Origin of the sequence: Candidatus Dorea massiliensis AP6, from assembly GCF_964245105.1 — a bacterium.
In the GTDB taxonomy this organism is placed as follows: domain Bacteria; phylum Bacillota; class Clostridia; order Lachnospirales; family Lachnospiraceae; genus Laedolimicola; species Laedolimicola intestinihominis.
Window position 1 is genome coordinate 1 of sequence record NZ_CAXTKW010000018.1, and the last position, 57671, is coordinate 57671.

The 57671-nt window shown below is 50.8% G+C and carries 51 protein-coding genes, 1 tRNA gene and 2 pseudogenes (1 of these 54 running past the window's edge); 47 read left to right on the forward strand and 7 right to left on the reverse strand.

Annotated elements, in window-relative coordinates; genetic code table 11:
* Positions 1–173: 173 nt before the first annotated feature.
* From ACESZP_RS15835 to ACESZP_RS15855, 5 genes and pseudogenes are all read left to right on the forward strand, one after another.
* Entirely contained in the window at positions 174–2222 is a 2049-nt protein-coding gene (locus ACESZP_RS15835; RefSeq protein ID WP_499709676.1) for a glycoside hydrolase family 13 protein, read from the forward strand.
* A 537-nt stretch (positions 2223–2759) separates the two neighbouring features.
* Positions 2760–3564, forward strand: a pseudogene (locus ACESZP_RS15840) (chorismate-binding protein); the annotation flags it as partial.
* A 38-nt stretch (positions 3565–3602) separates the two neighbouring features.
* Positions 3603–3806, forward strand: a pseudogene (locus ACESZP_RS15845) (glutamine amidotransferase-related protein); the annotation flags it as partial.
* Positions 3807–4001: 195 nt separating this feature from the next.
* Positions 4002–4748, forward strand: coding sequence for a tryptophan synthase subunit alpha (gene trpA / locus ACESZP_RS15850; protein ID WP_499709717.1), 747 nt, complete (start codon positions 4002–4004; stop codon positions 4746–4748).
* 75 nt (positions 4749–4823) lie between these two features.
* A complete protein-coding gene (locus ACESZP_RS15855) occupies positions 4824–5351 on the forward strand; it encodes a VanZ family protein (RefSeq protein WP_178039004.1) in 528 nt (175 codons plus the stop codon).
* A gap of 92 nt (positions 5352–5443) precedes the next feature.
* On the opposite strand, the gene ACESZP_RS15860 is transcribed toward ACESZP_RS15855, so the two are convergent.
* Positions 5444–5517 (reverse strand) — tRNA-Pro (locus ACESZP_RS15860).
* Between the two features lie 222 nt (positions 5518–5739).
* Between ACESZP_RS15860 and ACESZP_RS15865 the strand changes: the two genes are divergently transcribed.
* Positions 5740–7320 carry a glucose-6-phosphate isomerase gene (locus ACESZP_RS15865; protein WP_499709718.1) on the forward strand — a complete coding sequence of 527 codons (1581 nt, stop codon included), beginning with the start codon at positions 5740–5742 and terminating at the stop codon, positions 7318–7320.
* Positions 7321–7537: 217 nt separating this feature from the next.
* Here ACESZP_RS15865 and ACESZP_RS15870 read toward each other — a convergent pair whose 3' ends face one another.
* Complete coding sequence (locus ACESZP_RS15870; RefSeq protein WP_499709678.1) at positions 7538–9631, reverse strand: hypothetical protein; 2094 nt, start codon at positions 9629–9631, stop codon at positions 7538–7540.
* A 197-nt stretch (positions 9632–9828) separates the two neighbouring features.
* On the opposite strand from ACESZP_RS15870, the gene ACESZP_RS15875 reads away from it, so the two are divergent.
* The 13 genes from ACESZP_RS15875 to ACESZP_RS15935 all read left to right on the forward strand — a co-directional run bounded on the left by ACESZP_RS15875 (position 9829) and on the right by ACESZP_RS15935 (position 25127).
* Entirely contained in the window at positions 9829–10455 is a 627-nt protein-coding gene (locus tag ACESZP_RS15875) for a cytidylate kinase family protein (RefSeq protein ID WP_178039007.1), read from the forward strand.
* Positions 10456–10534: 79 nt separating this feature from the next.
* Positions 10535–11497, forward strand: a complete 963-nt coding sequence (locus ACESZP_RS15880) for an alpha/beta fold hydrolase (protein ID WP_178039008.1) — start codon at positions 10535–10537, stop codon at positions 11495–11497.
* A 2-nt stretch (positions 11498–11499) separates the two neighbouring features.
* A complete protein-coding gene (locus tag ACESZP_RS15885) occupies positions 11500–12396 on the forward strand; it encodes a DUF1002 domain-containing protein (protein ID WP_178039009.1) in 897 nt (298 codons plus the stop codon).
* 24 nt (positions 12397–12420) lie between these two features.
* Positions 12421–14034: a response regulator gene (locus ACESZP_RS15890; protein WP_499709679.1), complete on the forward strand. Its 1614-nt coding sequence runs from the start codon at positions 12421–12423 to the stop codon at positions 14032–14034.
* Positions 14031–15815 (forward strand): cache domain-containing sensor histidine kinase, encoded by a 1785-nt coding sequence (locus ACESZP_RS15895; protein ID WP_499709681.1) that lies wholly within the window; start codon positions 14031–14033, stop codon positions 15813–15815. The genes ACESZP_RS15890 and ACESZP_RS15895 overlap by 4 nt, the downstream gene beginning before the upstream one ends.
* Positions 15808–16785, forward strand: coding sequence for a substrate-binding domain-containing protein (locus ACESZP_RS15900; RefSeq protein WP_499709683.1), 978 nt, complete (start codon positions 15808–15810; stop codon positions 16783–16785). Before ACESZP_RS15895 ends, ACESZP_RS15900 begins: the two co-directional genes overlap by 8 nt.
* Positions 16786–17049: 264 nt before the next feature.
* Positions 17050–18051: an ABC transporter permease subunit gene (locus tag ACESZP_RS15905; protein ID WP_178039013.1), complete on the forward strand. Its 1002-nt coding sequence runs from the start codon at positions 17050–17052 to the stop codon at positions 18049–18051.
* Positions 18052–18071: 20 nt separating this feature from the next.
* The gene (locus tag ACESZP_RS15910) at positions 18072–19565 is read left to right on the forward strand and encodes an ATP-binding cassette domain-containing protein (RefSeq protein WP_178039014.1); all 1494 of its coding nucleotides are present in this window, start codon (positions 18072–18074) and stop codon (positions 19563–19565) included.
* Positions 19566–19579: 14 nt separating this feature from the next.
* Positions 19580–20584 (forward strand): ABC transporter permease, encoded by a 1005-nt coding sequence (locus ACESZP_RS15915; RefSeq protein ID WP_499709684.1) that lies wholly within the window; start codon positions 19580–19582, stop codon positions 20582–20584.
* Between the two features lie 96 nt (positions 20585–20680).
* Positions 20681–21826 carry a substrate-binding domain-containing protein gene (locus ACESZP_RS15920; RefSeq protein WP_349164913.1) on the forward strand — a complete coding sequence of 382 codons (1146 nt, stop codon included), beginning with the start codon at positions 20681–20683 and terminating at the stop codon, positions 21824–21826.
* Between the two features lie 97 nt (positions 21827–21923).
* Entirely contained in the window at positions 21924–22364 is a 441-nt protein-coding gene (locus ACESZP_RS15925; protein WP_178039017.1) for an RbsD/FucU family protein, read from the forward strand.
* Positions 22365–22482: 118 nt separating this feature from the next.
* Positions 22483–23955: a GDSL-type esterase/lipase family protein gene (locus ACESZP_RS15930; protein WP_499709686.1), complete on the forward strand. Its 1473-nt coding sequence runs from the start codon at positions 22483–22485 to the stop codon at positions 23953–23955.
* Positions 23952–25127 (forward strand): substrate-binding domain-containing protein, encoded by a 1176-nt coding sequence (locus tag ACESZP_RS15935; RefSeq protein WP_440321205.1) that lies wholly within the window; start codon positions 23952–23954, stop codon positions 25125–25127. Before ACESZP_RS15930 ends, ACESZP_RS15935 begins: the two co-directional genes overlap by 4 nt.
* Before the next feature lie 16 nt (positions 25128–25143).
* On the opposite strand, the gene ACESZP_RS15940 is transcribed toward ACESZP_RS15935, so the two are convergent.
* On the reverse strand, positions 25144–26013 hold the full coding sequence (locus ACESZP_RS15940; protein WP_178039020.1) for a helix-turn-helix domain-containing protein: 870 nt from the start codon (positions 26011–26013) through the stop codon (positions 25144–25146).
* Between the two features lie 212 nt (positions 26014–26225).
* Here ACESZP_RS15940 and ACESZP_RS15945 point away from each other — a divergent pair, with 212 nt between their 5' ends.
* The 6 genes from ACESZP_RS15945 (at position 26226) to ACESZP_RS15970 (ending at position 33450) form a co-directional block, all read left to right on the forward strand.
* Positions 26226–27584, forward strand: a complete 1359-nt coding sequence (locus ACESZP_RS15945) for a sugar phosphate nucleotidyltransferase (RefSeq protein ID WP_499709687.1) — start codon at positions 26226–26228, stop codon at positions 27582–27584.
* A gap of 58 nt (positions 27585–27642) precedes the next feature.
* A complete protein-coding gene (gene gmd / locus ACESZP_RS15950) occupies positions 27643–28710 on the forward strand; it encodes a GDP-mannose 4,6-dehydratase (RefSeq protein WP_499709688.1) in 1068 nt (355 codons plus the stop codon).
* A 181-nt stretch (positions 28711–28891) separates the two neighbouring features.
* Positions 28892–29878 carry a GDP-L-fucose synthase family protein gene (locus tag ACESZP_RS15955; RefSeq protein WP_499709690.1) on the forward strand — a complete coding sequence of 329 codons (987 nt, stop codon included), beginning with the start codon at positions 28892–28894 and terminating at the stop codon, positions 29876–29878.
* Between the two features lie 56 nt (positions 29879–29934).
* Positions 29935–30765 carry a class I mannose-6-phosphate isomerase gene (locus ACESZP_RS15960; protein ID WP_499709691.1) on the forward strand — a complete coding sequence of 277 codons (831 nt, stop codon included), beginning with the start codon at positions 29935–29937 and terminating at the stop codon, positions 30763–30765.
* Positions 30766–30774: 9 nt separating this feature from the next.
* The gene (locus ACESZP_RS15965) at positions 30775–32265 is read left to right on the forward strand and encodes a phospho-sugar mutase (protein ID WP_499709693.1); all 1491 of its coding nucleotides are present in this window, start codon (positions 30775–30777) and stop codon (positions 32263–32265) included.
* 312 nt (positions 32266–32577) lie between these two features.
* On the forward strand, positions 32578–33450 hold the full coding sequence (locus tag ACESZP_RS15970; RefSeq protein ID WP_499709694.1) for an Rpn family recombination-promoting nuclease/putative transposase: 873 nt from the start codon (positions 32578–32580) through the stop codon (positions 33448–33450).
* A gap of 47 nt (positions 33451–33497) precedes the next feature.
* On the opposite strand, the gene ACESZP_RS15975 is transcribed toward ACESZP_RS15970, so the two are convergent.
* Positions 33498–34520 (reverse strand): LacI family DNA-binding transcriptional regulator, encoded by a 1023-nt coding sequence (locus tag ACESZP_RS15975; RefSeq protein ID WP_499709696.1) that lies wholly within the window; start codon positions 34518–34520, stop codon positions 33498–33500.
* 262 nt (positions 34521–34782) lie between these two features.
* On the opposite strand from ACESZP_RS15975, the gene ACESZP_RS15980 reads away from it, so the two are divergent.
* From ACESZP_RS15980 to larC, 16 genes are all read left to right on the forward strand, one after another.
* The gene (locus ACESZP_RS15980) at positions 34783–35907 is read left to right on the forward strand and encodes an ABC transporter substrate-binding protein (protein ID WP_158361507.1); all 1125 of its coding nucleotides are present in this window, start codon (positions 34783–34785) and stop codon (positions 35905–35907) included.
* Between the two features lie 105 nt (positions 35908–36012).
* Positions 36013–36858, forward strand: a complete 846-nt coding sequence (locus ACESZP_RS15985; RefSeq protein WP_158361509.1) for an ABC transporter permease — start codon at positions 36013–36015, stop codon at positions 36856–36858.
* Entirely contained in the window at positions 36855–37628 is a 774-nt protein-coding gene (locus ACESZP_RS15990) for an ABC transporter permease (protein ID WP_349164927.1), read from the forward strand. The genes ACESZP_RS15985 and ACESZP_RS15990 overlap by 4 nt, the downstream gene beginning before the upstream one ends.
* Positions 37610–38362, forward strand: a complete 753-nt coding sequence (locus ACESZP_RS15995) for an ABC transporter ATP-binding protein (RefSeq protein ID WP_499709698.1) — start codon at positions 37610–37612, stop codon at positions 38360–38362. Before ACESZP_RS15990 ends, ACESZP_RS15995 begins: the two co-directional genes overlap by 19 nt.
* A 14-nt stretch (positions 38363–38376) precedes the next feature.
* Positions 38377–39123 carry an ABC transporter ATP-binding protein gene (locus ACESZP_RS16000; protein WP_158361514.1) on the forward strand — a complete coding sequence of 249 codons (747 nt, stop codon included), beginning with the start codon at positions 38377–38379 and terminating at the stop codon, positions 39121–39123.
* Positions 39124–39135: 12 nt separating this feature from the next.
* Positions 39136–39933 (forward strand): SDR family NAD(P)-dependent oxidoreductase, encoded by a 798-nt coding sequence (locus ACESZP_RS16005; RefSeq protein WP_349164928.1) that lies wholly within the window; start codon positions 39136–39138, stop codon positions 39931–39933.
* Between the two features lie 16 nt (positions 39934–39949).
* A complete protein-coding gene (locus ACESZP_RS16010) occupies positions 39950–40774 on the forward strand; it encodes a transketolase (protein ID WP_158361518.1) in 825 nt (274 codons plus the stop codon).
* A gap of 5 nt (positions 40775–40779) precedes the next feature.
* On the forward strand, positions 40780–41712 hold the full coding sequence (locus ACESZP_RS16015) for a transketolase family protein (RefSeq protein ID WP_499709699.1): 933 nt from the start codon (positions 40780–40782) through the stop codon (positions 41710–41712).
* Between the two features lie 4 nt (positions 41713–41716).
* Positions 41717–42742, forward strand: a complete 1026-nt coding sequence (locus tag ACESZP_RS16020) for a zinc-dependent alcohol dehydrogenase (RefSeq protein ID WP_499709700.1) — start codon at positions 41717–41719, stop codon at positions 42740–42742.
* A 1-nt stretch (position 42743) separates the two neighbouring features.
* Positions 42744–43412: a ribulose-phosphate 3-epimerase gene (locus ACESZP_RS16025; RefSeq protein WP_349164931.1), complete on the forward strand. Its 669-nt coding sequence runs from the start codon at positions 42744–42746 to the stop codon at positions 43410–43412.
* Positions 43409–44146 carry an L-ribulose-5-phosphate 4-epimerase AraD gene (gene araD, locus ACESZP_RS16030; RefSeq protein WP_499709701.1) on the forward strand — a complete coding sequence of 246 codons (738 nt, stop codon included), beginning with the start codon at positions 43409–43411 and terminating at the stop codon, positions 44144–44146. The genes ACESZP_RS16025 and araD overlap by 4 nt, the downstream gene beginning before the upstream one ends.
* Before the next feature lie 18 nt (positions 44147–44164).
* The gene (locus tag ACESZP_RS16035) at positions 44165–44998 is read left to right on the forward strand and encodes a triose-phosphate isomerase (protein ID WP_499709702.1); all 834 of its coding nucleotides are present in this window, start codon (positions 44165–44167) and stop codon (positions 44996–44998) included.
* Positions 44999–45008: 10 nt separating this feature from the next.
* Positions 45009–46463 (forward strand): lactate racemase domain-containing protein, encoded by a 1455-nt coding sequence (locus tag ACESZP_RS16040; RefSeq protein ID WP_499709703.1) that lies wholly within the window; start codon positions 45009–45011, stop codon positions 46461–46463.
* A 69-nt stretch (positions 46464–46532) separates the two neighbouring features.
* On the forward strand, positions 46533–47252 hold the full coding sequence (locus tag ACESZP_RS16045; protein WP_499709704.1) for a sulfite exporter TauE/SafE family protein: 720 nt from the start codon (positions 46533–46535) through the stop codon (positions 47250–47252).
* Positions 47253–47349: 97 nt separating this feature from the next.
* Positions 47350–48138, forward strand: a complete 789-nt coding sequence (gene larB / locus ACESZP_RS16050; protein WP_499709705.1) for a nickel pincer cofactor biosynthesis protein LarB — start codon at positions 47350–47352, stop codon at positions 48136–48138.
* Positions 48131–48895 (forward strand): nickel pincer cofactor biosynthesis protein LarC, encoded by a 765-nt coding sequence (larC, locus tag ACESZP_RS16055; RefSeq protein ID WP_499709707.1) that lies wholly within the window; start codon positions 48131–48133, stop codon positions 48893–48895. Before larB ends, larC begins: the two co-directional genes overlap by 8 nt.
* Before the next feature lie 30 nt (positions 48896–48925).
* On the opposite strand, the gene ACESZP_RS16060 is transcribed toward larC, so the two are convergent.
* Positions 48926–49495, reverse strand: coding sequence for a chromate transporter (locus ACESZP_RS16060; RefSeq protein ID WP_178039043.1), 570 nt, complete (start codon positions 49493–49495; stop codon positions 48926–48928).
* A gap of 46 nt (positions 49496–49541) precedes the next feature.
* Positions 49542–50126 (reverse strand): chromate transporter, encoded by a 585-nt coding sequence (locus ACESZP_RS16065; protein ID WP_499709709.1) that lies wholly within the window; start codon positions 50124–50126, stop codon positions 49542–49544.
* 104 nt (positions 50127–50230) lie between these two features.
* Here ACESZP_RS16065 and ACESZP_RS16070 point away from each other — a divergent pair, with 104 nt between their 5' ends.
* A complete protein-coding gene (locus ACESZP_RS16070; RefSeq protein WP_499709710.1) occupies positions 50231–51121 on the forward strand; it encodes a LysR family transcriptional regulator in 891 nt (296 codons plus the stop codon).
* A complete protein-coding gene (gene larC2 / locus ACESZP_RS16075; RefSeq protein WP_499709711.1) occupies positions 51114–51995 on the forward strand; it encodes a nickel pincer cofactor biosynthesis protein LarC2 in 882 nt (293 codons plus the stop codon). Before ACESZP_RS16070 ends, larC2 begins: the two co-directional genes overlap by 8 nt.
* A 126-nt stretch (positions 51996–52121) precedes the next feature.
* On the opposite strand, the gene ACESZP_RS16080 is transcribed toward larC2, so the two are convergent.
* Positions 52122–53504 carry an alanine/glycine:cation symporter family protein gene (locus ACESZP_RS16080; RefSeq protein WP_499709712.1) on the reverse strand — a complete coding sequence of 461 codons (1383 nt, stop codon included), beginning with the start codon at positions 53502–53504 and terminating at the stop codon, positions 52122–52124.
* A 332-nt stretch (positions 53505–53836) separates the two neighbouring features.
* Between ACESZP_RS16080 and loaP the strand changes: the two genes are divergently transcribed.
* The 4 genes from loaP to ACESZP_RS16100 form a co-directional block, all read left to right on the forward strand.
* Positions 53837–54364 (forward strand): antiterminator LoaP, encoded by a 528-nt coding sequence (gene loaP / locus ACESZP_RS16085; RefSeq protein ID WP_499709713.1) that lies wholly within the window; start codon positions 53837–53839, stop codon positions 54362–54364.
* 81 nt (positions 54365–54445) lie between these two features.
* Entirely contained in the window at positions 54446–55678 is a 1233-nt protein-coding gene (cps2T, locus tag ACESZP_RS16090; protein WP_499709714.1) for a beta 1-4 rhamnosyltransferase Cps2T, read from the forward strand.
* A gap of 144 nt (positions 55679–55822) precedes the next feature.
* Positions 55823–57031, forward strand: coding sequence for a glycosyltransferase (locus tag ACESZP_RS16095; protein WP_499709715.1), 1209 nt, complete (start codon positions 55823–55825; stop codon positions 57029–57031).
* Between the two features lie 35 nt (positions 57032–57066).
* Positions 57067–57671, forward strand: partial view of a glycosyltransferase gene (locus ACESZP_RS16100; RefSeq protein ID WP_499709716.1) — the 5' portion only. 235 nt of this gene lie beyond the right edge of the window; only the first 605 of its 840 coding nucleotides appear in the window; the start codon lies at positions 57067–57069; its stop codon lies beyond the right edge, outside the window.

Below are 57671 nucleotides of genomic sequence, written 5' to 3' on the forward strand. Positions count from 1 at the left end.
GGAGAAAACTTTGATTCTGAAACATATCTCAAGGATGCTCTGTCTATTAATTTCCTACAGTAAATTTACCCGAACACGTAATAAACAAATGTTGAAATGAAAGAGCTGGTATTATAAAATAATAACCAGGGAGCAGCCACAGAAGAGCGGCTGTGACAGAAAGAGAGAGAATTATGGGAAAGATTAACCGACAGGCGCTTTTCGTAGAGGAGTCGGAGGGCTTTCGGATTCCGCTGGAGCCGAAAGCAGGCGAACGGGTAAAGTTACGCTTTCGAACTGCAAAGGATAATGTAGAAGCTGTATATTTTATTAGCGGTGAAGAACGGAATCCGATGACAAAGGTCTGTTCCAGGGGCCGCTTTGATTATTATGAGATTGACATTGAAGTAGGAACTGACACCATCTATTATTATTTTGAAATCCGTTCCGATGAGGAGCGGCTTTTTTATAATAAGCTGAGCATCACCAATAATCTGCAGGACAGCTATGCTTTCCGCATCATTCCGGGCTTCGCTACGCCGGACTGGGCCAAGGGCGCGGTCATGTACCAGATCTACGTGGATCGCTTCTGCAACGGCGATCCCACCAATGATGTGCTGACAGGAGAATACAGCTATATCCACCAGCAGGTGGAACAGGTAAAGGACTGGAGCGAACCGCCTGAGGGCATGGACGTGCGCCGGTTCTACGGCGGCGATCTGCAGGGCATCCTGGATAAATTGGATTATCTGCAGGATTTGGGCATCGAGGTCATTTACATGAACCCGATATTCGTGTCCCCGTCCAATCATAAATACGATTGTCAGGATTATGATTATATCGATCCCCATTATACAGTGATCAAAGAGGACGGCGGTGAGCTGCTCCCGCCGGGTGAGCTGGATAATAAAAAAGCGACAAAGTATATTAAGCGTGTAGTGAGCAAGGAAAACCTGGAGGCCAGCAACGAATTCTTTATCCATTTTGTGGAGGAAGTGCATAAACGCGGCATGCGCGTACTGCTGGACGGCGTCTTTAACCACTGTGGATCCTTCAACAAATGGCTGGATCGGGAATGCATTTACGAGGATGACGGCGACTACGAAAAGGGCGCTTATGTCTCCGAGAAAAGTCCTTACCGGAATTTCTTCAAGTTCAATAATACCCATGAGTGGCCGTACAATCCCTATTACGACGGCTGGTGGGGTCACGACACCCTGCCGAAGCTGAGTTACGAGACCTCTCAGGAGCTTTATGACTATATTATGGGCATTGCCCGGAAATGGGTTTCTCCGCCTTACAATGTGGACGGTTGGCGTCTGGACGTGGCGGCTGATCTGGGCCTGTCCGTCGATTTCAATCACAAGTTCTGGCAGGATTTCCGGAAAAATGTGAAGGAGGCCAATCCGGAGGCTGTCATTTATGCGGAGCACTACGGCGACGCCACCAGCTGGCTGAAGGGCGGCGAGTGGGATTCCATTATGAATTACGACACCTTCATGGAGCCCATTACCTGGTATCTGACCGGCATGGAGAAGCACAGCGACGGCAGGGAGCCGGATTTGATGAACAATGCGAATGCCTTTATTGATACCCTGCGGGAAAAATCCTGCGCCTTTACGGGCCAGTCCTATCTGATTGCCATGAATCAGCTTTCGAACCACGACCATTCCCGTTTTCTGACCCGCACCAACCATAAGGTGGGCCGCGAGGATGAACTGGGCAGCGAGGCGGCCGAGGAAGGCGTCTCCAAGGCGGTCTTCCGGGAGGCGGTGGCCATGATGATGACCTGGCACGGCGCGCCGACCATTTACTATGGTGACGAGGCCGGCGTCTGCGGCTTCACCGATCCGGACAGCCGGAGAACCTATCCCTGGGGCCATGAGGATCAGGAGCTGATCCGTTACCACAAGGAGCTGATCCGCGTCCGCAAGGAAAACCCGGCCTGTCGTCGGGGCAGCGGTATCCCGGTGTACGCCAAGGACGGACATTTCGCCTTTGGCCGTTTTTTGGACGATAATCATGTGCTGACCATTATCAATAATACCGAGGAGGCCGAGCGCATGACAATTCCGGTCTGGCAGATCGAGATCCCGGACGGCGAACTGTTTGAGCGCCAGGTGTTGTCCATGGAAGAAGAATTTAACCTGGAAAAAGCCCACTATCTGGTGTGCGACGGCAAGATTGAGATTTATATGCCGCCCTATTCCGCGGCTGTTATGAGCCATACCGGAAATAATTAAGAAATAGGGTATAAAAAACAAAAATTTTCGAATACAAGAAAAAGAAAAAACGAGAATAGAAAAAAGGGGTTGACAAATCCCTACCATCGTGATAAGTTAATAAAAATTTAATGAACTAAACCGTTGAAGCGGAGATAACGATGTTCATGCGCGCCCAGAGAGTCCGGGGAGGTGGAAGCCGGATCGAGATGCAGGATATCAAATGGACCGCTGAGGGCGCAGTCAAAGGATTATGTTATGTAAACCAAGTATTCTGCGACGTAAGGCATACGTCAGTTGCCGGGAATATGAAGGTATTCCGCAAAGAGCACGGGTCATTCCGTGAAACAGGGTGGTATAATTTTTGTAGAACTCGTCCCTGACAGATGTAAAAGTCTGTCAGGGATTTTTTTTATGCAATAGGAAATTCGGATGGAATTCCCTATTACATAAAAATATTATCGCACTCGGTGCAGTGGTAGATGGTTGCCAAGGCAACAACGCCTCGGCGCGAGAATGTGCCAAGGCACATTCTTTTTAGGACAGGAGGAAAAAGTGATGTATCCAAGCCTTGAAGAAGTAAAGAAGATAGCGGCGTCGGGCGAATACCGCAGAATTCCCGTATGCCGGGAGCTGTACGCAGACCGCTACACGCCGGTGGAAGTACTTAGGACCCTGCGGGGCTCCAGCCGCCATTGCTACCTGCTGGAGAGTGCCAGCCAGACCGAGAGCTGGGGCCGATATTCCTTTCTGGGCTGTCATCCCACGCTGGAGCTGAATCTGACAGACGGGGAGCTGACCATCCGGCGGACGGCGGAGGCCCGGATAGGGGCAAAGACGCAGGAGGCTGAAGCAGGGAAAACAGATGCCACAGACGCATCAGAGACTGTGGAAGTACGAAAGGTCACCCACCCGGGCGGATGCCCTCCGGGAAATTTTGAAGGACTATAAAAGCCCGGTGCTGGAAGGCTTGCCCCCATTTACCGGCGGCCTGGTAGGCTACTTCTCCAGCGACGATATCGAGATCGCGGGCGCGTCCCCGGAGACTTTGGTGAAGCTGGAGGATGGCCATTTAAGCACCTTCCCGTTGGCGGGCACCCGCCCCAGGGGACGGACAAAGGAAGAGGACCGGGAGCTGGAGGAAGGACTTTTGAAGGACGAAAAGGAGCTGGCCGAGCACAATATGCTGGTGGATCTGGGACGAAATGATATCGGAAAAATCAGCAAAATCGGCACGGTACAGGTGGAGAAATACATGACTGTGGAGCATTTCTCCCATGTGATGCATCTGGGTTCCACTGTCACCGGAATCATCCGGAACGATAAGGACGCGGTAGATGCGGTGGACGCCATTCTCCCGGCCCCGGCAGACCCGCGGACGCAGGCATCTGTATTCCGGTCATCCGACATTTCGCGGGCAAGGTTCCCATCTTCGGAGTCTGCCTGGGGCATCAGGCCATCTGCGAGGCCTTCGGCGGAACGGTCTCCTACGCAAAAGATCTGATGCACGGCAAGAAAAAGCTGATCCATAAGACCGGAGAAAGTCAGCTATTCAAAGGCTTGGATGAGACATTCCCAGCGGCCCGGTACCATTCATTGGCGGCTCTGGAGGACACCTTACCCGGGGAGCTTCGAGTGACGGCCCGCTCCGACGACGGCTCCAATGCCATCGGAAGCTTCTACCACTTCATCGAGGATCCGGAGGTGCAGCTGATTGGCTGCGAGGCGGCAGGACGGGGTGTCAATACGGCGGAGACGGCGTCTACTATCGCCACAGGCCGCTTAGGTATCTTCCACGGCATGAAGTCCTATTTCTGCCAGGATGAATATGGACAGATAGCGCCGGTATACTCCATTTCCGCAGGACTGGATTATCCGGGCGTGGACTTGATTGAGCTGGGTATTCCGTTCTCAGACCCTACCGCAGAGGGTCCGGTCATTCAGGCGGCCAATATGCGGGCCCTGGCGGGCGGCGTGACCACGGACAAGATCTTTGCCATGGTAGAGCGGATCCGGCAAAAGACAGATATTCCCATGGTATTCATGACCTACGCCAATGTGGTATTTTCCTATGGAAAAGGTACCGAAGACTTTATTCGCCGGGCAGCGGAAATCGGTATGAACGGCCTGATTCTTCCGGATGTGCCCTTTGAAGAAAAGGAAGAATTTGACAGCGTGTGCAGGCAGTACGGACTGGATTTGATTTCCCTGATTGCGCCCACTTCCCATGAACGCATCAAAATGATCGCAAAAGAGGCGAACGGTTTCGTTTACTGCGTATCTTCCTTAGGCGTTACCGGAACCCGGACCGAGATCACCACGGATATCGGAGCCATGGTGAGGCTGGTAAAAGAGGCGAAGGACGTCCCCTGCGCCGTAGGCTTTGGCATCTCTACCCCAGAGCAGGCGAAGAACATGGCCTCTCAGTCCGACGGTGCCATCGTGGGTTCCGCCATCGTGAAGCTCTGCGCGGCCTACGGAACCGAGTGTGTGCCAAAGGTGAAGGAGTATGTGAAAGCCATGAAGGACGCGGTGCGGGAAGCGTAAATTTTCTTAGTGTTTCCTTAATCTTCCGTTTACCGCCTAGACAGCCCGGGGAAATGGTGCTATGATAGCCCCGTTATGATAAAAGCATTATTAAGAGCGATTTTAAAGCCCCTGTCCTTCCTTCCGGCGTTGGCCATGATGTATGTCATCTACGGTTTCTCGGCCCAGGATGGAATCACATCGGGGAATTTAAGCTACAAGGTAAGTGAAATCATCGTCGAGACGGCAAATGAGAGCTTTGATCTGCACTGGAGCGCGCAGGAGGAGGCGCAGTATATTCAGAGAATCAATTATCCGGTGCGGAAGCTGGCTCATATGACAGAATATTTTCTGCTGGCGGTCTCGGTATCCTTTCCGCTGTATGTATACGGCGTGCGCGGGATCTGGCTGCTGCTTCTGGCAGGCGGTTTTTGTGTGGGCTTCGCGGCGCTGGACGAGTACCATCAGTCCTTTGTGGCGGGTCGCGGACCGTCGAAGCGGGACGTGGCTATCGACAGCATCGGCGTGACGGTGGGCGTCATTCTGGTGCAGATTATCTGTTTTATTGGCAGGGTGACGGTCTTCCGTCCGTTGGCGAAGAAGAAAAAGAAGAGACGGGCATAAAACGAAAGAGCGAAGCGTCGGAAAATCAGTGCTTTGCTCTTTCATTTCAATCACAAAAAAGGAACCCTTCTCCAAGGATTCCTTTTCATTCGTCGGCGTGACAGGATTTGAACCTGCGACCTCTACGTCCCGAACGTAGCGCTCTACCAAGCTGAGCCACACGCCGTTTTTGTGACTTGCCGTCAACAAATGATATAATAGCATAAGTTTAAGAGTTTGTCCAGTAGAAAATTAAAAAAATTTAAAATATTTCGCAGGGTGGATCAATCGATGCAAATGTGATACAATGCAAAAGAATATAGGCTCTGCTCCCGGACACTGACTGAGGAGAATTGTGTCATAAAAACGGAGAGCGGTAAGCCCATCAGAAATGGAGGAATTATCTATCATGGTTGAATGGAAAAATCTGGATACCCTGGAATCCTATCAGGAGCTGAAAGACACCGCGCGCGTAAACCTGGCAGAGGTCATGTCCGGTGAGAACGGAGCAGAGCGCGTGAAGACATACAGTGTGCCCATGGCAGAAGGCATGGCATACAACTACGCCGCAAAGGCCGTAGACGATAACGTACTGGCAGTACTGGCGAAGCTTGCAAAGGAAGCACAGCTGACGGAGAAGTTCGCGGCTCTCTATAACGGCGAGGTGATCAACACCGGCGAGAAGCGTCTGGTGCTTCACCAGTTGACCCGCGGCCAGCTGGGCGACGCAGTCGTAGCGGACGGCGTGGACAAGCGCGCGTTTTACGTAGAGCAGCAGAAAAAAGTAACAGAATTTGCAAATAAAGTACACGCAGGTGAGATTACCAACGCGGCAGGCGAGAAATTCACTACCGTCGTTCAGATCGGTATCGGCGGCAGCGACCTGGGTCCCCGTGCAATGTACCTGGCGCTGGAGAACTGGGCAAAGAAGAATGACACCTTCAAGATGGAAGCGAAGTTCATCAGCAACGTAGACCCGGACGATGCGGCAGCCGTACTGGCTTCTATCGATGTGGCTCATTCCCTGTTTGTACTGGTATCCAAGTCCGGTACGACTCTGGAGACTCTGACAAATGAGTCCTTCGTCAAGGACGCGCTCGCAAAGGCAGGTCTGGACGCTTCCAGGCATATGGTAGCTGTTACCAGCGAGACCTCTCCGCTGGCTAAGAGCGACGATTATCTGGCGGCCTTCTTCATGGACGACTACATCGGCGGACGTTATTCTTCCACCTCCGCAGTAGGCGGCGCTGTCTTATCCCTGGCCTTCGGTCCCGAGGTATTTGACCGCTTCCTGGCAGGCGCAGCTGCAGAGGACGTGCTGGCAAAGAATGAGAACCTTCTAGAGAATCCGGCGATGCTGGACGCTCTGATCGGCGTATACGAGCGCAATGTTCTGGGTATGGGCTGCACAGCAGTTCTGCCGTACTCCCAGGCACTGAGCCGCTTCCCGGCTCATCTGCAGCAGGCAGATATGGAGTCCAACGGAAAATCCGTGAACCGCTTCGGCGAGCCGGTAGATTACGTGACCGGACCGGTCATCTTCGGCGAGCCGGGAACCAACGGACAGCATTCCTTCTATCAGCTGCTTCACCAGGGAACCGACATCGTACCGCTGCAGTTCATCGGATTTAAGAACAACCAGTGCGGCGTGGATGTGGACATCCAGGGCAGCACCAGCCAGCAGAAGCTCTGCGCGAACGTCGTTGCCCAGATGGTAGCTTTCGCCTGCGGTAAGGAAGACGAGAACCGCAACAAGTACTTTGCAGGCGGCCGTCCCTCCAGCATCATTGTAGGCGATCAGCTGACTCCGGAGACACTGGGCGCGCTGCTGTCCCATTTTGAGAATAAGATCATGTTCCAGGGCTTCGCATGGAACCTGAACAGCTTCGACCAGGAAGGCGTGCAGCTGGGTAAGGTGCTGGCAAAGCGGGTACTGGCTCATGATACGGACGGAGCACTGAAGGCTTACAGCGAGCTGCTGAATATCTAATCAGATCATAGAAAATAAAATCGCAGCAGAATAGAGAAATCTGAATAGCGAAAACAGAAAATCTCATGTATGGATGACAGAAGCCATCCGTACATGAGATTTTTTATGAGAAATATTGTTTTTACAACTTTCAGTTAAAGATAGGAAAAGTAGTTCTTAGTTATATTTCATCTATTTGTTCCAAATATTTAGTTTACATAAGATTGGAGCTGGATATCTATCCATGAAACATCCGGCTTACGTACAGATAGAAATCCGGGTTCCTGCGCAAAACGAAGTTGGTCTCATTGGAGAAAATCGTCAATAGTCCGCGCCCAATGGTAAGGACCAGCAGGAAACATACAAGCCCATACAGGATCCGCGCTGATCGTGTTCCATCATAATGAATCTGATCCAGTATCAGAAGCAGAGCCAGCACCGACAGCGCCGGCGACAGGTCGCAGACATACCGGATCAGAATACCACCCAGCATAAAGTCCAGATACCCCAGTACCAGCGCAGCCAGCAGTACCAGAACCGCCGTCTGCTTTTTCAAAAGCTCTTTTTTGCCTGAAGACTTCGTGCAGACAACCGGAATCAGCAGGAAAATGCCCAGATTCAGCGGCATCTGTAAGAGCCCCGCGCTGTATTCCTGATAGAGATAGTTTCCGAAATCCAGGCAGATGTCGTCGGTAAATTTCAGGAATGGGAAAAACTCCTTGTATACAAAAGGCTCCATAAAATAGTGATACAGCATATTACCGAAGTGATGCAGGCTTAAGGTCACCGAATTAAACCGGATATCGCTCTCCGTCAGCTGATAGGAGGTGCCAAACTCAAAGAAAGAGTCAAAGCGGATGTAATTGTAGTACATGATTCCGGCAGCTCCTATGAGAACGGGAATCAGGAACGGCAGGGCGCTCTCCAGAAAGCGTTGTCTTGCGGAAAGCTTCTTATCAAAGAGAATCCGCAGGAACAGCGGCGCGCCGAAGGCCATGGCCAAGAGTACCACATTGGGCCGGGACAGTACCAGCATGACTACGGAAAGACCGCAGAGTGCGAAAAGCAGCACTCGTTTCCGGGCAGTCTGTGCCAGATAACCGTAAGAAGCCAGGGCCGTAAACGCTGCCAGCCAGCCGAAAGCGGCAATGGATGGCAGATAATAAAAGCTGCCGGAAGAAGCCTGCATCAGCCACAGAAAGCTGCCGCCCGGCACCGCGATTTCTCCGATCAGAAGGATCAGCAGATTGGCTTTGGGAGCAAAGAGCCGCAAGAGCCCATGAATGGCCGCGAAAGTACACAGCACGGCGAACAATGTCAGCAGCGTTCCCGCGAAAGCCGTCGTCGGCAGCATGCCGGTTACCAGATAAATGGGATAATACACCATAAAGAGGGGGGCAAGCCCGAAATAAGAATAATATTTTCCGTTGTAATAAGCCCGATCCCAGTGATAATCCACATCCATTTTTTCACGTTCCGTCTTATCATAAGGGTTGGGAAGAGTTTCCAGATCCGGATTAACGTCCAGATCAAGATATACCTGGCCTTTCGCAAAGGCGTCCAGCTGCTGCATGTAAGCGTCCACGCCCATATCCATGGAACGGATATCCTGAAGCGACGGATAGGGACGCAAAAGCTGATGGGAAGCATCGCCTGCGTACAGGATACCTGCGGAGATAAAGAGGGACAGCAAAAGCGCCCCAAGCTGCAGACGTCGGTGGCTGCGTTTCCCGGGCTGATAATCCTGTGCGTAAATGTGGAAACGATAAATCAGAAACAGTACGGTAAAGAAAGCAGTCAGAAGAAGCACCCGGAGGCCATGGATGGACAGCGGCACCCGGGTATTGAGTGTCACAGACAGCAGAAAGACCGGTTCAGTCAGTTCATCGGTAAAGGTCAGGCGGAGCCGGTTCAGATCCCCATGGCTGTGGAGGCGTACAGTAAAGGTATTTTCCCGGCCGCCGGGATTGACGGTAAAGCTTTCGGCTCCGGTGGTCTTGGACGAAGTGGCCGCGTCGCAGATTCCCACATTTCCGGAAAGCACTTTGGCGGAACCGGCTGTGACCACTGTTACGCTGCGGACCGGCAGGGAAAGATTGTCGAAAGATACGGATGGATTGTCCGGCAGCAGGGCCAGAGCCTCACCGTTCCAGCCTGCTTCCGCCGAAAGATCCATGGCGGTCTCGGGATAATCCCCGAAGGACTGTATAAAATAAGAAAACTGAAAAACACCAATCTCCAGCGCCAGCGCCAGAAAAAGAGCCGCGCCCAGTGAGACAAGAACGGCGGCGGGCACGGAAAGCTGCCGAAATTTTGTGTTTATATGATTCATAAAAGGAAATCCTTTCTTCTGTAAAAACAGAGTACCAATGCTAATCTGATAATAGCAGAGCGCGCGTCATTTGACAAGCCAAACAGAATTCGTCCGGGCGCAGAAAAAATCTCCGATTTCCCGGGAACAATTGACAAACCCTCGAAAAAAAACTACAATAAAAATACCTATAAGCGGAGAAAAGAGGAGGCTTGTATATGGATAAATTCGTAATTGCAATCACCAGAACCTGCGGAAGCGGGGCGACCTCTATCGGAAAAATTCTTGCAAAGAATCTGGGCGTGGAGATTTATGACCGGAATATCCTGCGTCTGGCGTCAGACGACAGCGGCATCAGCGAGGAGCTGTTCGCCAGGGCGGATGAGGATCAGAAGCAGAGCCTTTTGTTCCGGGCGTCCCAGAAGGTATATACAGGAGGCCTGATCCCGCCGGAGAAGGAGGATTTCACCTCGAACAATAACCTGTTCAACTATCAGGCTAAGGTGCTCCGCGAGCTGGCGGACGAGTCCAACTATGTGGTCATTGGCCGCGCGGCAGATTATGTGCTTCGCGACAAGCCGGGACTGGTTCGTGTGTACATTTACGCATCCCGGGAAAAGTGTATTGAGAAAGAGATGAACCGCCAGAAGATCGACTGGAAGACGGCGGATAAGTTCATCACCAAGACGGATAAGTACCGCCGCGATTACTATCGCTATTTTACCGGTCAGGAATGGGAGAATATGCAGAACTACGATCTGTGCATCAATACCACACAGATGACCTACGAGCAGGCGGCAAAGGCTATTCAGGATTTCGCGGAAAATATGCTGACTGATAAATAACACAGACTGACAGAGATAAGAGGGGGTATCTGAAAGGAAAGATACCCCTTTTTGGGTATTAGAATAAAAGGAAAATGACATGGCAGTAAAACGGGAATTTTCATACGCGTCCGCGGACGGGCGGACGAAGATCCATGGCGTGGAGTGGAAGCCGGAAGCAGGAGAGCCGAAAGCGGTGCTTCAGATCTTCCACGGCATGGTGGAGTATATCGAACGCTATGAGGAGTTCGCTTCTTACCTGACGGAAAAGGGCCTTTTGGTGGTGGGCAATGACCATCTGGGCCACGGCGGCTCCATTGTAAATAAAGAGGATTACGGATATTTCGCAGAGAAGAACGGTAACGGAATCGTGCTACGGGATCTGAGAACCCTGCACAAGAGGACGGCGAAGCGGTATCCGGAGCTGCCCTATTATATACTGGGCCACAGCATGGGATCTTTTTTGCTTCGTCAGTATCTGTGCCGTTACGGTGATGAGCTGGACGGTGCGATTATCATGGGAACCGGAAGCCAGCCGATGGCGGCATTGCGCTTTGGGCAGAACCTCTGTCGGTTGATGGCGAAGGTGAAGGGATGGCGTTACCGCTGGCCCTTTGTTGACAATATGGCCTTCGGGGGCTATAATAAGCACTTCCGACCGGCCCGCACCACCAGAGACTGGCTGACGAAGGACGAGCGGATTGTAGACGCTTATCTCGCAGATGAGCGCTGTACCTTCTTATTTACACTGAATGGCTATTATAATCTGTTCCATAGCATCGAGGAGGCCTCGAAGCCGGAGAATCTTCAGAAAATGCCGAAGGATCTGCCGGTGCTGTTCGTATCCGGAACCGAAGATCCAGTGGGAAATTTTGGAAAAGGCGTGGAGCAGGTGCGGAAGGCCTTTCAGGCTGTAGGTATGGAGGACGTTACCTGGATTTTATATGAAAATGACAGACATGAGATCCTCAACGAGACAGATCGTGCCACGGTCTACAAGGATCTCTACGCATGGTTGTACGTACGGATGAACGATCCGCGGCGTAAAACAGGAGGAAAATAATTATGAAAATAACAAAGAAGCTTTTAGCACTGGTACTGGTTCTGACCATGACTCTGGGACTTGGCGTGACAGCGAATGCCGCCTCCGATGACAAACCGATTCTGGCGCTGGGCGCGGATTTAAGCACGGATCAGCGGGCTGCGGTTCTGGGACTTCTGGGCGTGGATGAGAGCGATCTGGCCAATTACGACGTCATCAGCATCACCAATGCGGAGGAGCATCAGTATCTGGACGCTTACCTTTCATCCAGCGTTATCGGCACCCACGCCTTATCATCCGTGCTGATCCGTCCGGCTGAGGAGGGCGCCGGCCTGAATGTTACCACTTATAACATCAGCTACTGCACCATCGACATGTATACCAACGCACTGCTGACCGCAGGCCTTCAGGACGCCAACGTATTTGTGGCGGCTCCGTCCAATATCTCCGGAACCTCCGCATTGATCGGCGCAGTCAAGGGTTACGCGGATATGACCGGCACCAAGGTAGATGAGCAGGCTCTGGAGACTGCCGTCAACGAGCTGGTAGTGACCGGCGATCTGGGTGATCAGCTGGGCAATTCTGAGACCGCTTCCGACATGGTGGCCTATATCAAACAGCAAATTCTGGAAAATAATGCAAAAAGCGACGCGGACATTGAGAAAATCATCCGTGACGCCATGGACAAATTTAACATCAAGCTGACCGATGCTCAGGTTCAGCAGCTGATTGACCTGATGAACAAGATCAGCAAGCTGGATATCGACGTGGACGCCCTGTCGAAGCAGGCCACAGAGATTTACAACAAGCTGAAGGGCATGGGCCTGGATCTGGACAAGATCGATACCAAGCAGGTCGGCAATTTTATTACCCGCTTTTTTGATAAGATTATGAGTCTGGTAAATCAGTTTATCGGATAAAAAGAATAATATTGGGGGAGCAACATGTACAAGGTATTGCTGGTAGACGATGAAGCCCTGACCCGCGAAGCAATCGGCGAAAATATCCCGTGGGGGAAGCTGGGATTTGAGCTGGTAGCAAGCTGTGAAAATGGCCGGGACGCCATGGAAGTAATTCGACAGAAGAAGCCGGATCTGGTACTGACGGATATTTGTATGCCTTATGTGGATGGAATAGAGCTGGCGAAGTATATCTTCGAGAACTGCCCGGACACAAAGACGATTATTATCAGCGGCTACGATGAATTTGAGTACGCCAAGCAGGCGGTGCGCTATCAGGTGATGGAGTATATTCTGAAACCGATCACACCGTCAGAGCTGACAGAAGTGCTTTTAAAGGCGAAGGCGCGTCTGGATGAAGCGCGGACCGAACGAACCACATTAAAGAAATTAAAAGGGGCCTATCAGAGCAACAGGCCTCTTTTGCGCGGGCGCTTTTTGAACAGTCTCCTGCGGGGAGACGAGCGCCGGGAGAACCTGGAAGAGAAAATGAAGGATCTGGATGTTTCTCTGCCGGGTTCCTTCTATAATACAGCCATTGTGACAGGGGACGACCTGTCGCCGTTTCTGGATCGGTACCCGGGCGTGCGGGAGGAGCTGGCACAGTTTTCTATTTACAATATTACCCAGGAACTCATTGAGCAGCGGAAGCTTGGCGTAGTATTTCAGAATATGGACGCCAGCACGGTAGTTATTTTCCATGGGGATAATAAAAAAGAGCTGGACGAGCGGACGGAGACTGCGCTGACGGAAGTGCAGAAGACGGTCAGAGAGCTGCTGTTTATCGATACGACGGCAGGCGTAGGCGAGGATGTACCGGACATTATGAAGCTCTATCAGTCCTTTGAAAAAGCGAAGGCGGCACTGGAGCTTCGGTGGCTTCTTGGCGGTTCCCGGATTCTATGGTCGGAAATGCTGGATGCCAGCAAGAGCGCGCCCATCGACGTGCCCCATTGGGCGGAACGGGTTCTGGCAGGTGTGAAGGCCGGAAATACGGAGATTATTGAAAAAGAAGTGCGGGGCTTCGCCCAGGAGCTCCGGGAGCGGCGGACCAATCGGACCCGCTCCATTATCTATATGCAGAACCTGCTCCTCAGCGTGATAAACAGCGCGGATTTGGAAGAAGAACAGGAAAATGAGATATACAAAGAAGAAAAAGAGCTGATGAACCGGCTTTATACCTACGAGCGGCTTCGGGATATGTCCACGGACATCATTGCTATCTGCGGACATCTTTCCAGGCTTCTGAATGAGCAGCGGGACAGCTACGGGAAAAAGCAGGCAGCCAGAGCGCAGGAATACATTGAACGCAGCTACATGAATTCAGATGTGACCCTGAATTCCGTCTGCACCTATCTGGCCATGAGTACCAGCTATTTCAGTACCATGTTCAAGACGCATACCGGAGAGACCTTTATCGAGGCGCTGACAAAAAAGAGGATGGAAAAGGCGAAACAGCTACTGGAAAATACCTCCAAACGCGCCTATGAGGTGGCCGAGGAGGTTGGCTTTTCCGATCCCCATTACTTCAGCGTAGCCTTTAAGAAGGCCACCGGGAAGACTCCTACGGAGTACGCGAAGGAGAAACGGAAGAAATGAAAAAAAGCCTGCTGATGCGGTTCCGCAGTATCCGCACATCCATCATCGTAGCCTTCAGCGCGCTGATCATCTTTTCACTGCTGACCTATCTGGTGATCTCACTACAGTATACGGAGGATACGGTCCTGAAGAATTCCAGGGAGTATACCGCCCAGCTGATTGGCCAGGTGAACAATGATATTGATTCCTATATCAATCATATGGAAAATATTTCCTATATCGTATCCGGCAATACAGACGTGCGGGATTATCTGTTCACGGAAAATCTGAGCGAAGAACGCGCCAGGGAGCTGCGGGAGCGGATTACGACGGTGTTCCGAACCGTAGTGGATACCCGTGGGGATATTATAAATATTGCCTTGTTGCCCCAGAACCGGGAGCCGGTAATCAATGACGGATGGGCAGAGCTGAATCCCTATGCCAAGGTGACGGCGATGTCCTGGTATCAGGAGGCGCTTAAGCTGCAGGGACAGGCGGCTATCTCCTCCTCCCATGTGCAGAATGCGGTGCGGGATAAATACAACTGGGTGGTGACCTTAAGCAGAAGCATCACCAATAAGGCCAGCCCGGGCGTCTGCGGCGTCTTTTTTGTAGACCTGAATTATAATTCCATTCAGGAGCTGTGCGAGCATATCAGCCTGGGAAATAAGGGTTACGTCTATATCCTGGATAAGGATGGGAGTATCGTATATCATCCCCAGCAGCAGCTGATCTACAGCGGGATGAAGCATGAGCTGATCAGCGAGGTCATGGAGGGCGGTGATACCTCCTTTGTGACGGATGACGGAAAGCTGTACACGGTGTCCCGCTCCGAAGCTACCGGGTGGATCGTGGTGGGTGTGTCTGATATAGCTGAGCTGATGGAGGGAACCGATGCGGCCCGGCTGATTTACGTGATTATGGCTCTGGTGCTTTTTACCGTTGCGCTGACACTGGGGTATCTGATCTCCAATGAGATTACCCGGCCCATCAAAGGGCTGGAGCGTTCCATGAAGGAAGTGGAGCGGGGAAATTTCGGCAACGCGGCCCTGGAGGTCCGTGACAACAGTGAAATCGGTTCTCTGACCCGCAGCTTCAATATCATGACTGAGGAAATCCAGAACCTGATGAAGCAGAGCGAGCGGGAGCAGCGGGCTAAGCGAAAATACGAGCTGAAGGCGCTGCAGTCCCAGATTAATCCGCATTTCTTATACAATACCCTGGATTCGATTATCTGGATGGCGGAATGGGGCAAGAATAAAGAGGTTGTGACCATGACCTCCTCCCTGGCCAGACTGCTTCGGCGTACCATCAGCAACGAGCAGGAGCTGGTGACCATCCGAGAGGAAATCGACTGTACCGAGGCTTATCTGACCATTCAGAAAATGCGGTATAAGGATAAACTGGAATATTCAATTTCGATAGAAGAAGACATAAAAGAGGAAAAAATTGTAAAACTCCTTTTGCAGCCCCTGGTAGAGAATGCCATTTATCACGGTATCAAATATAAAGAAGGAAAAGGTACCATTGAAATCCGCGGTTTCCGAACCGGCGGCCTCATACAGCTGGAGGTGGAGGACGACGGCATCGGCATGGACGCGGAGGCACTGGCCCATATTTTCGAAAAACACATCCGGGATACAAAGTCCAACGGCGTAGGCGTCTCCAATGTAAATGAACGGATCCGGCTGTTCTACGGCCCGGAATACGGGCTGCGCTTTGAGAGCGAGCCGGGACAGGGAACCAGGGCCATCATGGTGATTCCGGCCGGAAAGGACGTGACGGCAGTTGAAAATGAGTAAAAAACGGGCGCGGATGTTTCTGGCTGCCGGCACGGCCCTGATTGTGCTGGCCGGCGGCCTCTGGTACTGGAAAAAGGCGCAGGAAACAGCCCGGCCGCTGGACATTGTGCTGATTCAGAAGGCACTGGACGATACGGATTTCTGGACCTCCGTTTATCAGGGCGGAGAGACGGCGGCAGAGGAATACAATGTGAACCTGACGGTGATGGGGCCGGAAAACGAGAGCCAGGTGGAGGAACAGAATCAGATGATTCTGAACGCCATAGCCACAAAGCCGGATGCCATTGTGCTCTGTCCCTGCAGCACCGATCAGACGGTGCCTTACGCAAAGCAGATAGAAGAAGCGGGAATCCGGCTGATCCTGGCGGACTCCACCATGGATGAGCCCATGGGCAGCGCCGTGGTGGCTACGGACAATTACCAGGCCGGTTATAAGCTGGGCAGCTATATGATGCGCTTCGCGAGGGAAGACAGTGTCATCGGCATTGTGGGGCACGTAAAAGGAAGCTCCACGGCGGTAGGCCGCGAAGCGGGCTTCCGCGCAGGACTGGGAAAATTTGGAAAGCAGGTGGCGGAGATCGTATTCTGCGATTCCGACGCAGACAAAGCCTATGAGCAGACGAAGGAGCTTCTGAAAAAATATCCGGATATGGATATGATAGTAGGTCTCAATGAGTATTCTGCCGTGGGCGCGGCCCGGGCTGTGAAGGCTCTCGGGAAGACCGACCAGATCCGGATGGGCAGTATCGACAGTTCCATGGAACAGATCCAGTATCTGGAGGCGGGTATTTATGAAGCCCTGGTGATCCAGAAGCCCTTCAATATGGGATACCTGGGCGTGGAGACAGCGGTGAACGCGGTACGGGGACGAAAGATCGCGAAAAGCACAGACTCCGGTTCGGAGCTGATTACAAAAGAGAATATGTACACGGAGGAGAATCAGAAGCTTCTCTTTCCGATCGCAAAATAAGGATTTCGCGGGCGGCTGTTTCGGACAGCAGCCTGCGAAATCTTTATTTATGTTGAAAAAGGTGCTTTTTTTACCACATTTTAGTTGATTTAAAGAAGATTTTCAACCTTTCCAAAAAGATTTTCTATTACTTTATTCATATTTTGGACATATAATAGTCATAGATTGACAGAGCGGACAAGACTTAAAAGACGGTTGTTCCGTTCCTTTTGTCTCTTTATGGGGTGAGGCAGGAGGGGCAGTCAGAAGTTAGGAGGAAGGAAAGTGGAGAAGATAAAAGAAAATGCGTTCGTCAAAAAGATTGGCTTTAACACATTGGTTCTGCTGTGTGTTATGGTGGTGCTGTACATACTGTTTGCCATTGCGACGCCGCTGATTAAGACAAATGCAAGCTTCGTAAGTTATTCTCGAATCGTAAGTGCTCTGAACTACGCTTACTTTTTAGGATTTCTTGCACTGGGTGTAACATTTGTAATTGCGACCGGAGGAATCGATTTCTCAATCGGACCGGTTATGTTCTGTTCAGCACTGATTTCAGGATATATGCTGACCCTGAAGGGTGTACCGCTTCCGGTATGTCTGTTGGTAAGCATTCTGGTAGGAACCATCTTCGGTATCATCAATGGTTTCCTGGTAGCTTACGCAGGACTGCCTTCCTTCATCACTTCCATGGCAAGCATGATGATTGCGAAGGGTGTCGGCTCCGTATTTACCAAGACACAGTCTGTCAGCTGGCCCCAGTCAGCAGACGCCAACGGCTGGTTCCGTAATCTGGTAAAGATGAAGGTAAACGGTATGGATATTCCGACCGGTCTTATCTACCTGATTATCGGCGCGATTATCTGCTCCATTATTTTAAATAAGACAAAAGCCGGAAGATACATTCTCTGTATCGGAAGCAACCGCGAGGCGGTTCGTCTGTCCGGTGTAAATACAAAGAAATGGGAAATGCTTGCCTACATCATCTGTGGCCTGCTGGCAGGACTTGCAGCTATCTTCTATGTAGGAGCATACACCACCGTTCAGCCGGGTCTGGGCGATACCTTCAACAACGAGGCAATCGCGGGCTGCGTAATGGGCGGTACCTCCATGACCGGTGGAGTGGCATCCATCGCCGGAACCCTGGTAGGAGTTCTGATTATAGCCCTTCTGCAGGAAGGAATCCTGGCTATGGGATTCCAGATCAATTATCAGTATATCATTACTGGTATCATCGTACTGGTGGTTGTTTACGCTGACCTTAGAAGCCGGCGCAGACGGAATTAATCGGAAGGGGGAAGCGAAAAATGGGTGACGTAATTTTAACCATGAAGGGAATTGACAAGTCGTTCCCCGGCGTACATGCGCTGGATCACGTAGACCTGGAGGTCCGCAAGGGAGAGGTTCACGCCCTGATGGGTGAGAACGGAGCCGGCAAGTCAACTCTGATGAAGGTTCTGACAGGTATTTACCATAAGGATGCGGGAACCATTACCTACGAGGGTAAGGAAGTAGAATTCACCAATCCGAGAGAGGCCCAGGATGCAGGTATCGTTATCGTGCATCAGGAGCTGAACATGATGGGTCATCTGACCGTAGCTCAGAACATTTTTATCGGCCGTGAGTACATGAATGGAAAGCTCATCGACGATAAGAAGATGAATGAAGAAGCAAAGAAGCTGTTCGATCAGCTTGGTATCAATATCGACCCGAAGGAGACCATGAGCCGCCTGACAGTCGGAAAGCAGCAGATGTGCGAGATCGCCAAGGCTATCTCCCATGACGCAAAGGTTATTATCTTCGACGAGCCGTCAGCAGCGCTGACCGAGGCAGAGATCGAGGAGCTGTTCAAGATTATCCGCGACCTGCGCGACAAGCAGATGGGTATCGTATATATCTCACACCGTATGGATGAGATTAAGGTTATCACAGACCGCGTAACCGTTATGCGTGACGGCGGATATGTAGGAACCCTGATTACCAAGGATTCCACCAAGGACGACATCATCAACATGATGGTTGGCCGTGTTATCTATGAGGACCCGAAGACAGAAAGCCAGGTTGCGCCGGACGCGCCGGTAGTTCTGAAGGTAGAGCACCTGAATGCGGGAAGAATGGTAAAGGATGTAAGCTTTGAGCTTCATAAGGGCGAAATCCTCGGCTTCTCCGGACTGATGGGCGCGGGCCGTACCGAGACAGCCAGAGCGCTGTTCGGAGCAGACCCGAAGGACAGCGGCGATATCTATGTCAATGGACAGAAGGTAGACATCAAGACTCCGCAGGATGCTGTTAAATGTGGTATCGGATACCTTTCCGAGGACCGTAAGCGTTTCGGTATTGTAGTAGACAAGACAGTAGCTGAGAACTCCACCATGGCTACCATGGAGAACTTCATGAAGGGCATCTTCATTGATAAGAAGAAGGAGAAGGATGTAGCTCAGGAATATGTAGAGGCCCTGAAGACCAAGACCCCCAGCGTGGATCAGCTGGTAGTCAACCTGTCCGGAGGAAACCAGCAGAAGGTGGTTATCGCCAAGTGGCTGGTAAGAAACTGTGACATCCTGATTTTCGACGAGCCTACCAGAGGTATCGACGTAGGCGCGAAGAGCGAGATTTATCATCTGATGAACGAGCTGGTAGCGGAAGGAAAATCCATTATCATGATTTCTTCAGAGATGACAGAGATTCTGCGAATGAGTGACCGTATCGTAGTCATGTGTGAGGGAAGAAAGACCGGCGAGCTGGGAATCGAAGAAGCCACACAGGAGCGGATCATGCACGCGGCAACGCTTAGAAATTAGGAGGGAATAAGACAATGACAGACAAGAAAAACGGAAATGCTTTTACAAACAATCCGCTTGTGAGAGCGATTGGTGTACAGAAAATTGTCGTCGTGATTGTGCTGATTGCCCTGATAGCGTTTTTCAGCGCGGTAAGCCCCTCATTCCGGCAGTATTCTACACTGTTAAGTATCATGGATTATACATACTACTTGGCATTCCTTGGAATCGGCGTAACCTTCTGCCTGATTACAGGCGGTGTTGACCTTTCCATCGGAACCGGTATGTTCTGCTACGCACTGATTGGCGGATACCTGATTACACGTCAGGGAATGCCGGTTATCGTAGGCATCCTGGCAACCATGATTTGCGGTCTGGTAATGGGAATTATCAACGGACTGATTGTTTCTAAGGGCGGACATGCTCCGTTCCTGGCAACCCTCTGTACCATGATGATTGCCAGAGGTCTGGGCGCTATCGCTACCGGCGGAGCCAGTGTAACCTGGCCGGGCGCTACCGCACCCAACGGCTGGACCAGAAGCCTGTTCAAGCTGACAGTAGGCGAGACCAAGCTTCCCTTAGGCTTCCTGTGGGTCATGATTCTGGCAGTGGTTATGAGCATCGTGCTCAATAAGACACGTACAGGACGTTATATCATCGCAATCGGAAGTAACAAAGAGGCAACCCGCCTGTCCGGTATCAACGTAGCAAAATACCAGACCATGGCGTATATATTCTCCGGTATCTTCACAGGACTTGCAGCGCTGGCTTACAGCTCCGCGTTCCAGTCCATGGCACCCGGCGGCGGTGGTGGTGTAGAGCTGAACGCTATCGGCGGAGCTATCATCGGAGGAACCTCCATGAGCGGTGGAGCCGGAAGCATCTCCGGTACTATCCTGGGAGTATTCATTATGTCCGTACTCCAGACAGGACTTCCGCTTATCGGACTTCAGGCAAACTATCAGCAGATTATCATCGGACTGGTACTGATTGTAGCTGTTTACATCGACGTACTGAAGAATAAGAAGCTGGATAAGTAAGGGAAATTCAAAATTATATAACGATGTGTACTGCGGCGAGCAGTTCATATAAAAAAGAATCCAATAAGGAGAACTTAATAAAAGGAGGATTTTTACATGAAAAAGAAGGTATTGGCAGCAGTTCTTGCAGCAACGATGGTAGTTGGACTGACCGCATGCGGCGGCTCCAAGGATACCACCACAACCACAACTCCTGACGCAGAAACTGAGGAGACCACAGACGATGCAGCAGCTCCGGCAGCTGACGCAAGCGGAATGTCTTTCGAGATCGTTTCCAAGGGTCTGCAGCATCAGTACTGGCAGGCAGTTAAGAAGGGTGTTGAGCAGAAGGCTGCAGAGCTCGGAGTTACTGTTAACTTTGTAGGTCCGGACAGTGAGTCCAACATTTCTCAGCAGGTTCAGCAGCTCGAGAGTGCTCTGAACGCTAACCCGACAGCAGTTGGTCTGGCAGCTCTGGATACAGAGTCCGTTAAGGATCTGCTTCAGAAGGCTATGGACAGCAACATTCCGGTAATCGGATTTGACTCTGGTGTTCCGGGTGCTCCGGAAGGATCCGTACTTGCAAACTGCTCTACTGACAACTACGCAGCAGGCGCTCTGGCAGCAGAGAAGGTTTACGAGGCAGTTAAGGATCAGGTAGCTAACGCAACCGCTCCGGTTCGTGTTGGTGTTGTAGCTCAGGATGCTACTTCCGAGTCCGTTATCAACAGAGGTCTTGGCTTCATCGACAAGTTCGCTGAGCTGGCTAAGGCTGATGGCAAGACTTCCAACGTAGTTGGAAACGACAAGTACATCGCAGATTCCAAGGCTGAGAAGACCGATGGCGCTGACGTTGTTATCGACGTTCGTGTACCGGCAAGCGTTACCTCTGAGCTGTCTGCAGCAGATGCAACCGCTCTGATGAACGAGAAGGATACTATCGCAATCTACGGCTCCAACGAGCATTCCGCAAACGCTATCATCACCGCAAATGAGAACCTGAACAAGTGCGGCGTTGGCGAGGGCAAGATCGTTGCAGCAGGCTTTGACTCTGGCGCAGCTCAGATTCAGGCAGTTAAGGACGGCGTTCTGCTTGGTTCCATTACTCAGGCTCCGGTAGCTATGGGTGAGACTCTGGTTCAGCTTCTGTACGATGCAGCTTCCGGAAATACCGCAGCTGTTAAGGATACAGATACAGGATGCCAGTGGTATACAGCAGAGAACTGCGGAGACGCAGAGATCGCACAGAATCTGTACGAGTAATTTCGGTCAGACAGTATATCTGAAAACTAAATAAAATAATGAGGGGCACACCGTCTGGTGTGCCCTTTCTGGAATAACAAAGAAAAGGAGAACTATTATGTTAAAAGGAATTCCGAGTATCTTATCCCCTGAGCTCTTAAAAGTACTTTGTGAGATGGGGCACAGTGACCGCATCGTTATCGGCGACGGCAATTTCCCGGCAGAATCCATGGGAAAAGACGCTATCGTCATCCGCTGCGACGGCCATGGCGTACCGGAGCTTCTGGACGCTATCCTGCAGGTAATGCCGCTGGATACTTATGTGGAGAAGCCTATGAACCTGATGGAGGTAATGCCGGGCGATCCCGTAGAAACTCCGATCTGGGACACCTACAAAGAGATCGTTGCGAAGCATGATAAGCGCGGCGCTGCCTGCGTCGGCAATATTGAGCGCTTTCAGTTCTATGAAGAGGCAAAGAAAGCCTATGCGATCATTGCCACAGGCGAGAGCGCGGTTTACGCGAATGTGATGCTTCAGAAGGGCGTAGTCATTAACTAAAGTGTGTTAAAAGTGTGAAAAAATCTTAATATTTTCGGTATTTTCAGGGATATGCCTTGCGGCATATCCCTTTTTAAGTTATACTTTACTGCGTGTTATAAGAAGAAATGGGGACATTATGAAAAAATGGAAAAAATGTCTGTCCGCAATACTTTGCGCGGCCGTTCTGCTTCCGGGCAGCGAAGCGCTGGCTTCAGAAGGCGATCCGGAGCAGGAGAAAGAGCTGGCGCAGGTAATGCCGGAGAAAGATGAGTGTATGTTTGAAGATGGCGATGTAGTCGGCTTTATCGGCGACAGCATTACCCAGGTGGAATATACAGGCATCAGTTATCAGGAATTTATTTACAATTATTATATTACACGGCATCCGGATTGGAAGCTGGAATTCCGGAATCTGGGAACAGCTTCCTATATGGCGGCAGATGCGGTCCGTCTGTACAGTGACAGCGCGGTGGTGACAGATAAGGCCATTGACGGGATCAATAAGGCAGTCATTATGTTCGGTATGAACGAGGCCTTGCATAACTGGTCGGCCAAGCGGTATATTCAGAGTATTAACCAGCTGATTGAGCTGCTGAATGACCGGGGAATTACCAACGATCAGATTATTCTGGTGGCGCCTACGCCTTACGACCAGACCCGAAGCTCCAATTATGATGAAAATGGTAAGCAGAAGGATGACACCGATGATTTGCTGAGTGAATATACCGGAGAACTGAAGATTCTGGCGGACGAGCTGGGAACTCACTATATTGATTTGCATACGCCGATGCTCTGGGTGACGGAGATCGTGCAGGGGCGCATCCCGGATGACACGCTAACAGTCACGGACAATGTGCATCCCAATGCCATGGGAAATACGATCGCCGGCTTTTTCTTCCTGTACCAGCAGGGAGCGGATAAGGAGGTGGCGTCCGTGGAAGTGGGTGAGGATGAGACGGCAGTGACCCGCAATGCCACTGTGGCGAAGCTGAAGCGAAAGGGAGACCGCTATGTGTCCTTCCGCTATCAGCCACACAGTATTCCGATGGCAGTGACCTATGAATTTAACGAGGCGAGTCAGTATTTTGAGATTGTTGATGAGATAAGCTGGGAAAACCTTCAGGTAGCCGGTCTTCATCCGGATGTGACCTACCGGGTTTATATGAATCGGATTCTGGTGGGACAGTACAAAGGTTCCGAACTGGTGCAGGGCGTCAATCTGACGAACCTGGACTGGAATCCCGGCCAGGAAGCTGCCAAGCAGATGGAGACATTGAATCAGAGCTGGCACACCAATTCATCGGATTACCGGGCAGTGGTCAGACAGGCCATGAAGGGAAAGGCTACGCAGGCGGATGTGGATGCGGCTTACGGTACGTGGAGCGGAACCACAGCGGCACTGATCGGACAGATGTATGACATCGCCGGAAAAAGTGTGGAACACGCCAGAGTCGTGGAAATTGTAAGTGAAGATTATCATGTCTGGATGGGACAGGAAATCTGGCAGTGGATCGTGGCGGCAGTAGCAGTCATAGCGAGCATGGGGGGATTTATCCTATGGAGAAAGAGACGGAGACGTCTTCGGAAAGAACAGGAGAATGGAAAATGAAAAAGTTTGTAGCAATGTTGTGTGTGGCAGGGCTGCTGACCGGATGCGCGGTGAGTGGCGAGAAGAAAACAGATGAGGTAAAGCCGGAGGCTCCGGCGCAGACCGAGGAAACGAAAGAAGAGACAGCGAAGCCGGAGGAAAAGACGGAGACCGCTGCGGAGACAGAGAACGAAGGTGACGAGCAGGTTATGCCGGAAAACTTCCGGGAGCTGTTCGCGATCGAAGCGGAAGGCATTGATTATCTGTCGGTGGAAGGGATCGAGGTGCCGGAAGGCACTGCTATTTCTATGATTGGAAAGGATTCCGCAAGCGGCTTCTGGAAGCGTGTAAAAGCAGGCGCGGAGCAGGCGGTGACAGATATCAATGAAGCGCTGGGTTACACAGGAAACGCCAAAGTGAAGCTGACCTACGATGCTCCTTCCAAGGAGAATGTATCCGAGCAGATCGACATCATTGATCAGATGCTGGACAAAAACCCGGACGCCCTGATTGTGGGCTATGTTGACGTGAATTCCGGCAAAACCCAGCTGGAGCTGGCGGAGGCCAACGGCGTACCGGTGTTTGCGGTGGATTCCAGCATCCAGAATTCCCTGATTGAGACGGAAACCAAGACCGATAATTACAAGGCGGCTGCTGAAGCGGCAGACAGACTCTGTGAAGCTATCGGAGATTCCGGTGAGGTAGCGCTTCTGGTACACAGCTCCGAGACCGAGACCGGTATCGAGCGTGAGAAGGGCTTCCGGGAGGAAATCGAGCAGAATCACCCGGATGTACAGATTATAGATACGACTTATGTAAACGAGGATGAACGCAGCGCCGAGGAGATCGTGGCAGCTGTCATGGCAGAACACCCGGATCTGAAGGCATACTTTGGAACCAATGATAATGTGACCCGTGTGCTTGCCACCGTGGTATCTAAGTTTGCGCTGGAAGGACAGACCGTACTGGCCGCAGGCTTTGATACCTCTGCCAAGCTGGTGCAGGCTGTGAAGGACGGCACATTGACAGGCGTTATGGGTCAGGACGCCTTTGGCATGGGCTATGCCTGTGCCGTATCCGCGCTTCGCTCCATTGCGAGTCTGGACAATGCTTCCGTAATCGAGCCGGGTTACTACTGGATTAACGCGGAAAATGCGGATGACTCCGTAACCCAGATGCTGACTTATAAATAGAATCATACAGGAAATATTAATTTTTCCATTTTTTTCGAAACTCCGAGGCGGTAATTCCCTCGGAGTTTTTAAATTGGCGGTTCAGATAGCTTGCGTCATAGAAACCGCAGCTGCGGGCAATCTCATCCAGAGTCAGGACAGAGAAGCGTAGGAGTTTTTTTGCCCGGGTCAGCCGCCGGGAGATTACATACTGGTTCAGCGTGGTTCCATAGTACTGGTGAAATTCCCGGGACAGATGATATTTACTGATAAAGAACCGCTCCGAAAGCTCGTCCAGGGAGAACTTTTCCGTATAATGCTCATCCAGATATTTTTTTACCTCGGTCATCTTCAGGCGGCCCGGGTATTTTTCTTCCCTGGATTCTGTAATGTCCTGCAATAAAATGGACAGAATATCTACAATCAGACGGGCTGAATTGATCTCCGTCTGAAAATCGGAATTTTCATTCAACTCCAGAAGTCCACCCAGCTTCTGCCGCAGCGTGGGAAAATCAGCCGGCATGAAAGCCGGCGCGCTGTTGGCCGCGAAATACTGATAATATTCCCGGGAGGAGGAGCCGTTAAAATGCACCCAGATGAGCTCCCAGGGATCGGTCTCACTGCTCTGGTGATAATAGGGCACCATGCAGTCGATGAAAAAACAGGAGCCCTTATGCAGCTCATAAATCGTACCGTCATACATGAGCACGCCGCTGCCGGAGAGCACCAGTACCACCAGATAGGATTCCAGATTCTTACGGCTGGCCACGTGGCTTTCGCGAAGCTTCAGGTAACCGGTTTCCTGCACATAGAAAAAGGCCGAGCGGGCGAAGGCGCTGGGCGTCTGAATCCGTCGCCGGGAGCTTTCCAGGTAGGAATCCGGGAATTTATCAAAATAGTTTTTCATGGGAAATGACCTCCTGAACGGGGAACAGCAAACAGCAATAAAATACCTATTTATGGCAATATCCTCACTTGTTAAGTATAATATACAGGTATATACTAGCAAAAGCAAGAAAAAGATAAGAAGAGATGCAGACAAAATAATACATATTTAAATGCTTTCGAAGCAGGAATGCAAGAAGGCGTGAGAGTGTAATCTGGCAAAGGAGAAGCTGTATGTACTACGTATTACTGTCCGGAGGCTCCGGAAAACGGCTCTGGCCCCTGTCCAACGACGCGCGGCCCAAGCAGTACCTGAAGGTGGTCAATAAAGAGAATAATTCCATGGAACACTGCTCTATGCTCCAGAGAGTCTGGGAGCAGCTGGACGAAGCCGGAATCGCCGGACAAGCTGTCATCACGGCAGGCCGGGAGCAGGTGGAGCTGATCAAAAGTCAGGTGAAAGAGGCGCAGATCGCGGTGGAGCCGGGGCGCCGGGATACCTTTGCCGCTGTACTGCTCTCCTGCGCCTGGCTTCTGAAAAACGGAGCGACGCGGGAAGATTATGCGGCGATTATGCCGGTGGATCCCTACACCGAGGGCAGCTATTTTGAGACTGTGAAGAAGCTGGAAGCCGTTATGCGGGAATCCGGCGCGGAGGTGGGGCTGATGGGCGCGGCTCCCACCTACCCGGCCAGCAAATACGGCTATATCCTGCCGGGAGCGCGGAAGGACGGCTGGTTCGAAGTCCGGGGCTTTGCGGAGAAGCCGGACGAGGAAAAGGCTGAGGCCCTGCTGAAAGAGGGCGCATTGTGGAACTGTGGCGTATTCTGCGTGAAAATCGGGGATATCTTGAAGCGCACAGGGACTTACGGCGTACCGGAGGATTACGATGCCCTCTGCGCCGCCTATGAAAGCCTGCCGAAAATCAGCTTCGATTACGAGGTGCTGGAAAAAGCGGATCACCTGGCCGCTGTAGAATTCGACGGGTACTGGAAAGATCTGGGAACCTGGGACGCCCTGGCAGATCAGATGAGCACCGACACCATCGGAAATGTGGTGCTGGACGACACCTGTGAGAATACTCAGGTCATCAACGAACTGAAAATGCCTGTGGCGGTCATGGGAACCCGGGATCTGGTGGTGGTGGCCGCCCAGGACGGCATTCTGGTGGCAGACAAGAGCCAGACCGCCAATGTGAAAGCCATTGCGTCAGCCTTTGATGCCCGGCCCATGTTCGAGGAGCGCCGCTGGGGCACTCTGGAGACTCTGGACGACACTGAGAGCCAGGGGCAGACGACCCTGACCCGGAAAATCTGCATTTACGATGGCATGACCTCCAGTTATCACTATCATGAGCACCGGGATGAGATCTGGACTGTCCTTCGGGGCACCGGCGAGCTGATTCTGGAGGGCACGAAGATTCCCTTAAGCCAGGGAAAAGCCGTCTGCATCCGCAAAAATCAGCGGCACGCGGTCAAGGCCTTCCACGATTTCGAGTACATCGAAATTCACGTGGGAACCAGCAGCGGAAATGAGGATATCAATCGAATCACATTCCATTGGGATGAGATAGAACTGAGCCATATTTTGTAACGATCAGTACAGCCGGAGGCTTTGCAGCGGAAGGCGCAGAAAAATGAGGAGAACGAAAATGAAAAAGACAGCGTTAATCACAGGAATTACAGGACAGGACGGCTCCTATCTGGCGGAGCTTCTGCTGGAAAAGGGCTATGAGGTATACGGCTTATTCCGTCGTGGCTCCACCAACACAGCCGAGCGCATCGAGCATCTGTTAAAGGAGCGGGAGGAAAAGGGTGACGGCCTGCATCTGGTGTATGGTGACATGACAGACTCCATGAATCTGGTGCGCCTGATGCTGGAAATCAAGCCGGACGAAATCTATAACCTGGCGGCCCAGTCCCATGTGGCAGTTTCTTTCGAGGAGCCGGAATACACAGCCAACGCGGACGGCATCGGTGTGCTGCGGGTGCTGGAGGCAGTTCGCATCGCGGGTCTTGCGAAGACCACCCGCATTTACCAGGCGTCTACTTCCGAGCTGTTCGGCAAGGTGGAGGAGATTCCCCAGAAAGAGACCACCCCGTTCCACCCCCGTTCCCCTTACGCGGTGGCAAAGATGTATGGCTACTGGATCACGAAGCATTACCGGGAGGCCTACGGCATGTTCGCGGTAAATGGCATTCTCTTCAACCATGAATCCGAGCGTCGGGGAGAAACCTTTGTAACCAGAAAGATTACCCTGGCCGTGGCCAACATTCTGGCGGGTCGTCAGGAGAAGCTGTACCTGGGCAATCTGAACGCCAAGCGTGACTGGGGCTATGCAAAGGATTATGTGGAGTGCATGTGGATGATTCTGCAGCACGATACGCCGGAGGACTTCGTCATTGCCACCGGAGAGACACGTACCGTTCGTGAGTTCACGGAGGCGGCCTTTGCCCATGCGGGCGTACAGCTTCGTTGGGAAGGCGAGGGCGTGGACGAGAAGGGCATCGACGTGGCTACAGGCCGGGTGCTGGTGGAGGTATCTCCCGAGTTCTTCCGTCCGGCGGAGGTAGATCTGCTGCTGGGCGACCCGACTAAGGCCAGAGAGACCCTGGGCTGGAATCCGCGGAAGACTTCCTTTGACGAGCTGGTGAAGATCATGACTGAGCATGATATGGAGCTGGTGAAGAGGTCGGCGACGGCGGGCGTGTTGAAATAGAAGGAAAAGCAACTGTCAGAAAGCGGCCCATATCAGGAATGTAAAATAAACAGAAAAGATAAAGACAGGAACAGTAAAAGATAATTTGAATGACAGTAATTGTATGATGATAAAACAGATAAGTACAAAGAAATATATTTTCTAAGATTCGTAAAAGTGTAAGAAGAAAGCAGGGAATATCATGACAGAAATAAAAGAAACTCAGGCAGTCGAACCCCTCGACCGCAACAAAAAAATCTATGTGGCAGGCCACTGCGGCCTGGTGGGCAGCGGTTTGGTTCGCTGCCTGGAAAAGGCTGGATTTAAAAATATTGTAACGAGAACCCACGCCGAGCTGGACCTGACCCGTCAGGCCGATGTGGAGGCCTTCTTCGCTGAGGAAAAGCCGGACTACGTGATTCTGGCCGCAGCCAAAGTGGGAGGCATCCACGCCAACGATACCTACCCGGCAGATTTCATCATGAAAAATCTGCAGATCGAAACCAACGTCATCGACGCGGCTTACAAAAATCAGGTGCAGAAGCTGCTGTTCCTGGGAAGCTCCTGCATCTACCCCAGAGATTGCCCGCAGCCGATTAAGGAGGAATACCTGTTAAGCGGCTATCTGGAGAAGACCAACGAAGCCTATGCCCTGGCGAAAATCGCGGGCCTGAAAATGTGCGCCTTCTACAACCGCCAGTACGGCACCCACTACATCAGCGTCATGCCCTGCAACCTCTACGGCATCAACGACAACTTCGCCCTGGAGAATTCCCATGTACTTCCGGCCCTGATCCGCAAGTTCCATGAGGCGAAAATCAACCATGCGCCCACTGTCACGGTCTGGGGTAGCGGCAAGCCCTTACGGGAGTTCCTGAACGTGGACGACCTGGCAGACGCCTGCCTGTATCTGATGGATCACTACGATGGCGATGACTTCTTCAACGTGGGCTACGGTCAGGAAGTGACCATCCGCGAGCTGGCCGAGCTGGTGAAGAAGGTGACCGGATATGAGGGCGAGATTGTCCTGGATCCGACGAAGCCCGACGGAACGCCCAGAAAGCTCACCGATATCAGCCGCATCAAAGCCACCGGCTGGGAGCCGAAGATCGATCTGGAGACAGGACTGCGCCAGACTTACGAGTGGTTTTGCGGGCATTATGCGACAGGCGATTTCGCGCAGCGATAAAAGAAAATGTAAAAAACTGGAACCAAAAGCACAACGCAGAAAGGGGGACGCCACGCATGCAGCCCGCACAGCCGCAGAAATTAACGCCTATCCGAAAAACCTACATCTGGGGTACCGAAGACTGGATGCTTTCCTGGTTCAATGAGGGCCTGGAGGACGTCCCCCTGCTCATCAAAATCATCAAAGCCCGGGAGGCCCTGTCCGTACAGGTACACCCGGGCAACGCATTTGCGGAGGAAAAGGAGCATAAAAGCGGCAAGACAGAGATGTGGTATGTGCTGGACTGCGAGCCCGGCGCATATCTATATTATGGTCTGAAGCATAAGATTTCCGAAGATGAATTCCGCAAGCGTATCCAGAACCAGACCATTCTCGAGGTCTGCCGGAAGATGCCCGTGAAAAAGGGCGACGTTTTCTACATCCCGGCGGGGCTTCTCCACGCCATCGGCGCCGGTATCACCGTGGCGGAGATTCAGCAGAGCTCCGATGTAACCTACCGGGTCTACGACTACAACCGGGAAAATGCCAACCATGAAAAGCGCCCCCTCCACATTGAGAAAGCCGCCCTGGTGGCAGGCTTCATGCCGCCCCTGGCCGGACACCGTCCCATGGGTCCTCATATCCGGAAAAATGGATATTCCAGAACTTTATTAGTGCAATGTCCGTATTTTGTGGTACAATTATATGAGATAAGCGAAAGTGTGACCGACGATACCGCCGGAGGCTTTCAATCGCTTCTGATTCTGGGGGGCGAGGGCGTCCTGAAGACCCGCTTCGGGGAAATGTCCCTGAAGGCTGGAGACAGCATTTACCTTCCCAAGGAGACAGGAGACTATCAAATCATCGGAACATTACAGCTTCTCCGCTCAACCGCGGAGCGAAAGTGAGGTAAGAATATGAATCTGAAATTTGGAACAGGCGGATTGCGCGCCACCATGGGACCGGGACCGGACCATATGAATCTGGAGACCATTCAGGAAGCGACCCTGGGCGTGGCAGCTTATGCGAAGGAGCAGAGCGACAACCCAAGCGCAGCGCTGGCCTACGACAGCCGGAACCATTCGGAGGAATTCGCCCGCGAGGCGGCCCGGGTACTGGCCATGCAGGGCTGCAAGGCATACATTTACCCGAAGCTGATGCCGACCCCGACCCTTTCCTTCGCAGTGCGTCATCTGAAGACTACAGTGGGAATCGTAGTGACCGCCAGCCATAACCCCCGGGAATACAACGGCTACAAGGTATATGGTTCCGACGGCTGCCAGGTGACCAACGAGGCGGCGGATCGGATTCAGCAGCATATCTGGGCAGCAGATAAGAGCCAGGCCCGGGGCGGCAAGACCTTCGAAGAGTACGTGGAGGACGGACAGATCGTCCTGATTGACGAGAAGACCCTGAAAGCGTTCCTGGCGGCTATCATCCGTAAGCGGACCAGGAAAGAGCTGACCTCCGGCCTGAAGGTTGTTTACACGCCGCTGTATGGCGCAGGCCTGATTCCGGTGACCAGCATCCTGAAATACATCGGTGTAAAGGATTTGCAGATTGTGGCCGAGCAGGCGAAGCCAAACGGCGACTTCCCCACCTGCCCCTACCCGAACCCGGAGTCTCCGGACGCCCTGAAGATTGGCCTGGAGTGGTGTGAGAAGACCGGCGCGGATCTGCTGATTGCTACGGATCCGGACAGCGACCGTCTGGGCGTGGTGGCGAAGAAGGGCGATAAATATGAGCGCCTGAACGGAAATGAAGTGGGCATTCTTTTGCTGGAGTACATCCTGCGCTGCAGAAAGGCAGCAGGAACCCTGCCGGAGCATCCGGTGACTGTCCGCACCATCGTAAGTACCTCCATGGTCGACCGTATCGCGGAAGCCTACGGTGTGGAAGTCATCCAGACCCTGACCGGCTTCAAATGGATTGGCGAGCAGATCGGCAAGCTGGAACAGGCAGGAGAGGAAGACCGCTACGTCTTCGGCTTCGAGGAGAGCTGCGGCTACCTCATCGGCAGCTATGTACGCGATAAAGACGCCGTAGGCGCAGCCATGATGTTCTGTGAGATGGCCGATACCTACAAGGCCGAGGGCAAGACGGTCTGGGATGCACTGGATGACCTGTACGCCAAGTACGGACACTATGAGACAACTCTCAAGACCTATGAATTCAACGGCGCCGAAGCCGACAAGCGCATGGCCCAGATCCGCGAGGGCCTGAACAGCCCGGAGGGCATGAAGTTTGGGGGCTCCAAAGTAGTGCGCTATAAAGATTATAAAGACGGCGTCGACGGCCTCCCGGCCTCCAACGTCCTCCAGATGTGGATGGAAGACGGCAGCGAAGCAGTAATCCGCCCGTCGGGCACGGAGCCGAAGATTAAGGTGTATACAGAGAAGCTGGTATAAAAGCTGAGAGATAAAGAAAGGACACTTCCCATCTAGGAGGTGTCCTTTTTCATGAAGCAACCATAAGAAATTACAGCTGGTAAATTCCTACGGATAGAAAAGAGTAAAAAATCTTATAAATAAGGAGGATTTTGTAGAAAAACAGAGAAAGTAAAAAATTGACAATCTTAACACCGGGTTTATACTTAAAGTAGTGAAAAAGTCAAGAATTAACTCAGAAATTCAGTAGTCAAATTCCAGGCATATCGCCGCTATTTTCACAGAAATAAAAAAACGGTATGTATTTAACTACCGTTAGAAAGAGAGGTAGAGATGGAAAAGATCCAAAGAGAGAAAAGAAGTTTAGAGGACTTGAATGTGATAGACGATTTTCTCATGAATGCAGCAGCATCAGACAGAGAAGGTGGCGAGGAATTTTGTCGTTTGATACTGTCTACGCTTTTGGAGCGAGAGGTAGGCAAGATTCATATAAATACTCAGAAGGTAATTTCGGCCGGAGCACCTAATCTCCGAGGAATACGTATGGATGTAGAAATTATCGAAAGTGCGGGGGAACTTATAAACGTATATGATATCGAACCGTGTCGCTATCATAAGAGAGGGTTGGAGAAATCAAATCGTTTTTATCAGGCAAAGATTGATAGTCGATATATGAAGAGCGGGGAACGTGATTTTACAAAATTACCCAATCTGTATATTATTACAATTTTACCGTATGATCCATTCGGAGAGAATTACATGATGTACCAGATTATAAATCAATGTCTGGAGGTACCGGGGCTTGAATATAAAGACGGATTGCGGTATATTTATTTTAATACAACAGGAAAAAAGGGCGGAAGTCCTGCAATTCGAGAATTGCTTCAATATTTTCAGAACAGTACAGAGACCAACGCTAGAAGTGAAAGATTACAGAGGATACACGAACACGTCAAAAAGGTAAAGGTATTGCCGGAGGTGAGAGAAGAATTTATGAGGTTGGATGATATTATTTACTATGAGCGGGAAGAAGCAGATCAGAATCGCGCAGTTCAGGATATCCTAGAACTGTTGGAAGACTGCGGTGAAGTATCAGAAGAACTCAAAAACAAAATCAAAGTGCAGACCGATAAAGAAACTTTGAGAAGATGGCATAAGCTTGCAGCGCGGGCAGAGAGTCTGGAGGAGTTTGAAACGAAAATGTAAAATAAGAAAGGACACTTCCTATCCCGGAGGTGTCCTTTCTTACAAGACTATTTCCTGGGTGCCGCACAGCTCTCCCGTACCGCCAGATAGAATGGAAGGGAAATCTTCATGGGCAGATGATGTCCGCCCTGAATACGGTCAATTAAAATCTTGGCGGCAGTCTGTCCCATTTCATCCAATGGCACATGAATCGTAGTAAGCATTGGTGAGAGATACTGCGCGGTATCAATATCGTCAATACTAATTACAGATACATCCGCAGGAATTTTGAATCCGGACTCCTGTAAAGCTCGCATGGCTCCGATGGCAGTCAGATCATTGGGGCAGAAGATGGCAGTCATGTCCTGCGTGCGGCTAAGCAGCGTCTTGGTGCCATTGTAGCCGCCCTCGGAAGAAAGCATCACATGGGAAATAAATTCATTGCGGATCGGAATATTGTGCTTGCGCAGAGTGGCCAGGTATCCGGTATAACGTTCTTCATTCTTCGTTTCGCCCACATAAGCGATCCGGGTATGCCCCAGTCCAATCAGGTATTCCAGAGCTGCCTCCGTGGCCTGAAGGCTTTCGCAAAGCACCTGATCATATTTTGCATTTAAACTATTCAATCCGGCATAAATTACATAATTAAAATATTTCTTCAGGAAACTCAGCATAGGCTTATCACACCGTCCGAGAACCGCCACGCCGTCTACCTGATTGTTTGTGATCAGATGAAATGTAGTCGGATCCTGAATATCAATAGAAGTAAAAGAATACTTCAAAATATAATTCTGCTTGAAAGCCTCTTTCTCGATACTATGGGCCAGATGGGAAAAAAATGGATCCGTAATGGCATCTGGAGTTCTGGCAAAAAGACAGGCAATGGAACGGGAAGGTTCTGTCATAACAGAGGTCATGCCGTTTTTCAGATTTCTTGCGTTGGAATTGGGAATATAACCAGTGCGCCGTACAATTTCCCAGATACGATTCTGTACTTCTTTGCTTGCAACATTGGAATTCCCCTGATTGATAACGCGGGAGACGGTTGAGATAGAGACACCGGCTTCCTGAGCAATTTCTTTTAATGTCATAAAAATCTCCTCTTCTGTAATGTCTGCGATTGCTTAATAAAACTCAAACTTCCCCCGGTAATATAAGGCGCGTCCAAGTTGAAAAAGAGAAGTGTTAGAACCATAATATACAAAATAAATGAGAAAGTCAATAAATAGAAGTCAAGATCTGACATATTACACAAACGTTTGCGTAAAACTATGTTGATTATGAGGTGAAAATAAACTAAAATGAAGGAACAGAGAGGTGTAAAAACTATAAAATGTACAAGGAGGACAAGAAATGAAAAGGTTAGTTGCACTGTTACTTACAGCGACCATGATTGCCAGCCTGGCAGCGTGTGGAGGAGCGAAAGAATCGGAGACCACAGACACAGCGACAGCTACCACAGAGCAGGGGGAAAGCTCTGAAGCAGCAGAAGATGTGGATGATACAGTCTATGATATCAAGGTGAGCGGACATCCATATATTCACGCATTGCCGAGCGTATATGCGATCGAGCAGGGATACTTTAAATGCGAGGATCCGACTGTGGACATGTATTCTGGCGGCCCGGTTCAGAACGAGGCTATCGCTTCCGGTGCATGGGATGTGGGAACCACAGGTACCGGCGGTATCGTACTGGGAGCTGTTGGCTATAACCTGAAAGCAATTGGGTTTACGGCACCGGATGAAAACACCGTAGACCTTTGGGTACGTCCGGACAGCCCGCTTGCAAAATGTACGCCGGACGAGATGGGTGTATACGGAACAGCGGACGACTGGAAGGGTCTGACCGTTCTTTGCGCGACAGGTACATCCTGTCACATGATGCTGATTGGACTTCTGGAGCATCTGGGCCTGACAGAAGACGATATCAATCTGATTGATACCTCTGTTGCAGATTCCTATGCGGCGTTCAAAGCAGGAACCGGTGATGTGGTTGCGCTGTGGTCTCCGTTTGGTTTCCAGGCAGAGGAAGATACCGATTGGGTAAAGGTAGCCAACGCAGTAGGACTTGGAATTACCCAGCCGTGTGTTATCGTAGCTACAGAGGACGCTATCCAGAATGACTGGGACGGCGTATATGCATATCTGAAGGCTTATTTAAAGGCAGCGACCGAGCTGAACGCAGATCCGGAAGGAACCGCACAGATGCTGTATGACTTTGAAGAGGAGCAGGGCATCAGCTTAAGCGAGACAGCAGCTGTGAAGGAAGTAGAGAACAGACCGTTCGCGTCCATCGAGAGAAATGAAGAGCTCTTTACCGTAAGAGATGACGGTGGATGCGAGGCAAATGATATCCTGCTGGTATTCGCAGAGTTCTTCGAGGGCCAGGGCAAGATTTCCCAGGATGACCTGAACAAGCTTCGCGAAAATGGCATGGTAGACACCAGCTTCATGGAAGCATATATGAGCGGAAAATAGAATAAGAGCTTGCAGAATGTAACATGACATAAGTAGAGAAGGGTAGTATAGATGGCAGTTTGTACTGCCCTTCTTCTGACTTATTTATATAATGGAGAGAGGTATATGAGCGATAAATCGAAAGAAATTTCAACAGAGGTCGCCAATTCCATTCTGATAGAAGCAAAGGCCAAACGGAAAGAAAACCGACAGCTCCTGTTGATATCTACCATCAGCGTGCTGGTATTTCTGGGGATTTGGGAATTGGCTGTTCGTATAGGATGGATCGACAGTAAATATCTGTGCGCGCCCACTACAGTAGTAAAAACATTCATACAGAAATTATCGGATCCGAAACCGGACGGAGCGGTGCTGGGCGTTCATATTATAACCAGTCTGAAGCTGGTTCTGGTAGGGTACTGCAGCGCGGTTATTGTGGGCGTTCCGCTGGGACTAATCATGGGTTATTATCATACCTTTGATAAGCTGGTATCTCCGATTTTTGAAATCATTCGACCGATTCCGCCTATCGCGTGGATTCCGCTGTCAATTATCTGGCTGGGAGTCGGAACGACGGCAAAAGCCTTTATTATTTTCCTAGCAGCGTTTGTTCCCTGTGTCATCAATTCTCATACCGGCATCAAGCTGACGCCGGCCGTATATCTGAATGTGGCCAAGACGTCAGGAGCCAGCAGGTGGGAGATTTTCTGGACTGTCAGCAAAAATTACGCCATGCCACTGGCCTTTACCGGCATACAGGTAGCCTTGGGAAATGCATGGTCCACGTTAGTTGCGTCGGAGCTTCTGGCAGCTACGGCAGGTCTGGGCTATATGATTCAGCAGGGCCGTTCCCTTGTCAGACCTGACATTATCATCGTAGGAATGCTTACCATTGGCGTAATCGGAGCTATTCTGACGACGCTGTTGTCCAAGCTGGAAAATCATGTTGTGAAATGGAGGAGCAGAGGATGAAAAAGAATCGTTCGCAGGCACGGGATATCATGCTTTCCACTCTGTCTATCCTGGGACTGATTGTTGTCTGGTTTCTCGTGTCAAACAGTAAGCCGGATTTTTTTCCGACGCCTATGGCGACCATTGAACGTTTTATAAAACTGATTGAAAAACCGGTTATGAAAATTTCGATTCTGGGACATATATTTGCCAGTCTGAAGAGAGTTATGCTTGCGCTGATTGCAGCTATCATTCTCGGGGTTGGAATCGGACTGGTTATGGGCTGGAATAAAAAAGTAAGAGCAGCTATTAACCCGATTCTGATGGCGTTGCGTCCGATCCCGCCAATTGCGTGGATTCCGCTTATCATCCTGCTGTTTGGTATCGGAGAGTTCCCGAAGGTACTTCTGGTATTTATCGGAGCATTTTTCCCGATTGTTATGAACACTATGTCAGGTGTTTCACTGGTAGACGATATGTATCTGAAGGTTGGAAAGATTTACAAGGCCAATACCGGGCAGATGCTGAGGCATGTGGTATTTCCTGCAGCTATGCCGGCGATTCTGGCGGGTATCAAGATCGCTATCAGTTCTGGATGGATGGTAGTGGTAGCGGCAGAAATGCTGTCCAGTAAATCCGGACTGGGATTTTTGATTAACCGTGGACGTGACAGCTATGATGTGGCTCTGATTATGGTAGCCATGATTCTGATCGGCGTGGTAGGAGCCCTGTTAAGCGCCGTATTTACACTTATTGAAAGGAAATTATGCGGATGGATGAGCAAAGAATAGTACAGGTTCGACTGGAAAATATATCCCGCTCCTTTGTATCCAGAAAGACAATTTTCGAAGCCGTTAATCATGTAAGCATTGATGTATACAAAAACGAGTTTCTGGTTTTGCTGGGACCGGGACAGTGCGGTAAAACCGTTCTCCTGAATATGGTAAGTGGACTGGAGACGCCGACAGAGGGAAGAGTAGAATTTGTAGACAGTGATAAGACAGATTTGGGCTTTGTATTTCAGAAGACGGCAGTATTTCCGTGGAAAACCGTTATGGAAAATGTGGAAATGCCTTTGGAATTAAAGGGTGTTCCGAAAAAAGAACGCAGAGAGCGGGCACAGTATCTGATCGATCTGGTAGGCCTGCATGGATTCGAGAATGCGCTTCCGAAGCAGCTTTCCGGAGGAATGAAACAGCGAGTGGGAATTGCGAGAGCCTATTGCAATAATCCGCAGGTACTGCTGATGGATGAGCCTTTTGGAGCGCTGGACGCGCAGACCAGATATCAAATGGAAGAAGAGATCTTACGCATCTGGGAGCAGGAAAAGAGAACGGTTATCTTTGTTACGAATAATATTGAGGAAGCCGTATATCTGGCGGATCGGATTATTCTTCTGAGCGCTTGTCCGGCGACAGTAAAAGAGGTATATGAGATCGCATTGCCCAGACCGAGAGATTACGTGGATACAGAATTTTTGAAGATTCGTGAAGCGATAGAAGCAAATACAGACTTGGCGTTATAGACAGGAGGTATATCATGGAAAAACGAGAAGTGAAAGTCCAGGTAAATCATCTGACAAAGCGCTTTGGTGATTTGCTGGTATTAGACGATATCTCATTTGAGATTAACAAGGGAGAGTTTGTCTGCATTGTAGGTCCTACCGGCTGTGGAAAGACAACATTTTTGAATCTTCTGACAGGGCTTCTGGAGCCTACAGAGGGAGAAATTCTGATTGACGGAGAGCGTGCGGATCCGAAGAAGCACAGCATTTCATTTGTATTTCAGGAGCCCTCGGCTTTTCCGTGGCTGACGGCTCAGCAGAACATCGAATACGGCCTGAGAATCAAGAAGAAACCGGAACAGGAAATTGTTTCACAGCGCGAGAAAATTATCGGCCTGTTAGGTCTGGAAAAATATAGAGACGCTTATCCGCATGAAATGTCAGTCAGTATGGAGCAGAGAGTGGTTATCGGACGTGCCTTCGCGTTGAATCCGGATCTGCTTCTGATGGACGAACCCTATGGACAGATGGACATCAAGATGCGCTATTATCTGGAAGACGAGGTTATCCGGCTCTGGCAGGCGACGGGAAGCACAGTACTTTTTATCACGCATAATCTGGAAGAGGCGACTTACCTGGCAGAGCGTGTACTGATACTGACGAACAAACCTGCGAAAATTAAGACGAGTATTGATGTGGATCTGCCCAGACCGCGACAGATTGCGGATCCGAAGTTTATTGAAATCCGAAAAGAAATTACCGATATGATCAAGTGGTGGTAGAAAGGAGCAGTTATGAAAAATCTGAAGGACAAGGTTGTATTTATTACAGGCGGCGCCCGTGGACTGGGTTATGCTATGGCAGAGAAATTCGCGGCAGAGGGCGCAAAAATTGTGATTGGTGATATTCAGGAAGCCCTTGCGATGGAATCAGCAGAGAAGATTCAGAAAGAATTCGGTGTGGAAACCTATGCGTTCCAGATGGATGTTACCAGCGTAGAGAATATCAAGGCTGCATTTGCAAAGGTGAAAGAGCGCTTCGGAAAACTGGATGTACAGGTCAATTGCGCGGGAATTCAGATTCGCTGCCCGTCTAAGGAATTCACAGAGGAAAACTGGGATAAGCTGATGAACGTGAATCTGAAGGGCGTATTCTTCTGCTGTCAGCAGGCAGCTCTCTTGATGGGCGACAGCGGCGGAGCCATCGTTAATATCTCCTCCGGAACATCCACGCAGACGACACCGGGACGCGCGCCTTATGTTATCTCCAAAGGCGGCGTAAACGCCATGACGGCAGTGCTTGCTTCGGAGTGGGCAGAGGACAGAAACGGGAAAAAGGCTATCCGTGTCAATGCGGTAGCGCCTGGCTGGATTCTGACTAATATGGTACAGGACGGCTATCGATTGGGTGTCGTATCTGAGAATCAGATTCTGGCAGCTGTTCCGTTCAAACGTCTGGCAAACCCGTCCGAGATCGCAGACGCAGTCGTATTCCTCGGCTCCGATGAGTCCAGCTATATCACAGGACAGACATTATTCGTAGACGGTGGCTGGAGCGCTCTGGGTATGCCGGCCATGGATCTGATTAAATAAGGAGGGAAGCAGGATTATGAAATTAGCTTATTCTTCAGAAGAATTGAAAAAGACCGCCAATGATATTCGCATCAATATCGTGGAGAGTATCCATTGCGGCGGCTCTGGACATCCGGGCGGTTCCCTGTCCATAGCGGAAATGATGGCCGTATTGTATTTCCACGAGATGGATGTGGACGAGAAAAATCCGAAATGGGAGGATCGGGATCGATTCGTGCTTTCCAAAGGTCATGCGGCACCCGCTTATTACGCGGCGCTTGCGGAGCGAGGCTATTTTGATAAAGAGGTACTGAAAACCCTGCGCCATATTGACAGCATTTTACAGGGACATCCGGATATGAAGAAGGTTCCGGGCGTAGATATGTCCACAGGTTCTCTGGGACAGGGAATCTCCGCAGCGGCAGGTATGGCCCGCTTTGCGAAACAGACCGGAAAAGGCTTCCGTGTATACAGCATTCTGGGCGATGGCGAGATCCAGGAAGGCCAGGTATGGGAAGCGGTTATGAGCGCAGGTCACTTTAAGCTGGATAACCTGACGGCATTTCTGGATAACAACGATCTGCAGATCGATGGCCATGTGAGTGCGGAAATGTCGGTGTATCCGATTCGGGAAAAATTCGAAGCCTTTGGCTGGAATGTGGTAGAGGCCGACGGCCATGATGTGGATGAACTGGTGGAAGCTGTAGCGAAGGCGAAAGCCTGCGAAGGAAAACCGACCCTGATCTGGTGCAAAACCGTGAAAGGAAAAGGCGTATCCTTCATGGAAAATCAGGTGGGCTGGCACGGTGGAGCCATCAACGATGAACAGTATGAGACTGCAATGAAAGAGTTAAAGGGGTGAACAGTATGAATTCAACGAGAGAAGCATATGGACAGGCACTGGCAGAATTGGGTGAGAAGTATCCGATTTATGTATTTGACGCAGACCTGTCAAAAGCCACACAGACCGTTCATTTTGCCAAAAAATTCCCGGAGCGGTTTACGAACATGGGAATTGCGGAGTCGAATATGATAGGCTACGCGGCTGGCTACGCAGCTTGCGGCGCAACCGTATTTGCCAGCACTTTCGCGGAATTCGCAGCAGGAAGAGCCTACGATCAGATTCGCAATAGTGTGGCATATCCCCATTTGAACGTGAAAATCGCCGCGACCCACGGCGGTGTGCTGATCGGAGCAGACGGCGGTTCCCACCAGTGCGTGGAGGATCTGGCCCTGATGCGCGCCATCCCCGGAATGGTGGTTTTATGCCCGGCGGATACGGAGGAAACCAGACGCTGCGTAGAGGCAGCCATTCTGTATGACGGCCCCGTCTATCTGCGTTTTGGCAGAATGGGAACCCCGGAAGTCTATGAAAACGGAAAGACCTGTACCTTTGAGATCGGAAAGGGAACTGTAGTAGAGGATGGAACAGATGTAACACTCATTGCAGTGGGGGATATGGTAAGCCGCGCGGCAGCGGCAGCAAAGAAACTCAAAGAAGAGGGAATTTCTGCAGCAGTCATCGATATGGCGTCTGTAAAACCCATCGACGAGGCGCTTGTGGTTGAATACGCGAAGAAGACCGGCTGTATCGTAACAGCAGAGGATCACAATATTATGGGTGGACTTGGCGGAGCAGTCAGCGAGGTACTTGCGAAGCATCAGCCGGTTCCCCAGGAGATGGTAGGACTTCAGGATCAGTTCGGACGTTCCGGAACCCCGGCGGATCTGGCGGAATATTACGGACTGACGGCGGAGAAGATTGTGGAAGCAGCGAAAAAGTGTATGCAGAGGAAATAGGACTATGAAAAAAATTGTATTCACATCCGCATTGCATACAGAGATACAGGAAGCGGCTATACCAGGCTATCGGGACAATCAGGTTCTGCTGAAGATTGAACGAATCGGCGTGTGCGGAACCGATATTCAGGTATTTGCCGGAAGAAACCGATATATGCAATTTCCGGTTGTACCATTCCATGAAGGAATCGCGCGGGTGGTAAAGGTCGGAGCAGACGTAACACATGTAAAAGCCGGAGACAGAGTAGTGATCCGTCCGATTATCAGTTGCGGGACCTGTTATTCCTGCCGTCACGGCCATGAAAACGCGTGTGAAAATTTTAATTGCCTGGGCGTCCAGTCAGACGGTCTCGGAGCAGAATATTTCGTTATCGACAGTGAATATGTTTACCCGATTCCGGAGAGCTGTCCTTTGGATGAAGCGGTGCTTATTGAGCCCTTTGCGGTGGGAATCCATGCGGCCCTTCGGGGACAAGTGCAGGGTAAGCGCGTCCTGGTGGTAGGTGCGGGAACTATCGGCAATTTTACAGCGCAGGCCTGCCAGCTTCTTGGAGCTTCGGAGGTCGCTGTGTGCGATCTGAGTGACGACAAGATTGAGATGGCGAAGCGAGCCGGTATTCAGCACTGTGTAAGCAGTGCGGGACGCTCCCTGAAGGATGTGGCTTATGAAATTTACGGAACCTTCCCGGACGTTATCCTTGACTGCGTAGGCGCGAAGGTGATTCTGCCGCAGATTCTGGAGTTGGCGGGAAAGACGACTACGGTAGTAATTGTAGGAAATTATTCGGAGCCTGTACTGATTGATGTGGCGACCATCCAGAGAAATGAGTTAAATGTATTGGGCAATATTACGTATACGGCGGAAGATTTTCAGAAGGCAGTGGAACTCATGGTGAGCGGAAAAGTATATACCGAAGGCTTTATTTCCGCAAAATTCCCCTTTGACGAGGTACAGGGCATGATGGAATTTGCGCTGGAAAAGCGGGGCGTCAATATGAAAGTAGTTCTGGAATACAACGGGGAGGGATAGCATGTATCATATTTCACCTTCTCTGCTTTGCGCAGATCAGATGGAGCTTAGGCAGACTGTCGTCGAGGTGGAAAAGCTGGGTGTTGACTGGCTGCATATCGATGTGATGGACGGCAATTTTGTACCGAATTTTGCCTTTGGAACCGACTGTATTCGGGCCATTCGGAAGGAAGCGAAGGGCCCCCTGTATGCGCATATGATGTGTACAAAACCGATAGAGTTTATCAAGCCCTTTGCGGAGCTGGGAGTGGATTATTATTGTTTTCATTATGAGGCTACCGTGAATCCGTTCCGAGTGTGTCAGGAGATAGAGAAAAATGGCATGAAGGCCGCCATCGCGTTGAATCCGTCCACGCCGGTGGAACTGCTGGAGGATCTGCTTCCGGGTCTGTCCTGTGTAACCCTGATGTCCATAGAACCGGGATTTTCCGGCCAGAAGTTTCTTACGCATACTTATAAAAAGATACGGAAACTTCGGAAAATGGCAGGCGACAGCCCGGTGCGGATTGAGATCGACGGAGGAGCCGATATTCCCATATCCATGAAATGTATCGAGAACGGAGCAGATGTGATCGTGGGCGGATACTTCAACCTGTTTGACAGCGCGTATTCGCTTTCGGACAAGTACAGAGCCTACAGTCAGGCATTGAAGAACGGAGGGATAGAGTGACAGTACAGGAATTAAAAGAAATCGTAGTTGAGGCAAACAAAGAGCTGCCGAGGCGTCATATGGTGCTATATTCCTGGGGAAATGTAAGCGCCATTGATCGGGACAAAGGAATCATTGTAATTAAGCCCGTGGGTATTCCCTACGATGATCTGACCACGGAAAATGTAAGCGTTGTGGATTTGCAGGGCAATAAGGTGGACGGAGAGAAAAATCCGTTGAACCCGTCTGTGGATCTGGATATTCACCGGGCGCTGTATGAAAATTTCCCGGAGTGCAACGCTATCGTACATACACATTCTACCTACGCGACAGTGATGGCGCAGCTACACCGGGACGTGCCCTGCTTTGGCACAACCCATGCGGATTACTTTGCCGGATCCGTTCCCTGCGTGGAGGCTCTTTCTGACGAAGAAATCATTCATGATTACGAATGGAATACAGGCATGGCGATTGTAAAGTATTTCCAGAAATATGGTATATCACCTGCAGATGTGCCTGCAGCCCTGTCCATCAATCACGGTCCCTTTACCTGGGGCGAGGACTGCTGGGATGCAGTTCACAAGGCGGTAGTACTGGAAGAAATCTGTAAAATGGCGGTTCACATGCTGGCTATCGAACCGGACTGGCAGCCCATTCCCAAGGTCATGAGCGACAAGCATTTTTACCGTAAACACGGGGCGAACGCGTATTTTACCAATGACGATCACGGACATGGAATGGTACATAATAAATAAAAACTTACGGAGGGGTATATGAAGCATATTTATGTAAACTTAAAGCGCTTTGAAATCCCGGTTGAGCTTGGGGGCTTAAATCGGCTGGCGCCGGTATCTAAATGGGGCGAATACATCGTAACACATACACAGGAGGAGCTGAAGAAATACGATCCGCAGGAGGTGGAATTCGTTCAGATCTATCCGGAGTCCCAGATTCTGAAGGCTTCAGAGGCAAAGAGCGAGGGCAGTCCAATTAAGATCGGAGGCCAGGGCGTGTACCGGATGGATGCCGGACGGGACGGCTTCGGCGCGTTTACGACCAATTGCCCGGCGGCGTCTATGGCGGTGATGGGGGTAGATACCATCGTAATCGGCCACTGTGAGGAGCGTGTGGACAAGCTGGGCGTGATGCAGGCGGCAGGCGTGACGGACACAGCAGCAGTGAACCGGATCTTAAACGAAGAAGTGAAGCTGGCGCAGGCAAGAGGCATGAAGGTTCTTTACTGTATCGGTGAAAAGAGCGAGGAACAGGAGCACTGGCAGGAGGTTCTGGGCGAGCAGCTCCGGATAGGTCTGGATGGCGTGGACAAGACAAAGGTTGTGTTGGGGTATGAGCCTATCTGGTCCATAGGACCCGGAAAAACACCGGCAGATAAAGCGTATATTACCAAGATAGCCCGGTTCGCGAAAGAGGTGACCGGCGGCTGCGACATGGTATATGGTGGCGGCCTGAAGAAAGAAAATGCGGAAATGCTGGCTTCCATCGACGAGATTGACGGCGGGCTGATTGGCCTGACCCGTTTTACCGGCGAGATTGGCTTCTATCCGGATGAATATCTGGAGATTATCAAACTGTATCTGGGAAAGTGAGGAGAGAGGTATGAAACTTGATTTTGAATATGGCCATGGCACAATGACAGCAGAGCTTCCGGATACTACCGATGTATTTATTCCGGGAGAGACCATTCCAGATCCGCCCTGTATCCCGGAGGATCAGATCGTAGCCAAAACACGGGAATCCATACGCAATCCTATGGGAATGAAACCGCTTTCCGAGCTGGCTCATAAGGGAAGCAAAGTCGTTATCGTAATTCCGGATATTGTAAAGGGCGGCTGCCAGCAGACCTCCCACAGAAAAGTAGCGATTCGTTTGATTGTAGATGAGCTGTATGCGGCAGGCGTGGAGAAAAAAGATATTCTGCTTCTGTTTTCCAATGGTCTGCATCCCAGAACTACCACAAAAGAGGCAAAACAGATTCTGGGTAAGGAATTATTTGACGAGTTTTACTGGACCCATCAGATTACAAGTCATGATTCGGAAGATTATGAGCATCTGGTGGATCTGGGCTGTACCGAGCGCGGCGATCGGGTTCTGATGAATAAGTATGTGTTCGATTGCGATATTCCCATCCTGATTGGTCACACCCAGGGCAATCCCTACGGTGGTTATTCCGGCGGTTACAAGCACTGTGCGACCGGTATCACCCACTGGCGTTCCATAGCTACCCACCATGTTCCGGAGGTTATGCACGGACCGGATTTCACACCGGTTTCCGGGCATAGCATGATGAGAACGAAATTCAACGAGATCGGAATGCTGATGGAAGAAAAGATGGGACATCCCTTTTTCTGCTGCGACGCGGTACTGGACACCTATTCCCGTCAGATTGAGATCAATTCCGGTTACGCGAAGGTGATGCAGCCCAAGTCCTGGATTATGGCGAATAAGCGTACCTATGTACCGTTTGCCGAGGAAAAATATGACGTCATGGTATTCGGCATGCCCCAGAATTTCCACTACGGCGATGGTATGGGCACCAATCCTATTCAGTTGATGCAGGCGCTTTCCGCGCAGGTGGTTCGTCACAAGCGTGTTATGAAGGATAATTGCGTCATCATTTGCTCCTCTATTTGCAATGGATATTTCCATGATGAGAGATGGCCGTATCTGCGGGAGCTGTACGAGATGTTCCAGCATGATTATATGAACGTCTTACCGGATATGAACCGTTATGGTGAATACTTCGCGACAAATGAAGAATATATCCGCAAATATCGTTTCGCGAATGCGTTCCATCCATTTCATGGATTTTCTATGATGAGTAGCGCGCATATCGCGGAAATGAATACCAGCGCCATATACATCGTAGGCGCGCAGGAACCCGGTATCGCCAGAAGCATGGGACTGAAGACCCGGGCGACCTTCGAGGAGGCTCTGGAGGATGCGAAGAAAAAATATGTAGGATCGAACCCCAATATTCTTGCGTTGCCGAAAACCTTTAAGATTGGCGCAGTCCATCTGTGCATGAAAGACGACGATTTGTCAAACGTATAGAAAACATATAAGGAAAAACTGTCGTGGCACCGCAGAATCGGGCGGTGCCACATTTATTAGAAGGATGCTATGAAATTAACATTATTTATACTTCTTGTATTTAGTTTTAACCTGATTCAGACTATAGGCGCATTCGCCGGTACTATGCTGGCGATGCCGTTTGCGATTTTGCTGTTGGGTCCGGAGCAAGCCAGGCTGATATTGACGGCAGTTGGAATCTTAAGCTGTATTTATCCCGTGTTGAGCTGCCGTAGCTTCATTGATTGGAAAGAGGTTCGGAAAATCGGTATTTATATGGCGGCAGGAATCCTGGCGGCACAATTTCTGCTGAAGTATTTGTACGGGACGGCAATTTTGACAGTGTATGGACTGCTGGTGATAGGAGTGGCCCTTCGGAATTTCAGACAGACGAATCCGCGACAGCTTCCGTCATGGTTAGACAACTTGATTTTACTGATGGCAGGCCTGGTACACGGCGCGTTTCTTTCTGGTGGTTCCTTCCTTCTTATCTATGCAATGGAGCATTTTGCAAAGAAGAATGTACAGCGTTCCACCCTGTCTGTGCTCTGGTTAATCCTGAACGGTGGAATGGTTGTACTGTTCACAGCGCAGGGGCTGTATTGCAGGGAAAACCTGCATTATGTGTGGGTCGGAGTCATTCCGGCGATTCTGGGAATTCTTTTGGGAGATTGTCTGCAGAAGAAGCTGGATGAAACCTTATTTCGAAAATTTTCAAACTGCCTGCTATTTCTGTCAGGCAGTGTGTTAGTGATAAAATGTTTTTTGTAAAAAACAAAGACAGGATTTCCACTTGTTATTATCCCAGGAACTATTTATAATATCAATAGATCTGACCAATTGAACCGACAGACCGAGGTGCTGACACATGGATGTGACAAAACTTTTAACTCAGGTAAAAAATAATGAAATATCGATAGAACAGGCCGAAGCCGAGTTGAAGAACCTCCCCTACGAGGATCTGGGCTTCGCCAAGCTGGATCATCACCGGAAGGTGCGGCAGGGCTTCGAGGAAGTGGTGTACTGCCAGGGAAAGGCGACGCCCCATCTGGTAAAGATTTATCAGACGCTGACGGCGGAGGGCATCGACGTGCTGGGCACCCGGGCCAGCCGGGAGCAGTATGAGGCGGTGAAAGAGGCAATTCCGGAGGCAGTCTGGGACGAGGTATCCCGGGTGTTGAAGGTGGAGAAGCGGGACAGGAAGCGGATAGGCCGCATCGTGGTCTGTACCGGCGGTACGGCGGATGTGCCGGTGGCGGAGGAAGCGGCCCAGGTGGCGGAATTTTTCGGCACCAATGTGACGCGGCTTTATGATGTGGGCGTGGCCGGAATCCACCGCCTGCTTTCGAATATGAAGGCCTTCCAGGGCGCCAGCTGCGTCATTGCGGTAGCCGGTATGGAGGGCGCGCTGGCAGGCGTGGTGGCGGGTCTGGTGGATGTGCCGGTCATCGCAGTGCCGACTTCCGTGGGATATGGCGCGAACTTCGGCGGCCTGTCGGCTCTTTTAACCATGCTGAATTCCTGCGCCAACGGCATTACCACGGTAAATATCGACAATGGTTACGGGGCGGCTTATGTGGCAACCCAGATCAACCGGCTGGCCTGCGGCGGCAGACATCTCAGTGAAGAGGTAGTGGAGGAAGAAAAAGATGAGTAATGGCAATACCTTATATCTGGAGTGCCGCTCCGGCATTAGCGGCGATATGACCGTGGCAGCCCTGCTGGATCTGGGCGCGACCGAGGAGAACCTGCGGGCGGAGCTTGCGAAGCTGCCGGTGGACGGCTATGATATACAGATTAAAAAAGTGATGAAGAGCGGACTGCTGGTCAGCGATTTTGATGTGATCCTAGAACATGAGGTACCGGCGCATACACATGAACATTCCCACACGCATCCCCATGTTCATCGCAGTTGGGCCGACATCGAAAAGATGCTTCTGGAATCCGACCTGAAGCCCCGTGTCAAGGCTCTGTCCCTGCAGATGTTCCGTACCGTAGCCGAGGCTGAGGCAAAGGTCCATGGTCGTCCGGTGGACGAGGTACATTTCCACGAGGTGGGCGCTGTGGATTCCATTGTGGATATTGTGGGTACGGCAGCCTGCCTGGACGAGTTAAATGTGGATAAAGTGGTCGTTTCCGAATTGACCGAGGGCTGCGGCCACATCCGCTGTCAGCACGGCGTACTGCCGGTGCCGGTTCCGGCGGTGTTGGAGATTGCGGCGGCCCATCACCTGACCTTCCACCAGATCGAGCAGGAGGGCGAAATGGTTACCCCGACCGGCGCCGCGATTGCGGCATTATCCGAGGGACAGATCCCGGCTGCTTACTGCGTGAAAAAAGTCGGCATGGGTGCGGGGAAGCGGGAGTATCAGAATACGAATATATTGCGGGCAATGCTGATCGAAGAGAAATAGAAAAGACACGGGAAATTTCCCGTGTCTTTTCTACAGAAACCCTACTACCACATCTACAACCACCTTCATTACGCCCGCCAGCACCATTACCAGAATCGGATTCATCTTACATTTCTGCAATAACACGATGCAGAGAATGAAGATCACCACCAAATCCCAGTTGGTATCCGCCAGCGCGATGGCGGCGCTGCTACCCCAGAACGCCGTAATCAGAATCGAGATCCCAGCCGATGCAATCATGGCCACTACCGCAGGCCGGAGCGACCTCAGGATTCCCTGCATCAGGGACAGATTCCGGTATTTCAGATAGAGTGAAGCAATCAGCGTCACGATGATACAGGAGGGCAGGATACAGCCCATGGTGGCTACCAGCGCTCCCGGCACCCCGGCGATTTTCGTACCCACGAAGGTAGCTGAATTGACTGCGATGGGGCCGGGCGTCATTTCCGCGATGGTGATCAGGTTCGTGAATTCTTCCATGGTAAGCCAGCCGTATTTGATGACCACCTGAGCCTGAATCAGCGGCATGGCCGCATACCCGCCGCCGAAGCTGAAGGCTCCGATTTGCAGAAAGCTTAAAAATAACTTCAGTAAAATCATTTGAATAACCTCTCTTTTTCAGAAACAATTTTCAAAAAACTTAGGATTATTTGTCGTGGAGCGTATCAGCCGGGCTGTGCCGTTTTTTGAAAAGCGTCCGCACCGCGCCAAGCATCCCGCAGATCAGGATAATGTAAATGACATTGACGCCAAACACGCAGGAAGCGAGAAAGGCGGCAGCCATAATCAGGATGGAAATGAAATCCTTGCTGTGTACGACGCCGGACCCCATACTGTAGACCACCGATGCGATGACAGCGCCCACGCCGGCCTGCATCCCGTGCAGCATCCGGCTGACGAGAAAGCTGTCGCGAAAGGCCTCGTAAAATACGGAGATCACAGAGATGATCACAAACGGCGGAATAATCGTCCCCAGAATCGCCACCAGCGTACCAGGCAGTCCCGCCAGCTTAAAGCCCACCACGATGGCTCCGTTTACCGCGATAGCGCCCGGCGACGACTGGGCGATGGCCACCAGATCCAGCATCTCATCTTCCTCGATCCAGTGATATTCATCCACAAATTTTTTCTTCATCAGCGTCACGATGACATAACCGCCGCCGAAGGTAAAGGCGCTCAGGTAGAGCGTCGAGATAAATATTTTCCATAAAACCTTCTTTTTATTATTCATTGAAAAACCCTCCTACGCAACCAGTATAAGGATTCTTGACTTATATGTAAAATAGTATTATTTTATAATTATCATAATGAATTTATTATAAAGGAACGAAAACTATGACACTGCGACATATGAAAATCTACGTGGCCGTCTTTCAGCACAGCAATATCACCCGGGCAGCGGAAGAGCTGCATCTGGCCCAGCCGTCGGTGAGCCTAGCGGTGAAGGAACTGGAGGAATATTACGGTGTGCGGCTCTTTGAGCGGCGGGGAAGGCGGATTCTGCCCACCGAGGCCGGGCGGGAATTCTACGGCTACGCCCTGCACATTGCGTCGCTCTTTGACGAGATGGAGACCCGCATCAAAAACTGGGACCGCATCGGCACCCTGCGCATCGGCACCAGCATCACCATCGGCACCCACATCCTGCCGGAGCTGCTGCACCGCTTCCAGGAGCAGTTCCCGGAGGTGCGGACGGAAGCGGAGATCAACAATTCCTCCCTCATCGAGCGCCGGGTGCTGGACAATGCCATCGACGTCGGCCTCATCGAAAATCAGCCCGAGCACGAGGACATCTGCGCCGTGCCCTTTATGCGGGATGAGTTGGCAGCCATCCTGCCGCCCGGGCATGCGCTTGGCCGCCGGAAGAAAGTAACCCTGGAGCAATTGGCGGAACATCCCTTCCTCATGCGGGAAAAGGGCAGCGCAGGCCGGGAAATCCTGGACGCGGCCTTTGCGCTGCGGCAGCAGGCCGTCCATCCGGTCATGGAGAGCGTCAGCACTCAGGCCATCGTTCAGGGGGTGGCCGAAGGGCTGGGGGTGGCTGTATTGCCCTATCTGTTGGTCGAACGGGCCATTGAAGAGGGCGTCGTAGAGCAGGTTCCGCTGACCGAACCCATGGAACGGAACCTGAACATCATTTATCATAAGAGTAAATATCTGACCGGCAATATGAACACCTTCATCGAGTTATGTAAACAATATGGGGAGGAGACCGACCATGAGTAAGAATACACTATATCTGGAGTGCTACGAGGGAATCACCGGGGAAATGGTGCTGGGGGCGCTGCGGGAGCTGGCGGAAGCCCTGGAAACAGAAGAAAAAGACCGTATAAGCTTCCCAAAAGAAAGGGAGCATACGGAAATCAGAAAACAGGATATAGAAAGACAAAGTAAGGAGCAGGGAACTATACAGGAAGAACTCCTTCCCCAGATAGACCTCCTTCTTGAGAAATTACAGATAGAAAAAATCACTGCCTCTCCTGTCTGGTCCGACAAAGGCCCCACCGATGCCCTGGGATTGGCCATCGCAGCCCGCGCCGAGGGCGCTTGCTCGGAGCGTTTTGTGGTAAAAAAGGTTGGCACCGGAACAACTTATGTAAACTTGGAGAACAACACCCGCGAACCCAGAACCCTCCGCGCCATGCTCATCGAAGAAGTCCCCGCCGGAGAGCTTTGGATCCTGGAAAGCAACATCGACGACTGCGCCGGAGAAATCCTGGGCTACACTATGGATCTCCTCTTCGAAGTCGGAGCACGGGACGTCTGGTTCACCCCCATTTTCATGAAGAAAAACCGCCCGGCCTACCAGCTGTCCGTTCTCTGCGCCGAAGACCAGATCCGCGCCCTGGACGCCATCCTTTTCCGGGAGACCACCACCATCGGCGTCCGCCGCTACCGCGTAGAGCGCACCGCCCTGCCCCGCCGCTTCTTCGAAGTCCGGGTTCCCGGCGGTACTGTCCGCATCAAAGCCTGTGAGCAGCCCGACGGCGCCGAAAAATGTTACCCGGAATACGAGGACGTGAAGCGGATCGCGCGGGAGACGGGGAAGTCGTATCGTGAAGTGTACCAGATAGCAAAGACTACGGCGGAGCAGAGCTAAAACGCGTTAAATCTGGTGAATATCAATACTTCGGATTTGAAGGAAAATTTTGCTGCAACACTTAAAAGAAATACAATAATGAAAGGGATCTGAACAGCCTGGAGCAGTTCGGATCCCTTTTCAAATTTAAATCGCATCCGGATGCCGCGTCAGCTTCACCATCGTTCCGCCAAGCAAAAACAGCGCAATCAGGTTCGGAATGGACATCAGACCATTGAAGGTATCTGCCACACCCCACAGGAGCCCCAGATCCACGGTCGCGCCGAGAATCGCTACGGCGGAGTAAACCACCATAAAAGACTTATTGACCTTAGAGCCAAACAGAAACTCGATGCAGCGGGTGCCGTAGAGGCCCCAGCCGATAATCGTAGACAGGGCGAAGCAACAGAGCGCCACCGCCGTAAAAATAGAAACCCAGCTACCGTAAGTCGCCGTAAATCCGCTGATGGTCAGCGCCGCGCCCGCAGCCGCGCCAAAGTTCACCGGCACGCCGCTGCACAGAATAACGAGAGCCGTCATGGTACAGATAATAATCGTATCCGTAAATACCTCAAAGATACCGAAATAACCCTGGTTCACCGCCATACTGGTATCCGCCGCCGCATGTGCGATGGAACCGGTACCGAGGCCGGCCTCATTGGAGAAGATACCACGGGATACGCCATTTTTCATACTCAGGAAAAAGGTACCGACCGCGCCGCCGGTCACGGCAGAGGGAGTAAATGCGCCCTCGAAAATCGAAGCAAAGACAGCGGGTACGCGCTGAATATTCAGCGCGATAACGCCGATGGCAAGAACAATATAAAACAGGGCCATAAACGGAACCAGCTTCTCCGTCACCTGGCCGATCCGCTTGATGCCGCCCAGCAGAATCATCGCGACCACAACGGCGATAACGATACCGATGATCAGATTCATCGTATGAATAAACTGATCCGAAGCAGAAGCATAGCTGAGCACCGCCGTGTCGATGGCCGTGGTAATCGTATTGACCTGGGTGGCGTTGCCGGTACCGAAGACGGTCAATACGCCCAGTACCGCATAGATGCAGGCCAGCCATTTGAACTTAGGTCCGAGACCATTTTTAATATAATACATGGGACCTCCGACCCAGTCGCCCTTCTCATTCTTTTCACGGAAATGCACAGCCAGCGTCACCTCGGAAAACTTCGTACACATGCCGAGCAGGGCCGAGCACCACATCCAGAACACCGCGCCCGGACCGCCCAGGGCGATGGCGCCCGCCACGCCTGCGATATTGCCGGTGCCGACCGTGGAGGCCAGAGCCGTACAGACCGCCTGGAACGGCGTCACTGCGCCCTCGGCGGCTCCCTTCTTATGAAAAAGCTTACCCAGAGTCACCTTAAAGGTATAGCCAAACTTGCGAAACTGAATGCCGTGGGTTCGAATGGTCAGATACAGACCGACGCCGATGATACAGACCATAGCCGGGATCCCCCAGACAAAGCCATTGACGGCGCTGTTGATGCGTTCGATGGTTTCCAACATAATAAAATCTCCTCATAACCGTAAATAACTGAATTATAGCGAATATTTTATAATTTTACCATATTTTAGTGCTGATTGCGAGAAAAGATCACGTGGTTTAAGGGCTTCCACCGAAAAATTTACGGTACATTAGTAAAAAAGCGGAAAAAACAAAATCAGGTTTACCTTTGAAAGGAACTGTGTTAAGATGTATTAAATAAAAAAGCATTTTTTTGAGGTCAATCGTCGCTTTGCCGCGTTGGAGGAGAAAAAAGATCAGAGCATCAAGCGGAGTCTGCTTATATTTCATAAGCGGAACGGCGAAGCCTACCCAAAAAAGGAGGAAATCAGTCATGTGGTACGTCCTGCAGGTACCAACAGGACGCGAAGACCGGCTCATCGAGGAGATTCGAAGTTACCGAATCCAGGAGTATTTTGAGGAAGTATTCGCGCCGCGCTCTGTACGAAAGAAAAAATACCGGGGAAAATGGCAGACCAGCGAAGAGCTGCTGTTTCCCGGTTATCTGTTTGTCATCAGCGAGAACCCGGAGGAGCTCTATCAGGCCCTGAAACGGATTCCCCGCATGACCCGAATCCTCGGCACCGGCGAAAAATGGACCGCCATGACCGCGAATGATATCGAAACCGTCCGCCGCCTGGCGGCGCCTCATACACAGGCCCAACATGGGAAATGGCTTATGGACTTCTCCGAGGGTTATCTTCAGGGCGACAAAATCATCGTTACCGAAGGCCCCCTGCAGGGAATGGAGAGCCACATCCGCCGCATCGACCGCCACAAGCGCCTGGCCTGGCTGACCATCGACGTCCTGGGCGAATCCCGCGAAATCGCGGTGGGCCTGGAAATCATTCGAAAAGAATAAAAAACAAAGAGACAAAAGAAGCCTGTATACAGCGAGAAAAGCTGTATGCAGGCTTTTGTCGTGGGAAAAACGAGGAGCATTATGAAACAGGAAAATCAGGTACAGCATGTATTTCTGGTGGGCGCCAAAAGCCTGGGAGCATACGGCGGCTATGAAACCTTTGTATACAAGCTGACCGAGTACCATCAGAACAACCCGCATATCCGATATCACGTAGCCTGCAAAGCCAACGGCGACGGCTGCATGGATGAGACCAAAGTAGAGGGCGTCACCCGAATCTCCGACCGGGAATTCGAGTTCCACAACGCCCGCTGCTTCAAAATCCACATCCCCCAGATCGGCCCGGCCCAGGCTATCTACTACGACGTGGCCGCCCTCCGGGAATGCTGCAGCTATATCCGCAAGCACCGGATTCCGCATCCCATCATCTACATCATGGCCTGCCGCATCGATCCCTTTGCAAGGCATTATTATAAGGAAATCCACCGCCTGGGCGGTCAGGTCTACCTAAACCCCGACGGCCACGAATGGATGCGCGCCAAATGGAGCAAGCCCATCCGGAAATATTGGAAAATCTCCGAACAGATGATGGTGAAATACAGCGACCTGGTCATCTGCGATTCCATCAACATCGAGAAATACATCCACGAGCAATACGACGGCAAAGGCATCGGCGGAAGAAATCCGAAGACCACCTTCATCGCCTACGGCGCGGACCTGACGCCCAGCAAGCTGACCGATGACGACGCAAAGCTCGCGAACTGGTATCAGGAGAAAGGACTGACGAAGAAAAATTACTATCTGGTAGTCGGCCGCTTCGTTCCGGAGAACTCCTTTGAAATTATGATAAGGGAATTCATGAAGTCCCATTCCAAACGGGATTTTGCCCTGATTACAAATGTTAATGATAAATTCCTGAACGAGTTGGAAGAAAAGCTCCATTTCAAGCAGGACAAGCGCATCAAATTCGTGGGTACCGTATATGACCAGGAGCTTTTAAAGAAGATTCGGGAAAATGCATACGCCTATTTCCATGGACACACCGTCGGCGGCACGAACCCGTCGCTTATCGAGGCCCTGGGCAGCACAGACCTGAATCTGCTGGTGGACGTGGGCTTTAACCGGGAAGTGGCGGAGGAGAGCGCGCTGTACTGGGGCAGAGAGCCTGGCGAGCTGGCGGAGCTGATAGACCGGGCGGATGAAATGCCTGCAGATGAGATCCGGGAGATGGGCCGAAGAGCGAAGAAGAGAGTGGCGGAGGCCTATACTTGGGGGAAGATTTGTGGGGAGTATGAGGCTGTGTTTACAAAATAAACAGGGAGAATATAAGTGCGAATTCTACATTATTTTCTGGGATTTCCGCCATATAGAACGGGCGGGCTTACAAAATATGCATATGATTTGATGTGCGCGCAGGTCGACAAAGGCGATGAAGTATCCGCCTTATGGCCCGGAAAGATGGAAATAGTAAAGCATGATCCGAAAATCGCGAAACAAGAAGCCATTCATGGAATCCATAATTATGAACTGGTGAATCCGTTACCGGTTCCCCTTGACGAAGGAATCCGGGAAACAGACGCATTTACAGAAGCCTGCGATATAAAAGTATATATAGAATTCCTGGAGAAAATAAATCCGGAAGTGATTCATATTCATACCTTAATGGGACTGCACAGAGAATTCATTCGGGCAGCAAAAGCATTGAAGATAAGGATGTTGTTTACATCGCACGATTATTTTGGCTTATGTCCGAAGGTCACGTTATATAAGGAAAATGAAGCCTGTGATAAAGATTATGATTGTAGAGACTGCGTTTCCTGTAATCAGAGCGCGTTGTCCTTAAAAAAGATATGGCTTATGCAGTCGCCCTTATATAGAAAGCTGAAAAATGCAAGCGTGGTAAAGCTCCTTCGTAAAAGACACAGAAATGAGTTTTTTACGGACGACACACAGGCACAGGACATTCTGGTTGATGAGAAGGACGCAAAAAAATACAGAGAATTGAGACAGTATTATATAGGAATGCTTTCCATGATAGACTGCATTCATTTCAACTCGACAGTCACAGAAAAAATCTATAAAAGATATTTTACACCGGCAAGCAGCAGAGTTATCAGTATCACACATAAAGATATTGCGGATAACAGAGAGAAAAACACCTGGAACTACACCGGAAAACTCCGCATTACCAGCCTGGCGCCGGCCAAACCGTTTAAAGGCTACAATATTCTGTGCCAGGCCCTAGACGAACTCTGGCAGAGTGGAAAACACGATTTCGAATTGAAAATATTTAGCCCGGTTCCGGTGAAAAAGCCGTACATGGTTGTTCAGGAAAAAGGCTTTGCATACAGTCAACTCGGCGAAATTATGGCAGATACAGATGTGTTGGTTGCGCCGAGTGTATGGTATGAAACCTTTGGGTTTACGGTGCTGGAGGCATTGAGCTATGGAGTGCCGGTGATTGTGAGCGAGCATGTGGGGGCGAAGGATATTGTTGGAGATGGCGGGATTGTTGTAAAAGCGGGAGATAAGGAAGCGCTGAAGAAAGCAATCGGAGCATTGAATGCGGAAGGCTTGGAAAAGCTGCGTAAAAATATCAGAGAAGAGCTTCAGATAAAAACCTGGAAGCAGTTTCTGGAGGAAAACGATAGCTTATATAAAGAGTAAGTGTCGGAATTGAACAGCATGTAGGAGAAAGATAAATGTGTAGGATTGCAGTGATTATTTTACATTATGAAAATTTACAAGATACCCTTGAGTGCATAAACTCACTGAATACGCAAGACGAAAAAAACTTTGATATTGTAGTGGTGGATAATGGTTCAAAAAACGGGAAAACAGAATCTGTGGAGCATTTGTTTTCAGACAATGAGCGGATACACTTTTTATATTCGAAAACCAATTTAGGCTTTGCAAAAGGTAATAATTTAGGGTTTTGTTATGCAAAAGAAGAATTACATTCAGACATTATTGTGTTAGCAAATAATGATCTGATTTTTAGTCAACCAGATTTCATAACAAAAGTTCAGAAGGCATATATAGAAGAAGGATATGATGTTGCTGGTCCCAGAATTATATCGTTAGTTGATGGAATGAATCAGAATCCAGTGGCAAGAATGTTCTATAGTAAGCGAGATGTGTTAAAAAGATATTTAAAAACGCTTATTTTATATGCTTTAAATACTTTTAGTCTGGATTTGTTTTTTAAAAAGATTTTTGCAAAACCGATACAGGAATTTCAATATGATAGTTCGAAAGATTTTCAACTGTACGGTGCATGTTTAATTTTTGGAACAGAATATATAAA

Coding starts and splice junctions, on each gene's coding strand:
- ACESZP_RS15890 (WP_499709679.1), top strand. CDS start 12,421: ATGTACAAGGTATTGCTGGTAGACGATGAAGCCCTGACCCGCGAAGCA.
- ACESZP_RS16005 (WP_349164928.1), top strand. CDS start 39,136: ATGAAAAATCTGAAGGACAAGGTTGTATTTATTACAGGCGGCGCCCGT.
- ACESZP_RS16015 (WP_499709699.1), top strand. CDS start 40,780: ATGAATTCAACGAGAGAAGCATATGGACAGGCACTGGCAGAATTGGGT.
- ACESZP_RS16095 (WP_499709715.1), top strand. CDS start 55,823: ATGGAAATAGTAAAGCATGATCCGAAAATCGCGAAACAAGAAGCCATT.
- ACESZP_RS15900 (WP_499709683.1), top strand. CDS start 15,808: ATGAGTAAAAAACGGGCGCGGATGTTTCTGGCTGCCGGCACGGCCCTG.
- ACESZP_RS15990 (WP_349164927.1), top strand. CDS start 36,855: ATGAAAAAGAATCGTTCGCAGGCACGGGATATCATGCTTTCCACTCTG.
- ACESZP_RS15865 (WP_499709718.1), top strand. CDS start 5,740: ATGGTTGAATGGAAAAATCTGGATACCCTGGAATCCTATCAGGAGCTG.
- ACESZP_RS16080 (WP_499709712.1), bottom strand. CDS start 53,504: ATGTTGGAAACCATCGAACGCATCAACAGCGCCGTCAATGGCTTTGTC.
- gmd (WP_499709688.1), top strand. CDS start 27,643: ATGAAAAAGACAGCGTTAATCACAGGAATTACAGGACAGGACGGCTCC.
- ACESZP_RS15945 (WP_499709687.1), top strand. CDS start 26,226: ATGTACTACGTATTACTGTCCGGAGGCTCCGGAAAACGGCTCTGGCCC.
- ACESZP_RS15975 (WP_499709696.1), bottom strand. CDS start 34,520: ATGACATTAAAAGAAATTGCTCAGGAAGCCGGTGTCTCTATCTCAACC.
- ACESZP_RS16045 (WP_499709704.1), top strand. CDS start 46,533: ATGAAATTAACATTATTTATACTTCTTGTATTTAGTTTTAACCTGATT.
- ACESZP_RS16020 (WP_499709700.1), top strand. CDS start 41,717: ATGAAAAAAATTGTATTCACATCCGCATTGCATACAGAGATACAGGAA.
- ACESZP_RS15955 (WP_499709690.1), top strand. CDS start 28,892: ATGACAGAAATAAAAGAAACTCAGGCAGTCGAACCCCTCGACCGCAAC.
- ACESZP_RS15835 (WP_499709676.1), top strand. CDS start 174: ATGGGAAAGATTAACCGACAGGCGCTTTTCGTAGAGGAGTCGGAGGGC.
- ACESZP_RS16035 (WP_499709702.1), top strand. CDS start 44,165: ATGAAGCATATTTATGTAAACTTAAAGCGCTTTGAAATCCCGGTTGAG.
- larB (WP_499709705.1), top strand. CDS start 47,350: ATGGATGTGACAAAACTTTTAACTCAGGTAAAAAATAATGAAATATCG.
- ACESZP_RS15970 (WP_499709694.1), top strand. CDS start 32,578: ATGGAAAAGATCCAAAGAGAGAAAAGAAGTTTAGAGGACTTGAATGTG.
- ACESZP_RS15915 (WP_499709684.1), top strand. CDS start 19,580: ATGACAGACAAGAAAAACGGAAATGCTTTTACAAACAATCCGCTTGTG.
- ACESZP_RS15880 (WP_178039008.1), top strand. CDS start 10,535: ATGGCAGTAAAACGGGAATTTTCATACGCGTCCGCGGACGGGCGGACG.
- ACESZP_RS15995 (WP_499709698.1), top strand. CDS start 37,610: ATGGATGAGCAAAGAATAGTACAGGTTCGACTGGAAAATATATCCCGC.
- loaP (WP_499709713.1), top strand. CDS start 53,837: ATGTGGTACGTCCTGCAGGTACCAACAGGACGCGAAGACCGGCTCATC.
- ACESZP_RS16025 (WP_349164931.1), top strand. CDS start 42,744: ATGTATCATATTTCACCTTCTCTGCTTTGCGCAGATCAGATGGAGCTT.
- larC2 (WP_499709711.1), top strand. CDS start 51,114: ATGAGTAAGAATACACTATATCTGGAGTGCTACGAGGGAATCACCGGG.
- larC (WP_499709707.1), top strand. CDS start 48,131: ATGAGTAATGGCAATACCTTATATCTGGAGTGCCGCTCCGGCATTAGC.
- ACESZP_RS15875 (WP_178039007.1), top strand. CDS start 9,829: ATGGATAAATTCGTAATTGCAATCACCAGAACCTGCGGAAGCGGGGCG.
- ACESZP_RS15895 (WP_499709681.1), top strand. CDS start 14,031: ATGAAAAAAAGCCTGCTGATGCGGTTCCGCAGTATCCGCACATCCATC.
- ACESZP_RS15920 (WP_349164913.1), top strand. CDS start 20,681: ATGAAAAAGAAGGTATTGGCAGCAGTTCTTGCAGCAACGATGGTAGTT.
- ACESZP_RS16060 (WP_178039043.1), bottom strand. CDS start 49,495: ATGATTTTACTGAAGTTATTTTTAAGCTTTCTGCAAATCGGAGCCTTC.
- trpA (WP_499709717.1), top strand. CDS start 4,002: ATGAAGTCCTATTTCTGCCAGGATGAATATGGACAGATAGCGCCGGTA.
- ACESZP_RS15940 (WP_178039020.1), bottom strand. CDS start 26,013: ATGAAAAACTATTTTGATAAATTCCCGGATTCCTACCTGGAAAGCTCC.
- ACESZP_RS15980 (WP_158361507.1), top strand. CDS start 34,783: ATGAAAAGGTTAGTTGCACTGTTACTTACAGCGACCATGATTGCCAGC.
- ACESZP_RS15985 (WP_158361509.1), top strand. CDS start 36,013: ATGAGCGATAAATCGAAAGAAATTTCAACAGAGGTCGCCAATTCCATT.
- ACESZP_RS15910 (WP_178039014.1), top strand. CDS start 18,072: ATGGGTGACGTAATTTTAACCATGAAGGGAATTGACAAGTCGTTCCCC.
- ACESZP_RS15930 (WP_499709686.1), top strand. CDS start 22,483: ATGAAAAAATGGAAAAAATGTCTGTCCGCAATACTTTGCGCGGCCGTT.
- ACESZP_RS15885 (WP_178039009.1), top strand. CDS start 11,500: ATGAAAATAACAAAGAAGCTTTTAGCACTGGTACTGGTTCTGACCATG.
- cps2T (WP_499709714.1), top strand. CDS start 54,446: ATGAAACAGGAAAATCAGGTACAGCATGTATTTCTGGTGGGCGCCAAA.
- ACESZP_RS15925 (WP_178039017.1), top strand. CDS start 21,924: ATGTTAAAAGGAATTCCGAGTATCTTATCCCCTGAGCTCTTAAAAGTA.
- ACESZP_RS15935 (WP_440321205.1), top strand. CDS start 23,952: ATGAAAAAGTTTGTAGCAATGTTGTGTGTGGCAGGGCTGCTGACCGGA.
- ACESZP_RS15855 (WP_178039004.1), top strand. CDS start 4,824: ATGATAAAAGCATTATTAAGAGCGATTTTAAAGCCCCTGTCCTTCCTT.
- ACESZP_RS16010 (WP_158361518.1), top strand. CDS start 39,950: ATGAAATTAGCTTATTCTTCAGAAGAATTGAAAAAGACCGCCAATGAT.
- ACESZP_RS16065 (WP_499709709.1), bottom strand. CDS start 50,126: ATGAATAATAAAAAGAAGGTTTTATGGAAAATATTTATCTCGACGCTC.
- ACESZP_RS16070 (WP_499709710.1), top strand. CDS start 50,231: ATGACACTGCGACATATGAAAATCTACGTGGCCGTCTTTCAGCACAGC.
- ACESZP_RS15870 (WP_499709678.1), bottom strand. CDS start 9,631: ATGAATCATATAAACACAAAATTTCGGCAGCTTTCCGTGCCCGCCGCC.
- ACESZP_RS16000 (WP_158361514.1), top strand. CDS start 38,377: ATGGAAAAACGAGAAGTGAAAGTCCAGGTAAATCATCTGACAAAGCGC.
- ACESZP_RS16040 (WP_499709703.1), top strand. CDS start 45,009: ATGAAACTTGATTTTGAATATGGCCATGGCACAATGACAGCAGAGCTT.
- ACESZP_RS15965 (WP_499709693.1), top strand. CDS start 30,775: ATGAATCTGAAATTTGGAACAGGCGGATTGCGCGCCACCATGGGACCG.
- ACESZP_RS15960 (WP_499709691.1), top strand. CDS start 29,935: ATGCAGCCCGCACAGCCGCAGAAATTAACGCCTATCCGAAAAACCTAC.